We start from the raw sequence: 57,671 nt of genomic DNA on the forward strand, positions 1-57,671 counted from the left end.
CATACAGACTCACAACACGTAAATGAATCTAATGTAGCTGTAGGAATATTGAAAAATCCAGTAAAATTTAATTCAATGATAGACCCAACAGATAATTTAGATGTAGAGCTTGTATTTTTACTAGCAGTAAAGAATCCAGACTCTCAAGTAAAATTATTAAAAGATTTAATGTCAGTTTTTCAGAATATAAAGCTATTAAGAGACATAAAAAATGCATCAACAAAAGAAGAAGTAGCTGAATTGTTAAATTTTATAGAAATATAATGACAAGATGTTTTAGAGGTAAATAATAGAACATTAAAAACTTAAAACCAGTATTAACTTCTGAGCAATTTAATTTATATAAAATAAAAACTTAAATATAATATTAGGAGGAAATTATTATGAAACAATTTAATGTATTATCAGTATGTGGTTCAGGAACAGTTACATCATCAATGGTGGCAGGTAAATTAAAAGAAGTCTTAGGAGATAAAGGAATATCTATTACAACTACAGAGGCTAGACCAACAGAAGCATTAAATTTGGCACAATCAGGAAGATTTGATTTTATAACATTTACAAGCCCACTTCAATCAGGTGATTATGGAATACCAACTATAAATGCATTTGCTTGTCTTACTGGTATAGGAGAAGATGCATTCTTTGAAGAAGTTTTAAAGGTTATTGATAGTTTAAATAAATAGTGTTTAGAGTATAAATTATAGTATTTAAATCAATAATTTAGATACTATAATAGACTACTATTCAAATAACTACTATCAAAATAAATTTAATTAAAGTGACATCATTTAAGAATTTATTAGAATAAAAAATGACAACGAAAAGATATTTATTTAGACGTATTTAATTAATTTGATAAATGTTTAGAAATAGGAGGATAAAAGATGTTAACATTTATGAAATCTATAATCGATACATTTGGTTCTGCAATTATAGTTCCAATTATAATATTCATAATAGCAAAAATATTTAAAGTAACTACTAAGAAATCGTTTCTTTCAGCTGTATATGCAGGTGTTGCTTTGCAAGGTTTTACATTAATATTAAATTCATTTACACCAATAATAACACCAGTAATTAATAGAATGGTAGATAGTACAGGAGTAAATTTACCTGTGTTTGATGTTGGTTGGCAAGCTACATCATTAGTTGCATTTTCAACAAGTGCAGGTATGATATACTTAGGTCTTGGAATATTATTGCAAACTATTTTATTTTTAGTAAAGTGGACAGATGTATTCCAACCATCAGATTTATGGAATAATTATTCTTATATGGTCTGGGGAGCAATGGTAATAGGAGTGACAGGCAATTTCCCTTTAGGTATAGGATGTATGGTCTTGTTAAACTTATACAGTTTATTAATATCAGAATTAGTTGCAAAGAGATGGTCTAGTTATTATAGATATCCTAATTGTACAATAATAGCTATGCACAATGTTGAAGCTTCTGTCTTTGCAGTATTTGCAGACCCTATATATAACAAACTTGGACTAAATAAAATAAAGTTAAACCCTAAAGAATTAGAAAAGAAACTAGGATTTTTAGGTGAGCCGATTACTCTAGGTCTTTTCTTGGGTATGTTTATTGGTATACTAGGTAATATGACTAGAATAACTACTATGGAAGCTTGGGGAGAAATAATGAAAGTTGGTATATCTACAAGTGCTGTTATGGCAATATTCCCAAAAGTAGCAAGTATGTTTGCTCAAGCATTTGCACCTATAACAGAAGCAGCTAGAAAGATTATGCAAAAAGCTGGAAATCGCGAGTGGTATATAGCAGTAAATGATGCTGTGGGATATGGTGAACCTGCAACTTTAATATCAGGTCTTATCTTAATTCCAATAATGCTTGTAGTAGCTATGATACTTCCAGGTAATCAAGTATTACCAGTTGTAGACTTACTTGCAATTCCATATATGGTACAAGGTTTAGTTGCAGTACATAATGGTAATATACCAAAAGTAATAGTTTCAGGTATAATATGGTTTGGATTAGGATTATATATATGTACATCTACAGCTCCATTATTTACAGATATGGCTACAAGTGTAGGTGTTGCTATACCAGCTGGAGCTATGCTTATAACAAGTTTCAATATACTAGGAAAACCTTTAATGGGGTTAGTGTTCTTTGCATTCTTAAGTGCAAATCCACTTTATATAGGATTAGCAGTTGTAATTTACTTTATCCTATGGGCATTATTTAGAAAGAATAAAACAAGTATACTTGAATATTTAGAAAAACAAGCACTTAAAAATGTAGCAGAAGAACCTGTAGTAGCATAGTTTAAGTTTATTAAAATATAATAATACAATAAATTAAGAAATCTATAGTTGATTTTATAGAAGTGTCAGAGATTATCTGAAAAGCTATAAATGAAATGTAGATTTCTTTTTATTTTGATAAATATTAGGATTCTGTTTTATTGCACTCAACTATCAATTTTATGGATTTTATTTTGTTATTTAAAACATACTTTTTTACATTTATACAATAATGTAATTTGATTTTATAAAATGTATTATATATTGTCAAAATGCTTTGTATATAAGGTATTTGCAGAGATGAATTATTTGTTTTTTGTATGGCATAAATATTGCTATATATAAGTGTATAGCATGAAGGGAGAGGTTTATATGGCAAATAAGATGAGAGCATCAGTACTATACGATATAGGTGATGTTAGATATGAAATGGTTGATATACCAGAAATAACAGATGGAGAAGTACTTGTAAATGTTAAATATGTTGGAATATGTGGCTCGGATTTACCTAGGTCTATGGTTAGTGGATTGAGTGGAGGTACAGCATATCCATTAATTTTAGGTCATGAGTTTTCTGGCGAAGTTGCTAAAATAGGGTCAAAAGTAAAGAACATTAAAGTAGGTGATAGAGTAGCTGTTGCTCCATTAGTTCCTTGTGGAGAATGTGGTTATTGTAAAGAAGGGAATTTTGGATTATGTAATGACTACAATATAATTGGGACAAGAGTAAATGGAGCTTTAGCGGAGTATGTGAAAGTTCCTGAAGAGCATATTTTAAAATTACCAAATACCTTAGATTATGAAACTGCTGCTGGGATTGAACCAGCAACTATAGCATATCACGGGATTGCAAAAGCAGATATTAAGGTAGGAGATAGTGTAGTTGTACTAGGGTGTGGTCCAATAGGTCAGTTTGCTTTACAATGGGCAAAGGTTTTTGGAGCATCTAAAATTATAGCTGTTGATATTTTTAATGAAAAGCTAGAACTTTCTAAAGGTTTAGGAGCAAACTATATAGTAAATTCAAAAGAAGTAAATGCAATTGAAGAAATAAAAAAAATAACTAATGGTGGCGCTGATGTTGTCATAGAGACTGCTGGCAGTAGGTTTACTCAAGAGCAATCTCTACTTATAGCAAAAAAAAGAGGAACTATAGTATTTGTAGGAATTTCGCACACAGAATTACCACTTAGTGCAAAAGCTGCTGAGAGTATATTACGTGGAGAGCTTACTTTGAAAGGTTCTTGGAATTCATATACAAGCCCTTATCCTGGAAGAGCATGGACAGCAACATTAGATTTTATGGGAAAAGGAGATATTATTTTTACACCAATGATTTCACATAAAATAGGTCTTAATGAAGTAGGAGAATTTTTGCGTAAAATGGCAAACAGAGAAATAAATTTCAATAAAATCCTAGTAGAAATATAAAAATTTAAGAGGTATAAAAGATGAATGAAAAATTAAAACAAATAGCTAAAAACATAAGAATAAGTATTATAAAAAGTATAGCAGAAGCGAAGTCTGGACACCCAGGAGGTTCACTGTCAATAGTAGATATCTTAACTGTATTGTATTTTGAAAAATTGAATATAGACCCTATAAAATTTAATGATGAAAATAGAGATAGATTTGTATTATCAAAAGGTCATTCTGCACCAGCATTATATGCAACTTTGGCAGAAAGAGGTTATTTTGAAAAAAATGATTTAATGAGTTTAAGAAAATTTGGTTCTAAGTTGCAAGGGCATCCAGACATGAAAAAAGTAGCAGGAGTAGATATGTCTACTGGTTCTCTTGGACAAGGTTTATCTGCTGCAAATGGTATAGCACTAGCTGGTAAATTAGATAATAAAGACTATATGGTATACACTATTTTAGGAGATGGCGAGATTCAAGAAGGACAAATATGGGAAGCTACAATGACAGCATCACATTATAAATTAGATAACTTAATTGCATTTGTTGACTTAAATGGATTGCAAATAGATGGCTCTAATGAAGAAGTAATGAATGTTAGTCCAGTAGATGACAAATTTAAATCTTTTGGATGGAATGTAATAGTAATAAATGGACATTGTTTTGATGAAATAGGAAATGCAATAGATGAAGCTAAAAAAGTTACAGGAAAACCAACAGTAATAATAGCTAAGACTGTAAAAGGTAAAGGTGTTTCATTTATGGAAAACAATGCTGCATGGCATGGAACCGCTCCAAATGCAGAACAAGCAGAACAAGCATTGAAAGATTTAGAAGGAGGTCTATAGGAATGGGAATAGCAACTAGAGAAGCTTACGGACAAGTGTTAAAAGAACTTGCAGAAAATAAAGATATAGTAGTATTGGATGCAGACTTAGGAAAAGCTACAAAAAGTATATCATTTAAAGAAGTTGCCCCAGATAGATTTTTTGATATGGGGATAGCAGAAGGTGACATGATTGGTACAGCAGCAGGTCTTGCTACTTGTGGAAAGATACCTTTTGCAAGTACTTTTGCAAGTACTTTTGCAATATTTGCAGCAGGAAGAGGCTATGAGCAAATAAGAAACTCTGTAGCATATCCAAACTTAAATGTTAAAATAGCAGCGACTCATGCAGGAGTAACAGTAGGAGAAGATGGAGGAAGTCATCAAGCTATAGAAGATATATCTTTAATGAGAGGTATACCAAATATGGTTATCCTAAATCCTGCTGATGGAATAGAAGCAAAAAAAGCAATATTTTCTGCTGTAAATTACAATGGACCTGTATATATAAGACTTGGAAGAGCAACTACTGAAGATATACATGATGATGATTATAATTTCAAAATTGGAAAGGGTGAGATTCTTAGACAAGGTTCAGATGTAGCTATAATTGCAACTGGAATAATGGTTTCAAAAGCTATTAAATCTGCTGAATTATTAAGTGAAGAGGGAATTGAAGCTATAGTAGTTAATATATCAACTATAAAACCAATTGATAGTGAACTGATAGTAGAAGTAGCTAAAAATACTGGAAAGGTAGTAACTGTAGAGGAACATAGTGTAATAGGTGGATTGGGTTCTGCAGTTACAGAAGTGTTAAGTGAAAAATATCCTGTTGTAGTAAAGAGAATAGGTGTAAATGATGAATTTGGTCAATCAGGAAATCCAGAATCTCTATTAAATTATTATGGATTGACTGTAGAAAACATAGTTAATACTGTAAAATCATTTTAAGTAAATATAATCAATAATAAAAGTAAACTAAACATAAATTTTATCAATAAAATATGGGAGGAATCAGAATGTTAGAGACTCTAAAAGAAGAAGTATTAAAAGCAAATTTGGAATTACCTGAAAGAGGATTAATTACTTATACATGGGGAAATGTAAGTGGAATAGATAGAGAAAAGGGTCTAGTAGTAATAAAACCAAGTGGTGTTGAGTATGATAAGATGACTGTAGAAGATATGGTAATAGTTGATTTAGATGGGAATATAGTAGATGGTAAATTAAGACCTTCTTCTGATACTCCAACTCATCTAGTTTTATATAAAGAGTTTGAGGAATTAGGAGGGATAGTACATACACATTCAAGTTGGGCTACAACTTGGGCTCAAATAGGTAAATCTATACCAGCATGTGGGACTACTCATGCAGACTATTTTTATGGAAGTATACCATGTACTAGAAAAATGACTCGAGAAGAAATAAGCAGTGAATATGAAAGAGAAACTGGTAATGTAATTGTTGAAGAATTTATGGGAAAAAATCCAATACACTGCCCAGGAGTAATTGTAAATGACCATGGCCCTTTTACTTGGGGTAAAAATGCAAAAGAGGCTGTTCATAATGCAGTGGTTTTAGAAGAAGTTGCAAAGATGGCATATTATACAGAATTAATGAGTCCAGAGAATACTATGGATAGAGTACTTATGAACAAGCATTTTTCAAGAAAACATGGTAAAGATGCATACTATGGCCAAAAATAACTGTCTGGAGGTAAATTATGCTAAAATCTTTAAAAGTTAAAATTGTGGAAGTAGCAATTAAAGCAGAGAATTATGGTTTGTGTAAAGAAAAAGCTGGTAATTTTAGCATTAGAGATAAGGATACTGGATATATACTTATAACACCTTCAGGTATAGGAAGAGAAGAATTGAAAACAGAACACATTTGTGTATTAGACCTGGATGGGAATGTAATAGAAGCTGAGAAAGGTATTAAACCCAGTAGTGAGGTGCTAATGCATATTGAAATATACAAAGTGAGAGCAAATGTAAATGCCGTATCACATACACATTCTCTATATGCAACAGCATTTTCAGTGGCAAATAAACCAATTATACCAATTGTATATGAGTCAGTTAATTATGGTGGTTATGTAGACATTGCTCCATATGAAAGACCAGGGACTTTAGAACTAGCCAAAAGTGTTTCAAAGTTATTATTAGATACGGATGCATGTTTATTAGAAAGACATGGATTGACAACTGTAAGTAATGACCTTGAAGATGCTTTGTTAAAATCGAGATATGTAGAAGAAGTAGCAGAAATATACTATAGGTCTTTAGTATTAAATCAATTTAAAGAACCTAAGGCAGTAGATATTGATGAATTTGCAGAATGGAAATATCCAGAGGAAATAAAATTTTAATTAGGATGATTTGAATTAAAGAGATGAATTAAAATAGATATTGGCTTCTTTATATAGTGTAGTATTTCTTAAGAAATATATTTAATTTGATATATTCATTTAAAACAAAAAGAATATAGAACCCTAAATCAATTCTTGTATTGGTTTGGGGCTCTATATTTTCTATTTACACATTTCTATTTATGCATTTCTTTTTATTTGATTTTCTGGTGAATTTATATGTTCAAAGTATTTTTTAGTCTCAGATACTATTATAGGTGATAGTGCAAGTAAAGCTATCAAGTTAGGTATCGCCATAAGTCCATTTACAATATCAGCAATTACCCAAACTACTTCTAATTTTAAGAATGCACCTAATAATACCATAGCTACAAATACAGTTCTATATCCATTCATACCTTTTACACCAAATAGGAATTCAAAACATCTTTCTCCATAATAACTCCAGCCCAAAATTGTAGTGAACGCAAATAATGTTAAGCTAACTGTAAGTAATATTGGTCCAAATGTAGGAATAGCGCCATCAAAAGCTGCTTGAGTCATAACAGCACCATTTAAGTCTGAACACCAAACACCTGATATTACAAGAGAGAATCCAGTAAGTGTACAGATTATAATAGTATCTATAAAAGTTCCTGTCATAGATATAAGCCCTTGCTCTGCTGGCCACTCAGTTTTAGCTGCAGCCGCTGCTATTGGAGCACTACCTAAACCAGATTCATTTGAAAATACACCACGAGCGATACCATTTCTAATTGCTAGTGACATAGTTGCACCTAGAAAACCACCAGTTGCAGCAGTAGGTGTAAATGCACTTTTAATTATTAATACAAAAGTTTCAGGTATTTTATTCCAATAAGATATTAAAATGATTCCACAGATTACAATGTAGATAACTGCCATAAAAGGTACTATCTTAGTAGCGACATTAGATATACTTTTAAGACCTCCAAATACAACTAAAGCTACAAATACTGCTAGTACAACACCTGTAATTCTAGGGTCTACTCCAAAGCTACTATTGATAGCGTCTGTTATTGAATTTACTTGAGTAAAAGTACCTATACCTAAAAGTGCAACTAATATACCACTTATAGCAAAGAATATTGCAAGAGGTCTCCATTTTTCACCCATACCATTTACTATGTAGTACATAGGTCCACCAGATACTTGACCATTTTTATCTTTAGTTCTGTATTTTATTGCAAGGACACCTTCTGAGTATTTAGTAGCCATCCCAAAGAATGCAGCTATCCACATCCAAAAAAGTGCACCAGGTCCACCAGCTTTAATAGCTGTGGCAACACCAACAATATTACCAGTACCAACTGTAGCAGCCAATGCAGTACATAAAGCTGCAAAACTTGAAACATCACCACTACCTTTATTTTCAGCAGCGAATATTAACTTAAGGGCACGTGGAAGTTTTGTTATTTGTACAACTCCAAGTTTAACAGTAAGTAATATACCAGTACCAACTAGTAGTACCAATAGGGGCGGTCCCCAAATAAAAGCATCAACTTTGTTTAAAATATCAATTAGATTCATAAAAACACTCCCTCATTTTTTTGCTTTACACAATCAATAGAATTTTTAATGAAGTAATTGACAGGAAATTAGTATAATTTATTAATAATTTCTAGTGTAATAAAAAAAGCTAAATCTAAAATAGATTCAGCTCTGGATATACACTAATTAGCAACCAAAATAAAAGTATTAATAATACTAGTTTTGGTAGATAATCCCTGTCCTTTTGCCTGAGAGATTGAGCACAAATGCCTTGCCCCTTCGGCGCCCATAATGGGTCTCTCCAGAGTTCCGTAAATTTTACAGTCCTACTTTAAAAAGTACCTGAGAGTGTTACTCCTTCGGTGTGCCATATGGCAACTCTTCTATAAAATCTTAACCGGATATTGATTTGTCATAGCTTATTGTATTAATAATAGTAATATAAGTTTTTGTGTTTTGTCAACTAAAAAATTTAAAAACAAGGAAAAAATATAAAAATATAAGTCTAATTACGAATTATAAACTTATAAATGAAAAGAATATACGTGAAAACAAACAAAATAGAAGCTGTATAAATTAAGTGAAATATAAGTTTAGAATAAAAAAACAAGAAAATATTAAATAATTAATTAGAAGTGTTTTAATTATGGTAATATTATAGTTACAATATTAAGAAAGCCATTTATTTAACTTTTAAGTATAATGTAAGATTGAATGAAGAGAAAGGAAGTATTTTAAAATGGGAAAAATATTAGTACTAGCAGAGAAACCTTCTGTGGGAAGAGATATAGCAAAAGTTTTGGGTTCGAAAAATGAAAAAAATGGATATATAGAGGGGCCAAAGTATGTTGTTACTTGGGCACTAGGTCATTTGGTTACACTTGCTGACCCTGAAAGTTATGGAGAAAGATACAAATCATGGAGTTTAGAAGACTTACCAATACTTCCTAAGTATCTAAAGACTGTTGTAATAAAAAAAAGTGGAAAGCAGTTTAATACAGTGAAGGCTCAAATGAACAGAAATGATATAGATGAAATAGTTATAGCAACAGATGCAGGGAGAGAAGGAGAACTTGTAGCAAGATGGATAATAGAGAAGTCTCAAGTAAAAAAACCTTTAAAACGTCTTTGGATTTCTTCAAGTACAGATAAAGCAATAAAAGAAGGTTTTGCAAAATTAAAAAGTGGCAAAGAATATGAAAATTTGTACTATTCAGCAATAGCACGAGCAGAAGCCGATTGGATTATTGGAATAAATGCAACTAGAGCTTTAACAACAAAGTATAACGCACAACTTTCTTGTGGAAGAGTGCAGACTCCTACTCTTGCTATGATACTTAAAAGAGAAGAAGAAATAAGAAATTTTAAGCCTAAAGAGTATTATGGATTGGAGATAATTGCAACAAAGGGCAATTCAGATATAAAGTTTATTTGGAATGATAAAAACAATAGTTCCTCAACTTTTAGTAAAGAAAAGATAGAAAGTGTCTCAAAAAAAGTAAAAGATTTAGATATTAAAATATCTGAAGTAAATAAATCATATAAGAAAAAATATTCACCTGCACTTTATGATTTAACAGAATTACAAAGAGATGCAAATAAAATGTTTGGATTTTCAGCAAAAGAAACATTATCTATAATGCAAAAACTATATGAACATCATAAGGTACTTACTTATCCTAGAACTGATTCTAGGTATCTAACTTCGGATATTGTTGGAACATTAAAAGATAGAATAAAAGCTGTAAATGTTAGTGATTACTCAAAGGTTTGTAATAAATTATTGAAAAGTAATATTATAGCTAATAAGTCTTTTGTTGATAATTCAAAAGTAACAGACCATCATGCTATAATACCAACAGAGCAAAAAGTGTTTATGAGTGATTTTACAGATAAAGAAAGAAAAATATATAATCTTGTTGTAAAAAGGTTTTTGGCAGTATTAGGTCCTCCTTTTGAATATGAACAGACAACTATAAATGCAACTATAGAGGGTGAGACATTTAAAACTAAGGGCAATAAAGTAATAAATCTAGGCTGGAAAGAAAGCTATAAAGATATGGATGATGAAGATGAGTATGAAAGCATTCCAAATGTGTTGGAAAAAGATATTCTTAAAGTTAAAAGTTTAAAGATGACTTCAGGAAAGACAAATCCACCACCATACTTAAATGAGGCCACACTTTTAACATCTATGGAGAAAAGTGGACTTGGTACAGTTGCTACTAGAGCAGATATAATAGAAAAATTATTCAATTCATTTTTGATGGAAAAGAAAAATAAAGATATATATATAACATCAAAAGGAAAACAACTGTTAGATTTAGTTCCTGTGGACTTAAAGACACCAGAACTTACATCATCATGGGAAAAGAAATTATTAGATATTTCAAAAGGTAAGCTTAATAAAAATACATTTATAAATGATATGAAAGATTATTCAAAAGCTATTGTATTAGAAGTAAAAAGCAGTGATAGCAAATTTAAACATGATAATTTAACTAAAAATAGATGTCCAGAATGTGGAAAATTTATGCTAGAGGTAAATGGTAAGAAAGGTAAAATGTTAATTTGTGAAGATAGAGAGTGTAATACTAGAAAAACTATATCACAAACAACTAATTCAAGATGTCCTAATTGCCATAAAAAATTAGAGCTTCGTGGTGAAGGTGAAGGAAGAATTTTTACTTGTAGCTGTGGGTATAGAGAAAAATTATCCTCTTTTAATAAAAGAAAACAAGAAGAAAAAAAGAAAGCATCAAAGAAAGATGTTAATCAATATATAAAAAATCAAAATAAAAATCAAGAAGTATTTAATAATCCATTTGCAGAAGCCTTAGCTAAGTTGAAAAAATAAATAGTTTTCATGGTAATATTATACACAATCACAACTTTAACTATATATTAGTTATATGTACTGATATAATATAGGGTATAGTTTAGACATGAAAGTAGGGATGTCAAATGAGATTAAATTATATGTTTAAATACTATTGTGACGAATGTAAAGATATATGGAATAATTCAAGTATTGAATTATGTAAAGAAATAGAAACATATAGTGAAGAGTCACAAAAAAAGTGTGAAAACGAATTAGATAAATTGATAGATAAAGTATCAGTTCATTTAGAAAAGTATCCAAGTGATGTTGTTTTAAGAAAAATGTGGATAAAAAAAGGTGAAGCTTTTTTGCAAAAAACACTAGAAAAAGAGAATATTTTTAAATTAGAGAAAATGAATGTAGAAGATAGAAAAAAATTCTTAGAAATAACAAAACAATTTATTAGAGATGCTAGAGGATTTGATGATGATTTACCTATAGAGGATATTATGCAGGCCATGAGGAATGTATGGATTTCAAATGCGCTACAATTATTATTTGGAAAAGATGTTTATTATTCAAAAGCAAGTTTTGCATATAGTATGTTATATCCATATACAGACAATTATTTAGATAATACAAAGACAAATGAAATAGATAAAACTTTATTCAATAGTTGGTTAGAAAAAAGACTCTTAGGAGAACAAATTAAACCTAATAACTGTCATGAAAGTAAAGTATCTCAGATGATAGATTATATTGAAGAGGTTTATCCTAGAGAAGATTTCAAAGAAATATATGAGTCACTGTTATTAATATTTAGAAGCCAAGTAAAGAGTTTAAAACAGCAGGATAAAGAGACTTATTTGCATAAAGATGAAATATTATCCATTTCTGCTGAAAAGGGAGGTTCATCTGTTTTAGTAGATGGATATTTAATAAATGGGCTTATGACAAAGGAAGAGATAAAGTTTTGTATTGGTTATGGATTTTTATTACAAATATCTGATGATTTACAGGATATAAAAGAAGACTTAAAGTATAATCATAAAACTATTATGACAGAGATGTCAAAAGAGGGGTTATTGGATGAAATTGCAAATAAGTTAATAAACTTTACTATTGAATTAATAGATAACTTTAAAATTAACAGTAGAAATGAAGCTATAACAGATATGATAAAAAATGATTGTTTAATGTTGATTTTGTTTTCTATAGCTTATAATGCTGAATTTTTTTCTATAGAATATATAAAAAAAATAGAGAGATTTCTTCCATATACGATATCTTATTCATTGGAAATTAAAGAGAAGATGCGAAAAAAATTTAAAAATATTGATTTTTTAAATAATGAAAATGAATATAAAGAAATGATTGATACTATATGTGCAAAGTAGAAAAATAGTGAGATGTGTAATACATATCTCACTATTTTAAGTTTAAATAAAAATATTGATTTTAAGTTATTTAAATGCAGTAATAATCTCATTATCATGTAGGTTTTTAATGATTGTAGCTGCGATAGGAAATCCAAATAATCCAGCTATTCCGAATAGTTGAGCACCAACAAACATACACATTAGGGTTATTAAAGGATACAGACCAATTTGTTGTCCTACTACTTTTGGCTCCAATATTTGTCTAACAACAGTTATGATTATGTATAGTATTAAAAGTCCTATTGCCAAATGTATATTACCATTGATTAATGAAATAATCATCCAAGGAGTTAAGATACTTCCTGTACCTAATACTGGTAAAATATCAACAAGCGCAACGATGACAGATATAGTAAATGCATTTTCAACTTGTAGGATATTAAGACCAATAAGAAGTTCTACAAATGTTACTGATAGTAGTATGGCATATGCTTTTAGCAATTTTAAAATAGCATTGATACTACTATTTTTTATATTGATTATCATCGACTGACTCTTTTCTGGAAACTGTCTTAAAATAAAGTTTACTATTTTTTGATAGTCAAATGTAAAGAAAAAAGAAGCAATTAAAGTTATAATAAGTTTCAACATAAATGCAGGGGTTTTACTTGCAACACTTGCAATAGCATTAAGTGCATTTGTTGAAATAGAGGCAACTAAAGACATCATAGATTGACTGATATTATCCCAACCAAGTATCAATGCTAGATTAACATTAGGTGTACTAGCATCTATCTTAGAAAATAAAGTATTTAGTGTTGGCTGTATACCTGATTTATATATGTCAGGAAGTCTAAAAAATATGTCGCTTATACTTGCAAATATTTTTGCACCAAAACTAATTAATAAAAAGATTCCTAATCCGTAAAAGGCTAAAAGTACTACCGCAGAAATAAATGTACGATTTAAGTTTGTATTATCTGTAATAAGTTTTATAATAGGTCTTAAAATAAAGGCAATGATAAAACTAATCACAAAAGGCATCAATAATGGAAATAAGAATTTTAACACAACATATATAATACTTGCTATTAAAACTACATATGTAAATTTAATTATAAAGCTCTTTTGTTTTTGAATGTCCATAATATAAAACCTCCAATGTATTTAATAGTACTCTAAAATATGTCTTATTTATATAAAATACTACTGTATATTGATTATAAACTATAAAGCTTCTATGTAGTAAATAAATTATGTAAAATTTAGGTTAATTTTGTATAAAGATATACTTTTGTATTTTACAATTAATAAGCAGATAGGAAAAAATATTTTAAATAAATAGCATAAAATTGTGATAAAATTAATTTATAATGTTTGAGCTAAATATAGTAGATAACTTATCATATGATAGATAATTTTTAAGAGGTGGTAAGATGAAAAACTTTAGAGATTTAGGTGGAAATAAAACAGAGGATGGTAGAACTGTAAAGTATGGTTTATTTTATAGGTCTGCAAAATTATCAAATTTGAGTAAGAACGATATAAAGGTTTTAAAAGAATTAAATATCAAATACGTATTTGATTATAGAAGTGATGAAGAGGCTCGTAAACATCCATCAACAATAATATCAAATATAAAAAATATAAGAATTCCCGCAATGAGAGAATTAGAAGAATCAGGAGGTCGTTTTGGTTCTATAGAAGATATGATTGATGGCTTATTTGAAAAAGATGGTGCGTTTAATATGCTAAATAATAGCTATTATAATCTACCTGTAAATAACCCTTCATATAAAAAACTAGTAGAACTTATAAAAGATTACTCTAATTTGCCAATACTAAATCATTGTACAGCTGGTAAGGATAGAACTGGTGTAGGAAGTGCTATAATTCTTATGATTTTGGGTGTATCAAGAGAAAATATAATGAAAGATTATCTAAAAAGCAATGAGTTTGCAGACAAGGAAATAGAAAGGTTTATAGAATATAAACCTAAATTTAAACATATTCCAAAAGCAAGATTAAATTATATATTTGGTGTAAATGAAGAATATATGAAGACAGCTTTTAGAAGAATTGATGAGGAATACAATAGTGTAGAAGAGTATCTATATGGAGAATTTAATTTAAATAAAGAAGAGATAAAAAATTTGAGAAATCAATATCTAGAGTAAAAGGTGATTTTATGAGTTTAAATATAACCGCTAGACAGATAAATATAATAAAGATACTGTTAAATTCAAAAGATACAATGAGTGGACTTGCCTTAAGCCAAGAAATAGGGTGCTCTTCAAAGACTATACAAAATGAAATAAAGGATATTAACAAACAACTTAAAAATGGTAAAATTTTATCAATAAGAGGTGTTGGTTATAAGTTAGAGGGAAGCTTTGATGAAGTGAATTTAAATAGTAACCTTTATGATGATGTAGATAGGGTAGAATATATAATCAGAAAAATACTAACTTTAAGCAATGAAGAAAAAAATACTATAAGGCTTGAAGATTTAGCAGATTCTATGTATGTAAGTGTTTCAACAGTAAAAAATGATTTAAAAGAAGTAAAGAGGATATTGGATAAGTATTCAATTTCCGTTAAATCTAAGCATAAACAAGGTATATGTATTTCTGAAAATGAAGATAAGATATTAAATTGTATAATTGATTTAAGTAATAAGAGAGACAATCAACTCAGTCTAAATGATTTTTTAAATGATGATATAAAAGAAAAAAAGTTAATAATAAAAAAAATACTATTAGATGTATTAAATGAAAATGGATTAGTACTAACTGATATAGAATTTAAGAATGTATTAAATAATATATTAGTTATTTTGAGCAGGCATAAGTATGATGAAAAAGAATTTATAAAGGAATATGTAGAAACCTATAGCTACAAGAGAAGTTCAATATTAGAAAATGAACAGTACAAAGAAATTATAATAAATTCAATAAGAACGTTTTGTAAAAATTTAAAGCTAGCTACATCAATAGATATAAGTCATGATGATATATTTGAAGAATATCTATATAAGCATATCAGTAGCTTGTGTAAGAAAATAAAGTTAGGCATGAATCAATCACCTATAATAGCACAAGATATTAAAATAAAGTATCCATTTGCGTTTGAATTAGCTAATATAGCTAAAAAAACAATAGAACAAGATTTAAAAATTGAAATCAACGAAGATGAAGTTGCAAATATAGCTCTACATATAGGAGGTGCTATTGAGAGAGCATCCTATAATAATAAAGATAAGGTTTTCAAAGCGATAATAGTTTGTACATCAGGTATAGGCACCTCAATGTTAATAAAAGCTAAATTAGATAATATATTTAGAGAAAAGCTAGAAATATTAAAAATTATTCCTTCATATCTAGTTGAATATGTAAAGGTTATAGATGTTGATTTTGTAATATCTACTGTACCTATTGAAATAGGTGATATACCAGTAATAAACATATCTCCAATGTTGAGTGAAAAGGAAATTAAATTAATTGAAAAATATATAGAAACAGGCAATGTATATTTGGATTTAGATATAAAAAACTTATTTGATAGTGAGTTGTTTTTTACTGATTTAGATTTTAAATATAAAGAAGAAGTTATAGATTTTATGGCAAGTGAACTTGTACAAAAAGGTTATATAGATGATGATATGAAAAACTCTTACTTTGAGAGAGAAAAAATAGCAACAACAGAAATAGGCAACATGGTATCTATACCACATGGAGCTATTGGAAAGGTTTTTGATAATAAAATAGCAATTGGAATACTAAAAAAACCAATTGCTTGGGAAATATCAGATGTGCGCTTAATAATAATGTTGGCACTTGATAAAGATAAAATATTAGATTATGAAGTTATATTTTCAAACATATACAAAAGAGTGGATTCTATAGCAAAAGTTATAAGCATATGTGAAAATAGCAATTTCGAAAAATTTGTAAACATGTTTAAATAGAGATATATACAACATGGTGCTGTATATACACATGTAAATTTGGATAATATAAAACTAAATAAGATGAAAACGATAAATTTCTCTTTTAATTAAGAGAAATTTTTTGACTTTCAGGAATATTAATATGGAGTTAAGATATTAAACATAAGATAAATAAATAAAAAGAGGTGGCAAAATGATTTATACAGTAACATTAAATCCATCAATAGATTATATAGTTAAATTAGATGAATTAAATACAGGAAGCACAAATCGTGTAAATGAAGAATACGTTTATCCAGGAGGAAAAGGTATAAATGTATCTTGTATACTTAAAGAACTTGGACATGACAATACATCATTAGGTTTTATAAGTGATTTTACTGGTGAATATATAGTAAAGACATTGGAGGAAAAAAAATTAAAGACAGACTTTATAAAATTGAAAAACGGTTTTTCAAGAATAAATGTAAAAATAAAAGTGTCAGAGGAAACCGAAATTAATGGACAAGGACCCAATATAAGTGATGAATATATCAACCTATTATATAAAAAACTTGATAAATTAAATCAAGATGATATTTTAATATTGGCAGGTAGTATACCGTCCACTTTGGATGAAAAATTATATGAAAATATAATGTCTAGGCTAGAAGAAAAGAATATAAAAATTGTTGTAGATGCAACAAAAAATCTTCTTCTTAATGTCTTAAAATATAAGCCTTTCCTAATTAAACCTAATAATGATGAACTAGAGGAAATGTTTGATGTCAAATTAAATTCAAATGAAGATATAGTAAAGTATGCTAAAAAGTTAAAAAAAATGGGAGCTGTAAATGTTTTAGTATCCATGGGTAAAGATGGAGCATTATTGATTACAGAAGATAATGAAGTATTTATAAGTGATGTACCTAAAGGAACTGTAAAAAATTCTGCAGGAGCAGGAGACTCTATGGTAGCAGGATTTATATCTGGATATCTAAGTACTGGTGAATATGATTATGCTCTTAAATTAGGTGCAGCCTCAGGGAGTGCAACTGCTTTTTCATATGATTTAGCTGAAAGAAAATGTATTGATAAATTAGTAAACGAAATATCTGTTAAAAGATTTTAAAAATAACCCAAAAAATATATAGAGAGGAAATGAGAACTTATGAAAATTATAGATTTATTAGATGAAAAATCAATTAAATTAAATTTAAAGTCAAAAAACAAACCAGAAGTAATAGAAGAATTAGTTGATTTAGTTGCAAATAGTGGTAATTTAAATGATAAAGAAAACTATAGGAAAGCAATTTTAGCCCGTGAAGAGATGAGTACAACAGGAATTGGAGAAGGTGTAGCTATTCCTCATGCTAAGACTACATCAGTTGACAAAGCTTGTATAGCAGCTGCGGTATCAAAGGAAGGTATAGATTATGAATCTTTTGATGGAAGTTTGTCAAATTTATTTTTTATGATAGCTGCACCAGATGGAGCTAATAATACACATCTTGAAGTATTATCAAGATTATCTACAATACTTATGGATGAGGATTTTAGAAATAAACTTATAAATTCAAATTCAGCAAGAGAATTCAAAGAAATAATAGATAAAAAAGAAAGAGAAAAATTCAGTGAAGAATATCAGGATGAAGAAATTAGTAAAGAAGATACTGTAAATAATAAAGATAAAAATATTAGTAAATATCCTCAAGTTTTAGCAGTAACAGCGTGTCCAACAGGAATAGCACATACATTTATGGCAGCTGAAAGTTTAAATAAAATGGCTGAAAGTAAAGGTATCTCTATAAAAGTAGAAACTAATGGCTCAGCAGGAGTTAAGAATAGACTTACAAAAGAAGAGATAAAAAATGCTACATGTATAATAGTAGCAGCAGATAAAAATGTTGAAATGGCTAGATTTGATGGCAAAAAAGTTATAAAAACTAAGGTTGCTGATGGTATACACAAAGCGGAAGAACTTATAGATAAAGCTGTAAATGGAGATGCTCCAATTTATCATGGAGTAGGAGAAGGAAGTCACAACGAATCAGGTGAAGAAAGTGAAAGTGGATTTAGAAAAGTATACAAGCATTTAATGAATGGTGTATCTAATATGTTGCCATTTGTTATTGGTGGAGGTATACTTATAGCTTTAGCATTCTTACTTGATGATTACTCTATTGACCCTTCACATTTTGGTTCAAATACACCAATAGCAGCATTTTTTAAGGGAATTGGGGATAAAGCATTTGGATTTATGTTACCTGTACTTGCAGGTTATATAGCATATTCTATATCTGATAGACCTGCATTTGTTGTAGGTTTTGTAGGAGGAGCTCTTGCAGGAGATGGTGGTTCAGGTTTTCTAGGGGCACTACTTGCAGGATTTATAGCAGGATATTTAGTAGAAGGACTTAAGAAAATATTTAACGTATTACCAACTTCATTAGAAGGAATAAAACCAGTATTATTATATCCTTTATTTGGAACTCTTTTGATGGGTGTTATAATGACATTTCTAGTAATACCTCCAGTTACAGCAATTAATAATGCTATGGTTGGATTCCTAAATAGTTTAGGTGGAACTTCAAAAATAGTTTTAGGATTAGTGTTAGGCGGAATGATGGCTGTAGATATGGGTGGACCTGTAAATAAAGCAGCTTATGTATTTGGTGTAGCATCGCTTGAATCAGGGCAATTTGAAATAATGGCAGCAGTAATGGCTGGTGGTATGGTTCCACCACTTGCGATAGCTCTTGCAACTACATTTTTCAAAAATAGATTTACAAAAGAAGAAAGAGAGTCTGGTAAAGTTAACTATGTAATGGGGTTATCATTTGTAACAGAGGGAGCAATACCTTTTGCAGCTGGAGACCCACTTCATGTTATACCAGCTTGTGTTGGAGGTTCAGCAGTAGCAGGAGCACTTAGTATGTTATTTAATGCAGCTCTTCGTGCACCTCATGGAGGCGTATTTGTTATACCAGTAGTTACTCATCCTCTTGGATATATAGTAGCTATAATTGTAGGTGCTATAGTTGGAATGATGCTTTTAGCACTGCTTAAAAAACCATTGAATCAAAGAGCATAATAACTAAAATCTGTTTAATAAATAAAAATATGACTTTTTATAAAATTTAATACATTACTGAATTATCCTAAGATAAGGGTTTATATAAAAAAGTGAGTTAAGTCTGATATACAGAGTTTACTCACTTTTTTTAGAATAAATATATTACTTAGAATATTATAATTAACAAAGATTAAAATTTTTCTGATGGTTTCAATTTTATTATTAAATTATCTACACATTACATATTTTGTTTAATTTTATTCATATGTAAATTTAAATAATTTGGTGTATTTATATTTTTTAATTACATTTATTTGTTTCAAATCACTCATTTTAATTTTTCACAATATATTATAAGTTATGTCAGCTAGCTGACATAACTTATAATATATTTTAGTAGTCTTAGTCACTAGAGTCTTGCTAATTTAGTTCTACTCTATATGCTCTAAATCAATACCATATTTTCTTTCACCTTTTATAACTTTGAATTTATCATTTTTATTAGGATAAATAGTCACAACATTGTCTTTATACTCTGATTCATCACATTTTATACTAAGTGGCATAAGCTCTGATTCTCCATATAGATAAGTAACAGGCTTATTATTGTTCATAACAACAATTTGTACCATATCTCTATCTTTTGGAGAAGATATATTTCTCCATTTATATCCTACAGCTTTATATATATCGTTTGCTGATGTTCCAGACTTAAAGATAAATATTTTATCCCATTCAGGAGGCATTACCTTTGCTAGTCTTATTTCATTGTTGTTTTCACTAGCTTTCATAAGTGAAGAAGCGAATTGTCCGAATTTCTCATCTTCTTCATTTTTCTCAAATTTAACTAACTCACTAGATTTGTCAACTACACTCCATTTATCTTTATTTTTTTCTAACTTAAAGTTAATTTTAGAAATACATTCTCCATGTTTTCCTGGTTCAGTAACTATAACCTTTTCTCCCGATGTGTTTTTATAATCGTGTTGTTCAATTTGAACATGATTATGTCCTGCAACTATCGCATCAATACCATCAATTTGTTGAGCTAAATCCTGTATTCTATTACCTGGATTTTTAGGTTTTTTAGGCTTTTCACCTGTGTGTGCAACAGCTACTATTATATCTGGATTTTCTTTTTCCATGATTTTTACCCACTTTTTGGCATCTTCTACTAAATCATTCATATATAGTTCACCATCATAACCTTCTTGGTCTTTTAGCTCTAAAGATTTAGAATCCACAAGTTCTCCATTTTCATTTAGCTGTTTTCCTTCACCAACTTCTTTTATAGTAAGTCCAAGAATTCCTAGCTTTACATTTCCTTCTGGTGTATCAATATTTTTTATTATGTATGGTTTTGTATAGCTATCCCCATTTTTCTTATAAGTATTAGCTGATAATACATCTATTTTTTGTTTTTCAAAATCAGATATCATATTATCTAAATGATATTTATTAAGGGAGATAAATTCATGATTACCAAGAACTACAGCATCATAACCGACTTCTTTCATGTCCTTTGAAATAGGAGTTTCAATATAGCTTTCAGTTTTGTTGTTGTTATCTTTAAGCATAGCATTAGAATAATCATCCATACTACTACCTAAAGCTACTCCACGGTCAAAGAAGTCTCCAGCATCTACTAAAGTTATATTTTTATCTTTTTCTCTTTGTTTCCTTACATAAGAAGTTAACTCATAAGGGATGTTACCATGTAAATCGGTAGTGGCTAATACATTTATTTCTGTTGTATGTTTTGAAGTACACCCAGACATTAGCAATATAAATAAACAAGTAATGCCTATAATTATTTTGTTTTTCATAAAACCTCCATTTTATTTTTTTGAATATTTGTTTTAGTGTCATTAACTACATAATCCTCCTACAATATCAATGGTAATATATTACTATATAAAAATCAACTATATATTTCATAGACATATAAATTGATAGAGAGAAAAATAAACCTCCTTAAAGAAAAATCAATTAAAAGTAATCTCAAAAGAATTTTAAATTATATAATAAGATTGGTTAACTATAGCATCTTTGAGAACATGATAAACAAATAATCTATAGTCTTGTGTTTATTTTTTTATATTATTTATAATAAATAAACTCTATGATGGAAAAACTATTATTATTTAACATGTAAAGGAGTATTTAAAATGAATGAATCGTATTGGGTTTTAAATTCAAGTCCCAAAGAATATAAAAAATTAGGTGAGAATATAAAAGTAGAATGTCTAGTAGTAGGAGGAGGAATAACTGGATTAACAACTGCATATCTATTAGCAAAAGAAGGTAAAAAAGTAGCGCTTGTTGAAGCTGATAAAATAGGATATGGAACTTCAGGAAGAAATACTGGTAAAGTAACTTGTCAACATGATATAGTATATTCTAAAATAGAGAAAAAATATGGATTAGATAAAGCTAAATCATATTATAATGCAAATAATGAAGCTTTAAAATTGATTGAGAAAATAATCAGTGAAAATAATATAAAATGTGATTTCCAAAGGATTCCATCTTTTGTTTTTACAGAGAAGGAAGAAGCTATAAAGGATATTAAAGATGAATATCGTACATGTAAAAAAATAGATATAGATTGCGAATATCATGAAACTATAAATGATATTCCATTAGATGTAAAAGGAGCTATTCGTTTTTCTAATCAAGGTCAATTTAATCCAAAGCAATATGTTGATGGTCTGGCAGAAGTAGCAGTAAATTTAGGTCTAAAAATATATGAAAATACGCCAATAGTAGACCTAGAAAAAGGAGCTATATGTAGAGTTAAGACTAGAGATAATAATATAATAGAAGCTGAAAATGTTATAATTTCATCTCATAGTCCATGGTATGATGGATTGAATTTTTATTTTGCAAAGGAATATGCAGAACGTGCTTATTTAATGGTTGCAGTCCTACAAAATGAATTGCCAGAGGGTATATTTATAAGTATAGATGACCCAGCAATAACTTTTAGACAATGTAATGATGAAAGTAACAGCTTATTAATCTTTGGAGGAGGAGACCACAAAGTTGGTCAAGGTGGAACTGAAGAAGAAATATTTGATGATTTAGAGCGTTATGGTAAAGAAGTATTTAAGGTGGAAGATTTTAAATATAAATGGTCTGCTCAAGACAATATGAGTTTTGATAATGTTCCTTATATAGGTTATATCAATAAAAGAGAGAATAATATTTATGTAGCTACAGGATTTTCTAAATGGGGAATGACTAATGGAACTGCTGCAGGAATAATAATAAAGGATTTAATAATAAATAAAACTTCTGACTATAAAGATACTTTCAATCCTTCAAGATTAGGTAGTTATTTTTCAAAGGACTTTATAAAGGAAAATGCAAATGTAGCAATGAATTATGTCACTGGAAAGTTAAAAATAGGTAGTGGAGATATGCCTAAAAGTAGTGGTGAAGGAAAGATTGTTAACATTGATGGAAAAAGATATGGTGTTTACAAAGATGATAGAGGAGATTTTTATATTGTAGATACCACATGTACTCATTTAGGATGTGAACTTAATTTTAATAGTGAAGAAAAAACATGGGATTGTCCATGTCATGGTTCAAGATTTGACTATAAGGGAAATATACTTGAAGGTCCAGCACTTAAGCCATTAAAACTTTATGGTCATGGCGATAATGATGTTAATCCTAAGTTATTATAGAATATAGAATGTTTTGGAAAGGTAAATTATTTATGAATAAACTTTTAAAGCCAATAACCATTTTACTTTATATAGTATATGTTTTATGTGCCATATTTTTTGCTACAAATAGAGCTTTTGGAAGTGTAGGTTTAGTAGCAATCAGCTTAATTGGTACTTTTATACTGAGTATTTTAAATAGGCAAAATAAAAGACTTTTGAGCAATGAATTATATATTGTACTTGCATTATTTATAATGTTTGCATCATTATTAGGGACTTGTTTTAATTTTTATGACATAAATTATTATGATGATTTTTTACATCTATGGTCGGGTATAATATCATGTATTGTAGCATTTTCTACAATTAAATATTTTTATATACAGAAAGATGTAAGTAAGATGAGTAAAATATTTTTAGTTATATTTGTATTTATGTTTAGTATGGGAGTGGCTAGTTTGTGGGAAATAGGTGAATTTCTAATGGATACTTTTATTGGGACTACTACACAAGCTGGGGGACTAGAAGATACTATGATTGATATGGTAGATGCTTTAATAGGTACAATTATAACTATTCCTTTTATAATAAAAAAATCAAATGCATAGTTTAAAATTGATTGCAATGGATTTAATTAGTCATATGAAGTTTTAAGAACTTATGTGATAAATTAAATCCATTCTTTATTGTATGTAAAGTTTACGTTTCACATTTTTTATAAATTTTACTCCATAAATAGAAAGTATTTTATCCTATTTTACTAGCCATAATTTACAACATCTAGTATTGTCACACTTGTGTTAGTATACTGTTGTTATTTGATAAAATATATTATAAATTGTATCTTTAATAGTATTAAGAAGTAAAAAATTTAAAAAAGATAATATATTATAAAAACATGATATAATTACTATGAAATAAAGGCTATATTTTTGGCTGATAAAAGGGTTTTATAAAAGTTTTATGGTTACAGATGTTGATGAATTTTTGACAAGTAATTAAAAATAAATTATATAAATATAATTTTTATATTTGTAAGTAATTAAAAATTAAGGAATTGTTAAAAATAGTAATATTTTATGTGATAATATAAAGAGTAGATAAAGTATTAGGAGGAACATTGAGTGTTAAAAAAGTGGTTTGGTATTATGAAAAAGAGACAAAAAGTTGAGGAAGCAAAAGAAGAAGGTGAAATAATATTAAAAAATGAAAAAATTTTATATGAAGAAAATTTAATTGATAACGAAAAAAAAGTATTATACTGTAAAGAGGAAGTTGTAAGTAAAGAAAATGAGTCTTTAAACCAAGAAGAACATTTGTCTGATAAAGAAGATGAAGTGTTAAGCAAAGAAGTAGTATATGATAATAAAAACAAAGTCTTATCTAAAGAAGAATTAATAATAAATAATGACAAAGAAGAATTAATAGTTAATGATGATGATATAACTTTAAATAAAGTAGAAATAGAAACTGATGATACGGAAATAGCAGAGAAAAGTATAAATAGCGAAGAAATACTAATTAATAAAAATACCACAGAATTAGATAAAAAAGAAGTGTTTATTACTGAGGAATTTATCAAATTAAATAAAAAAGAAATACTGCTTGAAAGTAAAAAAACAGATTCTAAAGAACTTGAAGAAATTGACCAAAGTGAAAATAATATTCTAGTAACAGACACTATTGAAGTTGAAGAAAAACAAGTAAGTGATACAAATGAATACTTGACAGAAGAAGATTTAAATTACATAAAAGAAATAAAAATAAGACGAGGAAGAAGTATAAAAGCAATAAACCTATATACTAAAGAAGAGAAGATTTTTGATACTCACATTCAATGTAGTAAAAATCTTAAGGTACCACTTGGCTACATAAGAGAAAATTTAAAATATGGATATATGGATTACTTTGGAGAAGCTATAAATTATTTAAGTAAAGTGTTAAAGGTAGAAGAATACTGTAAAAATGAATGGAGCTATCTAGAAAATAGTAAATCTCCATCTGAGATATTTAATATTCTTAATGACAAAATATTTAGTACAAGACTTTCTGATAAAAAGAGAAATGAAATTTTAACTAATGATAAGATTGAAACAATAAAAATGAATTATAAGTTTGAATGTATTGATGAAGAATACGATGAATATTTTAAAAAATATAAGTCTATAATCAAAAGAGGTGGAAAGAAAAAGATTGAATTAGTAAATAAAAAAGGCGAAGTATTAGAGATATTTAAGTCGTTAGAAGAATGTTCTATTTATTTGCAAAAAGAAAAAAATGAAGTTATACAAATGTTAAAGTATGGAGATACAAAAATAGGAAGAAATTTCATAAGATATAGTTTAAGAAATATTTAATTTCATTTTAAATTCATGAGAGTTTCATTTCTGATTCACACATTTAATATTATTTTAATGTAAAATAATAAAAGTGAAGTATTGTACAATTAAAATTAAGGAGGATATTAATGTCTGAAGAAAAAAATTCAAAAGAGAATACATTGAATGAAATTAAAAATTCAGAAAATGTAAGTTCTAAACAAGATGATGTGTCAGGTGAAACAAATACTGACAACAAAGTCAAGAAAAGAGAAATAAAATTAAGTAGTAAAAAACTTAAAGCAGTTATAGCAATTGTTGCAGTAGGGGCAATTTGCTTGGGTGGAGGCTATGTCTCTGGAAAAGAAGCTGGAAGAAAATTACCAGCTACTTCAAAGCGTTATAATAGTAATGAAGTAGTAGCTACTATTGGGGATAAAAAAATTACAGGGGAAATGTTAAGAAAAAGAATGGAGCCATTATTTTATTTAAATGCAAAAAATACTATGAGTGATGATGAAATACGTTCGTATGAATCAAATATGATTGAGACTATGATTACATCAGATATATTATCCTCAGAAGCAGCAAAAGAAAAGATAAGCATAACTGATGACGAATTAAATGCTCAATATGATAATCTAATGTCTAGTATAGAATCTGCAATGGGAATGACAAAAGAAGAATTTCTAAAGCAATTTGACTTGACTGAGAAATATATAAAAGACGATATGAAAAAAGAACTAATAGCATCCAAATACTTAAATGAAGCATCAAAGGTAACAGATAAAGATGCACAAAGTTATTATGATAAAAACAAGAGCAATTATTTACAAGTTAGAGCTTCACATATTTTAATAAAAACTGTTGATGATAAAGGTAAACAGGTCAGTGATAGTAAAAAAGCTGAACTTAAAAAACAAGCAGAAGAAATACTTAAAAAAGCAGAAGCTGGAGAAGATTTTGCTACTCTAGCTAAAAAGTATTCTGAAGATAGTAGTGCAGAATCAGGTGGAGATTTAGGATTCTTTGGGAAAGGTCAAATGGTAGAATCTTTTGAAAAAGCTGCATTTGCTTTGAAAAAAGGAGAAATATCTAGTAAGCTTGTAGAAAGTGATTATGGATACCATATAATTAAGAAAATAGATGAAAAATATCAACCATTTGAAGAAGTAAAATCAGATTTAGTAAGTACTTTAACATCAGAAAAGCAAAACTTACTTATAAATGATTTAAAGGAAAAATACAACGTAAAACTTACAGATAAATATCAAATGAAAGCAAAGCAATAGAATAAGTCAATTTATTAAAAAGAAGAAAATATTAATATATATATCTAAAAGCTGTTTTTGTTCTTAAATAGAGAACTTAAACAGCTTTTATTATTTTTCCATAAAATTAAATCGCTCAAAAATGAAATTATAAAAAAATAACATGCATAAATTAACGATGAAAACGTATTTTGAATTTAAATTATTTGATTGAAAATCTATATAAAATATAAAAAAAATAAATAAAAAAATTTAAAAGCTAAAAAAATACTATTCAAATATATATACTAAAGTTATTCTTTAAAAATACTTAAAAAATAATATTTTTCATAATTTTAAAAATAATAATAAAAAAATGAAAATATTAACAATAATCTATTGAGTAATATAAAAAAAGATGCTATTATAAGTATGTGTTAAAATGATTAAGCTAATCTTATGTACTGAATTTAACTATAAAAATAATAAGGGGGCGTTTTTTTATGTCAAATACTGAAAGCGTATCTAAAAAAGCTAGTCATCCGAAGAGTTTTTGGCTTGTTTGTATGACAATTTTATGGGAAAGATTTAGTTATTATGGATTAACAGCTTTGTTGGTATTATTTTTTACAGCGAGTGTAGCTCAAGGTGGTCTAGGACTTTCTACTCAAGAAGCAACTTCAATGTTTGGTTTGTTTACAGGTCTTATATATCTTACACCATTAATTGGTGGTTGGTTGGCAGATAAAGTTTTAGGTCAACAAAAATGTATATCTATAGGTGCACTTTTAATAGCAATAGGTGACTTTGTTTTGTTTGCATCGTCTACATCTATTAGTATGGTTTGGGTAGGCCTATCAATAATCATTTTAGGAAATGGTTTTTTTAAATCAAGTTGTTCCAATATAGTTGGTGATATATATCCTAAAACCGAGGTATCAAGAAAAGACGCAGCATATAGTTTATTCTATATGGCAGTAAATGTAGGTGCATTCATAGCTCCAATCATATGTGGATTGCTTTCTGATAATGTATTTGCAGTAAGAGGAGTAAACGGAGATATAGTGTCTTATGGATATAAGATGGCATTCTTAGTTTGTGGTATAGGTATGATGCTTGGTATGATTATATTTACACTTCTTGCGCCAAAGCTACTAAAAGAAGTTGGAAAACATCCAGTTACTAAGGGAAATAAAGGTGAAAAAATTGAGTATGGGCCACTTACTAAATTAGAGAAAAATAGAATAGTAGCAATGGTTGTGTTATTCTTATTTGTAGTTTTATTTTGGACAGCATACTATCAAACACAAAGTTCATTTATGATTTATGTAAGAGATAATGTAAATAGAACTCTATTTGGATTTGAAATGCCAGTGGCATGGCTTACATCATTAAATGCTATATTATGTGTAGCGTTATGCCCTGTATTAGCTACTTTGTGGGTTAAATTATCTAATACTAAAAGAGGCGATTTTTCTATTCCAGTTAAAATGGGATTAGGAATGATAATAATGGGTCTTGGTTTTATAGTTATGGTATTTGCCACATTAGCCAATGGTTCAGATGGAACAATAAAGGCTAGCATACTTTTTATAGTAGTAACCTATATATTTACAACTGTAGGGGAGTTATTTTTGTCTCCTATAGGTCTTGCAATGTTTAATAAGTTAGCTCCAGCTAAATATGCTACATTGTCTATGGGTGCATGGTATCTGACAAGTTTTTTTGCTAGTTTGTTATCAGGAAAAATTGCTGGATTTACAGCTACATTAGGTTTTTTACAAATCTTTGGAGGAATAGCAGGAGTCTTAATAATCTTTGGTTTAATATTACTTGGATTAAGAAATATGTTGACAAAATTAATGGCAATGGATTTGTTAACAGAAACAAAATAATCCATACTTAATTAGTGAAAATAAAGGAAATTACATTTGAATATAAAATCAAACGTAATTTCCTCTTTAATTATGAAAAAAAAGCTTTACACAGATAGATATTGTAATTAAAATTATAATTGTGATAATTAGAGTGTATAAGATTTATATAGATTATATAAAAGGAAAATTTATGTAATGAACTTTACATACTTATATATTTAGTTATTCAAACTATTATTTTGAGGAGGTCTTGTTGTGAATATAAAAGACAGAGTAAATGAATTAAGAAGACTTATGGAAGAAAAAAATATTGATGCTTATATGATTCCGTCTTCTGACAATCATCAAAGTGAATATGTAGGAGATTACTTCAAATCAAGAGAGTTTATATCAGGATTTAATGGTTCAGCTGGAACAGTTATTGTGACTAAAGATGAAGCTGGATTATGGACAGATGGAAGATACTTTATACAAGCAGAATCTCAATTAGAAGGAAGTACAATAAAATTATTTAAAATGGGACAAGAAGGTTGCCCAACTACTGATGAATATTTATATACAAATATTCCAGAAGGTGGAACTTTAGGTTTTGATGGTAAAGTTATATGTGCTAAAGAAGGAGCTACATTAGCTGAAAAATTATCTAAAAAAGGTATAAAAGTAGAATACCAATATGATTTAATAGATAGCATATGGCCAGATAGACCAGCTTTATCAGATAGTAAAGCATTTTTATTAGATGTTAAATACTGTGGAGAAAGTTTTAGTTCAAAGTTAGCTAGATTGAGAGAAAAAATGAGTGAAAAAGGTACTTCTACTCATGTAATAACTACTCTTGATGATATAGCATGGTTATTTAACATAAGAGGTGGAGATGTTAAATACAATCCAGTCGTACTTTCTTATGCAGTGATAACTTTAAAAGAAGTTTATTTATTTGTTGATGAAAGTAAATTAAATGAAGAGATATTAAATGAATTGGCTAAAGAAAATGTACAAATAAGACCATATAATGATGTATATGATTTTGTAAAACATATAGATAAAGATGAAAAAGTTTTAGTTGATGGAACTAAGATTAACTATGCAATTTACAATAATATACCTTGTGGAGTTGAAAAAGTTGATGAGTTTAATCCAGTAATGTTCTTTAAGGCTCAAAAAAATGAGGTAGAATTAGAGAATATAAGAAATTCACATGTTAAAGATGGTGTAGCTTTCACTAAATTTATGTACTGGTTAAAGAATAATGTAGGTAAGATGGAAATAACTGAAATAAGTGCTACTGAAAAATTAGAGGGACTAAGAAGAGAACAAGAAGGATTCTTTGAACCAAGTTTCAATACAATTGCTGCATATAAAGAGCATGCTGCTATGATGCACTATAGTGCAACTCCAGAATCAAACTATAAGTTAGAAGCTGAAGGACTATTCTTAGTAGATTCAGGTGGACAATATTATGATGGAACTACTGATATAACTAGAACTACAGTATTAGGACCTATAAGTGATGAATTAAAATTACATTTCACTTCTGTAGCAAGAGGTATGATAAATCTTTCTAAGGTTAAATTCTTACATGGTTGTAGAGGGTACAACCTAGATATATTATCTAGAAGCTGTATGTGGAATATGGGAATAGATTATCAATGTGGAACTGGACATGGTATAGGATTTGTATTAAATGTTCATGAAGCTCCAAATGGATTTAGATGGAGAGTAGTTCCTGAAAGATTTGATAGTGCAGTTCTTGAAGAAGGTATGGTAACTACTAATGAACCAGGTATATATATAGAAGGTTCTCATGGTATAAGAACAGAAAATGAAATAGTAGTTAGAAAAGCTGAAAAGAATTTTTATGGTCAATTTATGGAGTTTGAAGTTGTTACATTAGCTCCTATTGATTTAGATGGTATAGTTCCAGAATTAATGAATCAAGATGAAAAAGATTATTTAAACTGGTATCATAAATTAGTTTATGATAAAATATCTCCTTTCCTAACTGGTGAAGAAAGAGAATGGTTAAAAGTTTATACTAGAGCTATATAGTTTTGTAATTGAATACTATAAATAAATCGAGGCATTTTAATGCCTCGATTTTTGATATCTTATCTATTAAACTTAAACATAGTTTTTACTTTGATAATTCTACAAGTTTTTTATTCATTATAAGTAATATAATTCCAAATAGCAATAAGAATGAAGGGATTACTATAAATACTTGTAACATACCAAGGTGGTCTATAATAGCCTGTGTATAACCAGACAATTTATTTGCTGCAAATTTACCTAAGAACCAAACACCCATTAGGAATGAAATATATTTTTCTGGTGAAAGTTTATTTACCATGCCATATCCAACTGGAGAAAAACAAATCTCTCCTATACTTTGGAATGTTAAAAATCCAATTACCCAAAATACACTTGCTTTCTGAAATGAATTAGGGTCAGTTCCTGTTTGTATAACTGCGACTATCATAAATAAAAATGCCACAGCTAATAGTATAAATCCTAGACTCATTTTTGAAGGTACACTTAAATCACCTTTTTTAGTCTGAGATAATTTTACCCAGATTAAAGCAGATATAGGACCAAGGATGACGCATAGAAGACCATTATATGAATCTATCCATGAGGTTGGTATTTGAAAATTACCAACAGTCAGATTTATGTGTTCTTTTGTATACAAAGCTATAGACATAGAAGCCTGGTTATATGCTATCCAAAAGAATACTGTAAAAAAAGCTAATATTAATATTACTATTATTCTTTTTTTCTCAACTGAAGTTAATGGTTTTGAAGCAAGTAATTTCTTATATTCTAATGATTTCTTTATAGTTTCTTTTTGACTACTAAATTCATTACTTGAAGATTTATAAAATTTTTTGTGACCAAATATAAAGAATAACAAACCTATTAAAACAGTAATTGAAGCAAATAAAAATACATATCTGTAACCATACATATTTATAGAAGTACCATTTTTCATAGCAAACCATTCATTAGCGACCAAACCACAGATTAAAGGGCCAAATAATGTTCCCAGATTAGTAGACATATATGTAATAGAAAAAGCCCCATCTTTTCTTGGGTCATCATTAGTATATAAGTTTCCAACTAAGGTATGTAAGTTTCCCTTATAAAAACCTATTCCTAATCCAGACAAGAATATCATGACGTTTACATCCATTTTGCTATTTGCCAGATATCCTAAAAAGTAGCCAATTGAAACCATTATCATTCCAAGCATAATACAATTTTTTGGACCTAAAAATCTATCACTAACCCATCCACCAATAACAGGAGAAAAATAAGTCCATGCTAAGAAAGATGCAAGCATTGATGCAGATTCTGCTGGTGTTAACCCTAAACCACCTTTAGATACTTGTTCAGCCAAAAATAATAAGAGTACTAATTTCATACCATAGTATGCAAGTCCTACAAATGTAAATATTGAACAACAAAAATATAAATCCTTAGGCTGTTTAAGTTTTTCTTGAGTTTTTAAAACTGACATATGTCGAGAACCTCCAGACCAATAATTTAACAAAATTTTTCCATACTATATGAGTATATGTTTTTTTTATAAAGACGTCAACTTATGGCATAAAAAAATAAAGCCTTAATAATATGTAAAAATAGCATTATTTTATAGATTCAGTAATATTTTTTTATAAGAATATATGTTATTATTATATTAAAATACAACATATTATGGAAAGGATATGCCAATTTAGTAGTTAGATTGATTGTTTGGCAGGTGGGATGAGCTATGATAAGAAAGAAATCTGAATTACAAGTAGAAGTAAAAGAAAATTTAACTGGTGGTGTTGGAAAAGTTACGCTTGAAAACATATTACAAATTGATGAGCTTAAAGGAAAAGGAAGATTATTTAAAAGGATAACTTTACCAGTAGGAAGTTCAATTGGTGTGCATGACCATACAACTGATTTTGAGGTATATTATATATTAAAGGGGAAAGGTAAAGTTTTTGATAATGGGGAATTTGTAGAAGTAAATGAAGGTGATGTAATATATACTGCTGATGGTGAAGAACATTCTATAGAGAATATAGGGGAAGAAGAACTTGAATTTGTAGCAGTAGTTTTATATGTGTAAAATATGGAGGAGGAGTTATGACAAGCAAGATAGAAGAAATTAAAGACAAGATAAATAGATTTTGCAACTCCAATTTAAATCAAGAATATAAAGATATAAGTTTTAAAATCTTGCAAGACCTTTTAGATAATAATAAAGAGATAATTCATTCTTCTAGAGCTGATATATGGTCTTCAGCTATATTAAACATAGTTTTGGAGCAAAATCTCTTATATAATAAGAAGCATCCATTACATATAACCAAAAAGGAATTTTCAAAACAAATAGGTGTTTCTTTAAACACTATAAACAATAAATCATCATTGATAAAGGAAGTCTGTAATATTGACTTTTTAAATCAAGATACTATTGCTATCTCTAATATTGAGTTTTGGGTAAGAGAGAGTAATTCTAAATCCAAAGCCATAGATTTAGAGTTAGAAAAGAAAAAAATACTTTATAAAAGATATATTAAACTATCACAAGAAGCTAAAAACCATATTGAGTCAATTAGGTATATGGAAGAAGCTGTAAATATTGGGAAAAGCATGATTACTAAAGAAGATAGACAACTTGGATTTTGGAAAGGTATATCTACTAGAGCTTATATGGTAGCACTTGAGTCTCTTGCTAGGAAGTTAGAGAGTATTGATAATTTAAAAGAAGCTAGAAAGGTATTAGAGTATTTAATAGAAATCAATCCTGATGATGAACAAGGAATAAGGTATAAATTGTTCAATGTATTAATTAGGTTAAATGATAGAACAGCAATAAATAATTTATTTGAAATGTATAAAGAAGAAAAGTCTGCTACATGGATGTATAGCAAAGCTCTTTATTATTTTAAAAATAAAAATATGTTTTTAGCAAGTGATGCTATTAAAAGTGCTAAAAATAAAAACAAATATATTGGATTATATTTAATAGATTGGCGAAATGCCTTTGGTAGAGAGTTTGTTACAGCAGAAGAAAAGGGAGAAGCTGTCTATTACTATGATGAAAATATAGTACTGTGGAATGAAGTTAAAGGTTCTATGGATTGGTTATTGAAAAAAATGTTGGAATTTTCATAAAAAGAACTACTCCTTATTACTGATAAAAAAATAAGGAGTAGTTTTTTTATTTATACATCTAATTTTAAATCGCCTGGTTTTATCATACCTTTTTTTCTCATAAATTCTGATATTATTAGAGTTATAATAGCAGGAAGTACAAAGTTAAGTAAAAGTATACCAACCCACATCGTTATGCCACCTTTTCCAGCACTTTGCATGGCAGTTACTGTTCCAAATTGTCCAACTAATCCACAAGTTCCCATACCAGAGCCAATAGGTATATTTTCCATTTTAAATATTGTTGTAGATAATGGGCCAAGTATTATTGAAGCTATTGTAGGTGGTATCCAAATTTTCCAGTTTTTTATTATATTGGGTACTTGGAGCATGGATGTACCAAGTCCTTGAGCTACAAGACCTCCTACTCCATTTTCTCTAAAACTCATAACAGCAAAACCTATCATTTGGCAACAACAACCGACAGTTGCTGCTCCACCAGCAAGCCCTCCCAAACTTAACATCATACAAATAGCTGCACTACTTATGGGTAGTGTAAGAGCTATTCCGACAAGTGCAGAGACAATAGCTCCCATTATTATAGGTTGCATAGTTGTTGCTTGCATTATTATGTTTCCAAATGAAGTCATAAATGCAGAAACTGCTGGTCCAATAAGTTCTGCCACAAGTACTCCTATTAGTATTGTTACAGCAGGTGTAACTAATATGTCTACCTTTGTTTCTTTTGAAACTAATTTTCCAATTTCTACTGCAAAAAGTGTAGCGACAAATGCACCAACAGGTCCTCCTAATTCATTACCACAAGCACCAACAAGTGCACAAGAAAATAGTACAAGGGGAGGAGCTTGAAGTCCATATGCAATAGCTACTGCAATAGCTGGACCTGTAACTTGCTTAGCAAGTGGGCTTATAACTTCAGTAAAAAGAGATATGTTAAAGTTATCTCCTAATGTGTTAAAAATTGTTCCAATTAAAAGGGAAGAAAAAAGGCCGAGTGCCATATAACTTAATGCGTCAATAAGATACCTTTGAACAGAAATTTCAATATTTTTACTTTTAGCAAATGATTTAAAATTTCTTTTTTTGCAATTGATTTCCAATTTAAAATCCTCCTCATATAATACAAATATAATTTCTTTTTAATTAATTATATAACTTTTCAGCTGACAAGACAAATGTTATTTCACTAATTTAAAAGTATTTTAATAGCAATAAAATAACAGTAAATTTAGTTTTAAATTTTAAATTTATGGTTTATAATTAGTATAGGGGTATTCTGAAATATAATAATTTTCCAGTTTATCCCAATATTTAACTTAGGTAGATTGCTTATAAAACAAATGATCATATACTAGGCTAAAAGGAAGTGGATAGATGAGATTTGTAGAAAATAAGAAATACAGAAAAATTGCCATAATTATATCTATTCCTATATTGCTTGTTGCGCAGTACTACCTTTTTAAATTTGGAATATTTAGACCAATGGTAAAAGGAGTAGAAATTGAAATTGTAGATGGGGAATATGTTAAAGATATAGATAAATATGTAGTAAAATTAAACGAAACAGTTACCTTGTCTACTGGTGAATATATTAAAGTTCCTTCATATGCTAAAGATCCAAATATTTGGTTTAATGTTTTAGATAATTCAGGGACTCTAAAAATAGAAGGAAATAAGATGACAGCATTAAAGGTTGGGTATTCTTCTGTTGGTATTATGAAAAATTCGAGAGTACTAAAAAAAGCTACTATAAAAGTAGTAGACCCAGAAGTAGAATCTTTAGATATGGAAATTAATGGAGAGTTAAAACATGTTGGTGATAGTGCCACTATAGAGAGTACAATAGAGGTTGACTATGAGAAGTTTAAAAAATCATATAAACCAATTTACAAAAGTAGCAACGAAGATGTTTTAAAAATTAAAGGAAACAAAGTAAGTGCAGTTGGAGTTGGAAAAGCTGTAATATATGCTAAGTGTGGAAACAAAGAAGTTGAGAGAACTTTTAGAATCCAAGCTAAAGTTGCTGAGATAAATATGAATAATATAAAAATAGAAGTTGACCAAAATGAGAAACTAAAACCAGATATAATAACTTCTCCACCAGGCTTAGAACCACCAAAAATACACTATGAGTTGGCTGATTCAAAATTACCTGTAGAAAGAGCTATAAGTCTAAGTAGTGATGGAAGTGTAGTAGGTCTTAGAGAAGGTAAAGAAAGAGTAAGGATAACTTGTGGAGATAAGTCTAAGATAATAACTGTAACAGTAGTCAAAGAAACTATAACTAATGACTATATACAAAATTTAGTAGGTTCACATAAAATAGTAAATAACAAAGTTATTATTAAACTTGAATGGGATTATATGAAAGATGTTTTTGACTATGATATATATCTTAAAGACAAATTATCAGGAGAATCATTTAAGAAAATTAAATCTATAACTATAAATGAGCGTGATTTAGGTAAATCCCAAAAGATATATGCTACTATAGAAATTGATGTAAAAGATAGTCAGAGTATAGATTATGATATTTATGTTCTAGGTAAGAAAGACTCAGATACAACTAAGCCAAGTAATGTAATAAACATTACTAATGTGAATGGTAATGGCAACTCAGATAATAATGATAGCATACAAAACATGAAGGTTGAAAATATATCAGCTAATGTTGACAGAGATAACAATGTTATTAGAGTTAACTGGAGTAGTGTATCTCATAAAGAATGTACCTATAGTATATATGTAAAAAATAATACTAATGGAGATGGTGAGTTTACTTTGTATCAAAGTGACATACAAGGGAATGAACATACTATAAGTATTCCTGAAGGAGATTTAAATTTAGATATCTATGTAGTTGCAAATTACAATGGACAAAATTCTAAAAATAGTGATGTTATAAATGTAAGATAAATTTATGATTTATTGAGAAATTAAATCATTATAAGAAGAGGATAGTATAGGGGTAATCATACTATCCTTTTTATTTTATTGAAATATACTGGTATTAAATTTTTAGTGTAAAAATATTTATTGCTAGTTAATATCATCTACAATTGAATCTAATGCTGCCTGTGTTGCATGTATTAGAGTTGTATCAAATAGTGGAACAGAAGTATCATTTTGCTGAATTAGAAGACCTATTTCTGTACATCCTAAGATAACGCCTTCTGCTCCTTGGTTAACAAATTTATCTATAATAGATAAAAAAGATTTTTTAGAGGATTTAGATACAATTCCTAAGCAAAGCTCATTGAATATAATGTTATTTACTATTGAACGTTCTTCTTCATTTGGTATTAAAACCTCAATTCCACTATTTATAATTATATTTTTATAAAAATCTTGCTCCATTGTATACTTAGTACCCAATAAAGCTACCTTTTTGATTTTCTTTTCTTTTAACTCATCAGCAGTCACATTTGCGATGTGTAAAAGTGGAATAGATATATTTTGTTGAATTTTATGTGCAACTTTATGCATAGTATTAGTACATATAACAATAAAGTTTGCTCCTGCGTCTTGTAAATTAATTGCAGCATCAGATAAGATTTTGGCACTTTTTTCCCAATTTCCGCTAGATTGACATTCTTCAATTTCTTGAAAATCTACACTATAAAGTATACATTTAGAAGAATGTAATCCTCCTAATTTTTCCTTGATTACTGTATTTATAACTTGATAATATGTAATGGTGCTCTCCCAACTCATTCCCCCGATTAAGCCTATAGTCTTCATATTCATCACCTTTTCATTCTATTTATTTTGTAATAGCTATTTACAAATACAAGTATAGCATCTAAAATATAAGCATACAATGATAAAATTGTATGGAGGACAATTATCTTTAAAAGGAGTAATTATATGCCAATAAATTCATTTGAAAATTATCCAATGACATGGAAACCACAATTAAACAATCGAAAACCACCAATATATAAAACTTTAGCAATGTTGTTAGAAGAAGACATTGAAAAAGGAAATTTAAATCCTGGAGATAAATTACCTCCACAACGAGAATTAGCAGATTTTCTCGATTTAAATTTAAGTACAATAACACGGGCATTTAAACTTTGTGAAGAAAAAGGATTAATATGTGCAAAAGTAGGAAAAGGGACCTTTATTTCTTCTGATGTAAATGTAAGCAATACATTGCTTTATCAAACAGAATCAAAAGGTATAATTGAACTTGGTACAGTACATCCTCCTTATGAACAAAATACATATATTATCAATTTTATTAAAAATGTATTAAAACAACCAGAAATGGAAAAATTTCTTCAATATATGTCTCCATCAGGTACACACATGCAAAAAAAATCAATTGCAAAATGGTTAGAAAGAAATAATATATATACTAAAGAAGAAAATGTACTTTTATCTACAGGTGGACAAAATGCTATATGCGCTACTTTATTAGGATTATTTAAGGCTGGAGATAGAATTGCAACAGATTCATTGAGTTTTTCTGGAATCAAGTCAATAGCTAAAATGATAGGCATTCAATTAGTTCCAATTCCCCAAGAGAATAATGAAATGTCAATCGAGTCTCTTGAAAATTATTGTAAAAATGAAAACATAAAAGGTATATATATCATTCCAGATTATCATAATCCAACAACACATTCTATGTCTAACTTATCACGTAAGAAAATAGCAGAGATAGCAAAAAAGTATAATATCATAATTATTGAAGATGCTATAAATAGTATTTTTAAACCGGATTTACAAGATCCAGTATTTTCTTTAGCTAGTAATAATACTATATATATTCTTAGTACATCTAAATTTATCTGTGCTGGGCTTAGAGTAGCGTTTGTAGTTGCTCCAAAACGTTATATAGGAAGTCTAGAAAATGCATTATATAATATGAATTTGATGGTTTCCCTATTTAATGCAGAAATAGTACATCGTTTACTGCATTCTCCTATTATAAATAAGATTATTGAAGAAAGAAAAGATGAAATTATAAAAAGAAATGAAGCTACTAATAAGATTTTATCTGATTATAATTTAATTGGTGATAAAAATTGTAGTTTTCGTTGGTTGATTCTTCCAGATGAATGGGATGGAAAATCATTTGAGATATATGCAAAAAATTTAGGTGTTCAGGTATATTGTGCTGAACGTTTTTCAGTTGGTAATTCTATTGTGCCAAAAGCTGTTCGTATTTGTGTAACAGCTCCAAAAGATGTAGAAGAATTAGAGAAAGGGTTGAATACAATAAAGTCACTTCTTAAAAATCAGAGAGATTTTCCTATAATTTAATTAAATAAATAAAAATGCGGAGAAATTTATTATAATAAACCTCCGCTTTTATTATTTGATGAAATACTTTACTTTCTATTAAAATTTTAACTTTAATCATCTTGAAAATATAATCATTTTATGGTAAAATAATTCTTAAAAATAGAAATAATTAATCATTTGTTAAAAAAAATGCATAATAAATTGTAATTTATTGACGATAGTGGGAAAATATTCATAAATGTATAAAATAACAGAAAAAATGCAAAAATAAAATCAATTTCATATGTTATAAAATCTATATGGCAAAATTAAATTTGCCTATCAGAATGATATAAACACACCAGAAAGGAGGATGCTATCAATAATGGAAATTAATTAATTTTGGTAGCTAAAAATTATGAATGAACAAACTAGAATATCCTTAGAGAGAGCTGCTGAACTAAAATCAAAAATTGATGATTATATTCAGGCTAGGAAAACAATTAACAGAGGTCTTGAAAAAGAAGAAGAGATAAATAAACGAAAACAAAAGATATTAAGCATATTAAATGGAACAGAAGAAGACTGGAATAATTACAAATGGCAATTATCAAATAGAATCACAGATGTAGATACTTTATCAAAGATTATTAATCTAACTAAAAAAGAAAAAGAATATATAGAAGAAGTTGGTACTCAATTTAGATGGGCAATATCTCCATATTATCTGAGTTTGATAGACCCAGATGATATATGTGACCCTATAAAATTACTTTCTATACCAACACATATAGAATTGGAAGATGAACAAGATGATTTAGACCCAATGGGAGAAGAGTATACAAATCCAGCAGGATGTATAACTAGAAGATATCCAGATAGATTAATAATAAATGTAACAAATGAATGTGCTATGTATTGTAGACATTGCCAAAGAAGAAGAAATATTGGTCAACAAGATTCTCATAAGTCAAAAGCTGTTATACAAGAATCTATAGATTATATTAGAGAAAATGAAGAAATAAGAGATGTATTAGTAACTGGTGGAGATACTCTTACATTAAAAGATGATTATTTAGAATGGATTCTTAGCCAACTTAAAGAAATACCACATGTTGATTATGTTAGATTAGGAACTAGAACTCTTGTTACAATGCCACAAAGAGTTACAGATGATTTTTGTAATATGCTAAAAAAATATCATCCTATATATATAAATACACATTTTAATCATCCAATGGAAATAACTAAAGAATCTAAAGAGGCATGTGAAAAATTAGCAAATGCAGGTGTACCATTAGGAAATCAAGCAGTGTTATTAAATGGTATAAATAATGATAAATTTGTAATGAGATGTTTAAATCAAGAATTGCTTAAAATAAGAGTGAAACCTTACTATATATTCCAAAGCAAACATGTAAAAGGAACAAAACATTTCAATACATCAGTAGATGATGGTCTTGAAATAATGGAATATCTAAGAGGATATACATCTGGAATGGCAATACCAACATATATAGTTAATGCTCCAAAAGGAGGTGGTAAGACTCCATTACTTCCACAATATCTTGTATCAAAAGGAACAGATTATGTGATGCTTAGAACATGGGAAGGAAAAGTTATAAAAATGGAAGATGAACCAGCTGTAGATATAAAGAAACTTATAAAAGAGCAAGCGCAGGATTAATAAAATATTTAAATATACAAAAAGAAACAACTTTAAAATAAAAATAAAATGGATGCTAAATTTATATCAATTTGCATCCATTTTTATATTAGTTATTTATTTTATTTATTATTTTGTTGTTGATTAACCAATTCAAGGTATCCACTTGGATGGAAGTAATATATCTCAGAAGTATTTTCATTTACAAAGTAACCAATGTCACCATCTGCATCTGGTAAAAATACATATCCATTAAGATTTTTAGCTTTTAATGCTTCAAAATCGCTAGCATTTCCTTGATATATGTAATCAACTTTATTGTTGTATTTTACTAAAAGTTCTTTAGCTTGTTCTTGAGTCAATTTAGTATCTTGACTTACAGGAATATTCTTTTGAGAATCAGCATAAGAAGATTCATTTACTGGTGCAGTTAATAACAAACAAGATAAAACTAATAAAGATATAAGTGCTTTTTTCATACTAAAACCCTCTTTCGTAATTAATTATATAAGATATTTATTACTTAATAATATTATATGTTTTCTATAATTAAATATTACCATTAAAGAGGATAATATTACAGTTACACAGCTGTAACCTTTGATTACAAAATCGTAATTAAATTGTATTTTTATTCCATTTGTATTTTATCATGTCTACGATTAACAAATTCACAAAAATATATTTTTATAACGCCCATAACAGGAGCTGATAAAATCATACCAGGTATTCCAAAAAATCCTCCACCAACAGTAACTGCTAGTATTGTAAAAAATGGACTAAGACCTAGTTGTCCACCTACGATTTTTGGTTCTATAAATGTAACTTCAACTTGTTGAATTATTATTAAGTAAATCAAGCAAGTTAACGCAGTTGTAGGATTGTAGAATAAGTTAATTACTACAACTGGTGTCATACCTATTACTGGACCAAAGTATGGAACCATATTCATAATACCCATTAGTGTACCAAACAATAGTGCATATTCAGACTTTAAAAAGTATAGACCAATTCCAGAAAGCAGTCCAACTATAAAAGAATCTAAAATCTTACCTGTAAAGTATTTACCAATATTTAAGTTCAAACTTTGACACAATTCTATTATAAAGTCTCCATATTTTTTACCTAAAGAAATATAAATAACTTTTTTTGTAAATGATAAGAACTTTTCTTTTTCTAATAATAGATAGAAACAAATTATAAAGCCTAAAAGGAATTGTACTATAAATTTTCCAACAGAGAAGGTAGTACTAAATATTCCTCCAAGTGAACCAATAAGTAAGTTACTAAACTTAGGCATTACACTCATAATTTTGTCACCATATTCTTTTAATGTATTAGGGTCTACTGATTGCAAACTTTTACCTAAATCAAATAAGAATTGTTCCGTTTTATCTATATATATAGGAACTTGAGTTACTAAGTCAGCTAAACTGTTTACTATTGATGGAACTGTAAATAGTATAAAAGATACTAGTATAACTATTAGCACACCATAAGTAAGAAGTAAAGAATATATCCTTTTAAAATTAAGCTTATTTTCCAAAAATTTTACTAGTGGATTAAATACATATGCTAATACAAATGCTATTATAAATGGAGTTAGTAATGACATCAGTAAACTTATTACTCCAAAAAAATATTTGTAATTATCAATAACTTTAATCAAAATATATGAAATAACTACAGTAAGTACAATATTTAAATAAATTTTTTTATCCTGCAAAACAACACAACCTTTCTTATATTTATTAAGTTTAGATTTACTTAAATTTAAAATCAAGTTAATATTTATAGCTTATTATACAATAAAAAGTAGTATTAATATAGTATGATTAATATGAAATTTGATAAGTGTACAATATATTGAAAGTTTTATCTAAATATTATTTTTATTTTCTTAAATTTACATATTACAAATATAAATAATTACAATTCGTTTCTAATTCTCTGTACATTTCTATTTATATAGTGCCTTCCAACATGTTTATATAAAAAATTTTTATACCATCCTATCTTTTGACTATATTTATTAAAAAAATTATCTGGAGTATCAAAGATTCCCAAATCATCAATTATTCCTTCTTTTTGAATAAATGTATGATTTACATTCCAAGATATTTGAGGATTTTGAAAATCTTTAGTGGCAATACCCCATCCATAAAATGAGCCTTGACAGTTATTGTATTTCTGCTGAATACTTGTAAGATAATTTTTGTCTAAAATAAGACCTTCTAATTTATACCATTGCTTTTCATAGTATACTTCTGTCCATGTGTGAATGATTTCTGTAGGTGCAATTTTGTAAATAATTCCTAAGAGTTCTAATTGAACTCTTTTGTCTAGAGTAAAACCATGAATCCTACATGGAATGCCAACTCCTCTTAAAAGTGCCATAGCAAGTATAGTTTTTGTATTACATTGTCCATATCCATCTTTTAGTATTTTACTTGCAGATATATTGTCACTTGCATTGAAACCAAAGTTGATGTCATCTCTAATAAAGTTATAAATTTGTTTGATTTTATTAAAATTATCTAATTGATTCCAATTATGTTTGCTAATAAGTTCTTGAATATTTCTTGCTCTAAAGTCTAATAATGTACTTTCTGATAAATATCTTTTCATAAAATAGAATTCTCCTTTATCTAGTGTAACTATATTTTATACCTTAGAGTAATTTGAAACTTTCAAAAACTTGCTGTTTTTTAATATGCCAGAAATATTCATACCAGTCATACATTTGTTGGTGTATGCTAGATGTGAAGCACTGTCAAAACCTGCCATCATAGCAGCATCAGTTATAGAGTATTTACCAGATAAAAGTAAAAAATATGCTTTTTGAATTTTATGTAGGAGAATGTAACTTTTTAATGGCATTCCTGTTTGTTCTTTGAATATATGGGACAGTCTGCTTGGCGAAAGAAAGACCATATCAGAAATATTTTTTATAGAATGATTATGACAGTCACACTCATTAAGTCTTTGCATTATTTTATGAATTCTTTTATCAACTATTGTGTAATTGTCTTGAGCAACATTAAGATATTTGAACACAGAATTTGTAAAATTTAAATAACCTTCTTTATCATGATTTTTTAAAAATTTAAAATATTTTTCTTGTATATGTTTAGTATTATGAATATCTATAATTCCATAACCCTTAATTTTGTCAATATATTTTGATTTAAGACTTAATGCAAGTGATGATGTTGGTTCAATTAACATAGTAAAACATACTTTTTCTCCTGTTGAAAAACAATGTTCTATATTACTATCTACAATAATGCATTTACCTTCTATATCATTGCCATCTATAGTTATATTTAAATTATCTTCAATTCCTATAAACAATTGTAACATCCAATGTTTATGCTTCTTTGATTGAATAGAATTTGTAAACGAAGAAATATGATTATTTGACATAATTATATAATTAATAAAATTACCTCCAAACATTTTTCTTATTGAGGAAATACAGGTTAAATGTACAGTATTTTTCAGTAAGATTAGTGAAATTTTTATTTTATTATACTTTAGATTTTAATTTTGTTCAATTATTTTAAAGTTAGATTACTTTTATAGTGAATTAATTTTATTTTATAGAATATTGGACCTATATTAAGATATTTTAAAATATAAATTACCTATGGTAAAACTTGCATATAAAAAATAAAAATTTTATAATTATATTACAGATTATTTAAAATAAAACATCAAGTTATAAGTTGAAGAAAAGAGGATGTCATGAAGTTATTTCAGCAAAAAACACAAGTTCATAAATTTGAAAATTCAAAAGAATTTATAGAAGAATTCAAGATTTGTAAATCAGATTTTATATTAACAAGTAAAAATGCATATGATACATATTTTAAAAGCTTTGGTTTGGATGCACATGTAGAATATAAAAGTAAGTATGGAACTGGTGAACCTGATGATATAATGATGGATAAATTATTGGATGATTTTTCAAAAACTAATTGTACAAGAATTATTGCTATTGGTGGGGGAGCAGTTATTGATATGGCAAAGTTGTTAGTACTGAAAGATGGAAAGAAATCAAGTGATTTATTTCAAAAAAAGGTTCCTTTAGAAAAAATAAGAGAATTAATAGCTGTTCCTACAACTTGTGGAGCAGGTTCAGAGGTGTCAAATATTTCAATTGCAGAAATAACAGAGATGAATACGAAATTTGGATTAGCTGTAGATGAATTATTTCCAGATTATGCAGTTTTAATTCCAGAGTTATTACTAGAGCTTCCATATTCATTTTTTGCTACAAGTGCAATTGATGCTTTAATACATGCTATAGAATCTTTTGTATCTCCAAAGGCAAGTATTTATACAGAAATTTTTAGTACCAAAGCTATAGAGATGATTTTAAATGGATTTCAGCAAATTGTGTTAAATGGAAAAGATTATAGATTTGATATTATAGAAGATTTTTTGGTTGTAAGTGATTTAGCTGGTATTGCTTTTGGAAATGCTGGGACAGGAGCAGTACATGCACTTTCATACCCATTAAGTGGAGTTTATCATGTTACTCATGGGGAAGCTAATTATCAGTTTTTTATAGAAGTGTTTAAAACATATAATAGATTATCACCAGATGGTAAATTAGCAAAAATAAATATGCTTTTGAGTGAAATAATGAATTGTAAAGTATCAGAGGTATATGAAAAAATGGAAGAGCTACTTAATAAAATTATTACAAGAAAAAGTTTAAGAGAATATGGAATGAAAGATTATGAGATAAATAGTTTTGCAGACAGTGTCTTGGATAGTCAACAAAGGTTATTAAATCAAAGTTATGTTAAACTTAATAAAGAAGAAATAGTAAATATATACAGAATTTTATATTGATAACCCAAATCTAAAAGTTAATTGCTTTATATTTAGCTATAACTCAAATTTATGAAAAGCGATGGTTTTAATTAAATCATCGCTTTTTATGACTGATATTTTTATAAGATAATGTATCTTGTACTTATTAAAAAATATATATTTCATTTAATTATGACAAATAAAGATAAAATTTAAATATTTTAGAGGTAATTTTATTTATATATAGAATTTTAGAGTAATGATATACAAATGTATTATATTACTATTTTATATCAAAAATAGTAATATAATAGTCATATACATTTAGAAAATTTATTGTTTAAAAGGAGTAGAACTTATGATAAAAAAAGAAATGGGTAATTTTAAAGGAAGTAGTGATTATGTAGTATCACCAGAACTAATGGCATCAGTTAATGTTGCTATAGCACTTGAAAAACCACTTTTAATTAAAGGAGAACCTGGAACAGGAAAAACTATGCTTGCACAAGCAATTTCAAATCAACTACAAAAAGATTTAGTAATTTGGAACATAAAATCAACTACAAAAGCACAGGATGGACTCTATGTATATGATACTGTTCAAAGACTTTATGATAGTCAATTTGGAGGTGAAGGAGTAGATGATATTGGTAAGTACATAAAATATGGTAAATTAGGAGAAGCATTTAGTTCACAGCAACAAGTAATTCTTTTGATAGATGAAATAGACAAGGCTGACTTAGAGTTTCCAAACGACCTACTTTGGGAATTAGATAAAATGGAGTTTTATATAAATGAAACAAAAGAAACTGTAACAGCAAAACAAAGACCTATAGTGATTATAACTTCGAATGCAGAAAAAGAGCTTCCAGATGCTTTTTTAAGAAGATGTATATTTCACTATATAGAATTTCCTGATAGAGATATGATGGAGGAGATAGTCAAAGTACATTTTGATAAAGTTGAAGAACATTTATTGGAACAAGTAATGACTACTTTTTATTGGATTAGAAGTTTAAGAGAGATACAAAAGAAACCTAGCACATCAGAATTAATAGACTGGATACAAGCATTGACTTTAAGTGGAATTCCAATTGAAAAAATAGAAAAAGAGGTTCCTTTTGCAGGGATACTGCTTAAAAATAATGAGGATATTGAATCTATGCAAAAACGTTTGTAGTCAATAGGAGCTGAATAATTATGTTTATTAAATTTTTTTATTTATTGAGAGCAAGAGGTCTAGATATATCTTTAAATGAATGGATGACTTTAATTGAAGCACTGGACAAAGGGCTTTGTTATTCAAATTTTTCTAATTTTTACTATCTTTGTAGGATGATTTTAATAAAAAGTGAAAGTAATTTTGACAAATTTGATGCAGTATTTTTGGAGTATTTTAAAGGTATAGAACACAAAGAAGAAATTCCAGAAGAGATTATGAACTGGCTTAAAAAGCCAAATGTTGATTTAGAAGGATTTGAAAGATTAGAACAAAATCCAAATATAAACCTTGATGAATTGAGAGCTAAATTAGAGGAACGTATAAAAGAACAAGACTCTCCACATAATGGAGGAAATTACTGGATAGGAACAGGAGGTACTTCTGAATTAGGTCATTCAGGCAAAGGTCAAACTGGTATACGTATAGGTGGAACTTCAACCTATGGAAGGGCTGTTCTTGAAGTTGCAGGAGAAAGAAAGTATAGAGATTTTAGAGATGATGAAGTTTTAAATATGCGTCAATTTCAAGTTGCATTAAAAAGACTTCGTCAATTTTCTACTAGAATAGATGCTCCAAAGACAGAACTTGACTTAGATAAAACTATTGAAGAGACTTGTAATAATGCAGGGTATTTAAAATTATTCTTTGAAAAACCAAGAAAAAATACAGTGAAGCTTTTGCTACTTATAGATTCAGGGGGTTCAATGAGAGGATATAGTACTTTATGTAATACATTATTTCAGTCTGTAAGTAAATCAAATCACTTTAAAGATGTAAAAGTATACTATTTTCATAACTGTTTTTATGATAGATTATTTACGACACCAGAATGCTGGCTAAGTAAGTCTATTGATACTGAATGGATATTACAAAACATAGATAAAAACTATAAAGTTATAATCGTTGGTGATGCCTCTATGGCACCTTCTGAGTTACTTCATATTGGTGGTAATTATAGAGGTCCATATAATGATACACCTGGGATAGAGTGGCTTAAAAGATTCAAAAGAAAGTATAGTAAAATTGTGTGGCTAAATCCAGAACTGAGAGATGGATGGGATTCAATCAGTTATTGGTATCAGACTCAAAGGTTAATACAAAGTGAGTTTAATATGTATCCATTAACTGTAAAAGGATTGGAAAAATCATTGAAAAATTTAATGGTTGCGAAATAATATAAAAAATGATGGTACAAATTATCTAAAAGATGTACCATCATTTTTTATATTATAAATTGTATAATTGAAATTTAAAAATTATGTAGCCTAATACATTTTAGACTTACAAAAAACATATACATTAATAATAATTTTAGAAATTGAGGTGATTATAATAAATTATGAATTAATCGTAAAATACAATGGAGATATATTAAGATTAGAGCAAGAATTAGGTGTTTCAGTAGAAATACTTAATTCTTCATATGCAATAATAACATCAAGTAATGAAGAAGATATAAATAGATTACTGACTTATCCAGAAATAGAGTTTATAGAAAAACCTTTTATATTACAAACCCAAGACATCCAAAGTTTTTCAAGCACAGGGATAACAGGTTTTAAAAATAGAACAGGATTAACTGGAAAAGGGACTATAATTGGTATAATTGATTCGGGTATAGATTATACTTTGCCTGTATTTAGAGATAGTGATGGAAGGTCTAAAATATTATACTATTGGGACCAGTCTATACAAGGAAATCCTCCAGCAGGTTTTAAAGAAGGAACATTATATACTAATGAAGATATAAATAATGCAATAGCTGGTAATACATATATACCTATTTCAACGACTAGTCTACATGGTACACATGTTGCAGGTATTTGTTCAACTATTGCAAGTGATGCTAGGATAATAGTAGTAAGAGTTGGAAATATACAGACAGATGTTTTTTCAAGAAGTACAGAGTTTATGAGGGCGATTAAATTTATTTTAGATAGGGCATTAGAATTAAGAATGCCTGTTACATTAAATATAAGTTATGGAAGTAATGAAGGTTCGCATAGAGGAACTTCTTTATTTGAGCAGTATATAGATGATATGTGTTTATTTTGGAAAAATAATATAGTGGTAGCGGCTGGTAATAATGCAGATAAGGGTGGTCATAAAAGGATTAGACTTCAAAATAATACTACAGAAGAAGTTGAGTTTGTAATTGGAGAAGGAGAACGTATATTAAATATAAACATATGGCCAGATTTTATTGATGATTTTAGTGTACATTTAGTAAGTCCATCAAATAGTCAGACACAATCAATTTCTCTAACTTCAGGTGAAATAAGAAATACTTTAGGAGAGACAAGAATTACTGGTTATTTTTATCCTATAGCACCATATTCTCTTACTAGAAGAGTTACTTTGCAGTTAAGTTCAAATACACAGATAAATCCTGGTTTATGGAGAATTGTATTTGAGCCTATAGATATTGTAACTGGTAATATAAATATATATCTACCAACTTCTGAGGGATTAAATAGAAACACGAGATTTTTGATTCCAACTCAAGAACTTACTGTTACAGTTCCTGGAACAGCAAGTAGAGTTATAACTGTAGGTAGTTTCAATTCAAGAACAGATATAGTATCCATATTTTCTGGCGAAGGAGATACACAATTAGGAGTGTTTAAACCAGACTTATTAGCTCCAGGCGAAGATATAATATCTTTTTTACCAGGAGGTACAAGTGGAGCATTAACTGGAACTAGCATGGCTACTCCTCATGTCACAGGAGTTTGTTCGTTGTTTATGGAGTGGGGAATTGTAAATGGAAATGATTTATTTTTATATTCACAAAAGTTAAGAGCATTACTTCTTAGGGGAGCAAGAAGACTAAGTAATCAGCAATATCCGAATAATTCATCAGGATTTGGATTTTTAAATTTATCAGACATAGATTTGTATACTTTATCTAGTATAAATCAAGATTTAGAAACAGAAAACATTGGATATAGAAGCATTAATAAGTCATTTAAAGATGAAGAAAATAATTATAAAATTATAGAAAGTTATAATGCTCAAAGAAATAATGACTTAAATTTGGAGGATTTTCTAAGTGAAAATATGGATAGACAATCAGGAACATTGGCAGGAATAAATGTAATTCATACTCCTGAATTTGAAGACGAGTTAGCATCATTGGGTATGAGTCAAGAATTTCTTAAGTTAAGTGACTCATTTGGTGTATTATCTATAAACACTACAGACTATAATAGTATACAACGAGTTTTGGAACTTCCATCAGTTATAAGGACAGAATCAACTATAAAGATGACACTGCTTGGAGAGATTAATCAAGGTACTTTTGGTGGTGTAGTTGCAACCGAAGAAATAGGTGTAAATTTTTTTAAAAATAATCCAAATATAACAATAACAGGAAGAGGTACTCTTATAGCAATTGCTGATACAGGAATAGACTATCTACATAAAGACTTTATATATGCAGATGGAACTTCAAAAATAGCTTTTTTATGGGACCAAACAAAGGATGGAACTCCACCTGAAGGTTTTTATATTGGTACAGAATATACACGAGAAGATATTAATAGAGCAATTGCAGAAAATGATGCTAGTCTATCTCAAGATGAAGTTGGGCAAGGTACTATGATAAGTGGTATATGTGCAGGTCTTGGTAATGTAAATAAGGAATATGCAGGAATAGCTGAGGATGCTGAATTAATAATAATAAAAACTGCTAAGATAGAAGGATTTTATAATAGTGCAATGTTATTTGCTGCGTCTCAGTATGCATATAAAAAATCTTTTGAACTTGGGAGACCATTAGTAATAAATATATCTTTGGGTAGCAATAGTTTAGTTGGATTGACCAATAGAAGTAATAGTGAAAAAGCATTTTTTACTAGAGGATTGTGTATAACAGCAGGAGCTGGAAATGAAGGGAACACTCAGACACACACATCTGGAAGAATACCAAATGTAGGAAGTGCTGTTGAAGTCGAGTTGGAATTAAATGAAGAAGAAGAAGAATTATCAGTTGAGCTTTGGTTGAATAAACCAGATAAAGCAGATGTAATAATAGTGTCTCCCACTGGTGAAGAAAGTAAAAGTGTTGGAATATCAAGTTATAATAGGGTAACAGGTTTATTTGATTTAGAAGGAACCGAGTATTCTATAACATATGTATATCCAACTACTTTTTCAGGTCAGCAGTTTACCAATGTTACCCTGAGAAATGCTAAAAGAGGAGTGTGGAAGATTAGATTAGTAGGGGTTTACATTGTAAATGGAATATATAACTTGTATCTTCCAAATAGAGCTCTTTTAAAAAGTGGAACTAGATTTAGAGAGGTTGACCCTTTTTATACTATAAATTATCCTGCTGTTCAGGACGATTTAATAACTATAGGAGCTTACAATACTATTAATAATAGTTTGTGGCAAAGTTCATCAAGAGGGCCAACTATTGAAGATAGATTAAAGCCAGACTTAGTAGCACCAGGAGTTAATATAATAGCTGCATATCCTGGAAATACATACGCGACTATAACTGGTACAGCAGCAGCTAGTGCACATGCTGCAGGAGCTGCTGCGATGTATTTTCAATATACTTTTGTTGATAGAAGATATCCAAATCAAGCATACGTCCAAAAAATAAAAACTTTTATGCAGGCTGGAGCTAGAAAAAATCAAACTACAGAGTATCCAAATACAAGTGTTGGATATGGAACTTTGGACGTTAGAGGTATGTTTGATGTGTTAAGATAGGAGGGATTTATGGAAAAATCTTATTGTATAATTTATCAGGGTGATATAGAAACTGCACTTCAACAAAATGGAATAAATAGATATATGGTTTTAAATAGTCAGCTTGCAGTAATATATGTACCTATGGACTTTGATGAAACTATTTTAAATAATATACTACAAGTTGCTTGGTGGGAAGAATCTGCTCCAATGAGTAGTTTAATTGAAATAACTAATAATATGAATAATGGAGAAACTATTACAACAGCTACTGAATCAGAGTATATTTATGAGAATCCATATAATGATATAACAGGAAGAGGAATTTTATTAGCAGTTATAGATTCTGGTATAGATTATTTACATCCTGATTTTGTGAACGCAGATGGAACAAGTAAGGTTTTACGATTATGGGATCAGGAAGAAAATACAAATCCACCACCAGAAGGATTTATTTTTGGGAGTGAATTTACAAGAAGTGAATTAAGTTTAGCTATAAGTAGAAATGATGGAAGTTTAAGTCAAGATAATATAGGTACTGGAACTTTGGCTTCTGGTATATTAGTAGGAAATGGAAGAGTAAATTCACAATATAGAGGTATAACTACAGAGTCAGATTTGATAGTGGTTAAATTAAAATCATATACAGATACCTATTATGCTGGAAGGATAAATTATAGTGTTTCAGATTTTTTAGCAGCTATAACATATGTTACTAATATAGCAAAAACAGAAAATAAGCCTATAATAATAAATCTTACTATCGGAGTTAAGTCAGGTGCTGTAGCAACTACTTCCATATTAGACACATTTAATATATTAAGTAGTGCTGGTGTTGTATTAGTAAGTGGCGCAGGTAATCAAGGTAATACAGATATTCATTATGCTGGAAGATTTAGTAGTTTAAATGAAGTCCAAGATGTAATAATACAAGATGGTGACGATTACGCACTTGATATAACACTCAATACAAATGGCCCAGATAAGATAGGGGCACAAATAATATCTCCTTCAGGTGAAGTTAGTCATGATATAAGATATTCCCCAGACTTTTATGTATATAGAGGAAAGTTTAATCTGGAAAATACTACTTATTCAATGAGATTCATCTATCCATATATCACTTCTGGAAATGAAAGTCTAGAGATAAGACTGAGAGATATAAAACCTGGTGTGTGGACGTTGAGGCTAACTCCAGAACTCCTAATAGGAGGAGAGTATGACATATATTTACCAAATAAAAACTTGATAGCACCAGATACAAGATTTTTAGACCCAGACTCAGTGGCTACAATAACTATGTATGCTGCTGGTGATGATGTAATTACAGTTGGTACATTTAATAATAAGACTGATAGTATGTGGATTGGTTCATCAAAAGGGCCAATTAGAGGAAGAGGAATTAAGCCAGATATAGTAGCCCCAGGAGTAGATATAATATCTACATATAAAAATGGAACATACAATACAGCAACAGGTACAGGCGTTAGTAGTTCTATAGTTTCTGGAGTCTTGGCCTTATTAATGGAATACTTGGAAAAACAAGATAATATCCCAAGGTTATCATTGTTTACACAAGTTTTAAAAACATATTTAATATTGGGAGCTACGAAGCTCGATATATATACATATCCAAATGTTTCACAGGGATATGGGATTTTAAATTTAAAAAATACAATTCAACAGATAGCAAATACTTTATAAATAAAAAATATGTAAATAATGGCATTTTATCTGTTATAAATTTTACTTATGAATTTAATTTGAAAAATTGCTAAAACTATTACAAAATAAATATATAGAGGTGATAGTTTTGGAAAGTAAAAAAGCAAGAGCATTAAAAGGTAAAGATAACAAAAGACTTAGAAGTCCACTTCTAGTTGGAAATGAATCAACAGCAGCTTGGGCAGATGTTGAAAAATTAAAACCTCATAGTAAAGTTTCAATACCTTCACTTAATAGTGTTGAAGAAGCAAAAGATTGGGTTGACAATGGAAGTAAACTGTAAAGACTTCTATACTTGATAACAAAAATAAATAATTTATTGTATTTAAGTAAAGTAGTATTAGTTTAAAAAGCTTAAAGTTAAACTTAGGCTAATAAACAGTATACTACTTTACTTTTTTTATAAATGTCAGAAGGCAAAATGTAATTTATAAACATTTGAAAGGGAAATATAAATTTTTGAATATAAATGTTTATATTATAGATTATATAAGACTAGTAAATATCAATTGTATAAACTTATTGACTAAAAATTTATAAATTGGTATAATTTTGTTAATTAGCGGAAATAATAGAAGATAAATACTGTGAAGAGAAGAGTAGATATAAAATGTAGTTTTAGCGAGTTGAGGATGGTGAAAGCTCAATACAAGTTTTATATTGAAGAACATCTTGGAGTTTCTAATCGAAAGCTTATTTAGCAAGTAGACTTAGACGGAAGGCACCGTTATAGGCTTTAAGCATTGCTTAACTAAGAGGTCATTTATGACAACTAGGGTGGTACCGCGAAAGTAATAGTCTTTCGTCCCTTTATACAGGGATGAAGGGCTTTTTTTATGGAATTATATTTAGAAGAAATTACTAAAAATTAAACTAGGAGGCTTTAAAATGCAAAAGGAATTTATAACAGTAAAAGAATTGTACAGAGATAAAGAACAGTACATAGGAAAAACTGTCAAAGTAGCTGGGTGGATAAGAACATCTAGAGTATCTAAAAACTTTGGCTTTATAGAATTAAATGATGGAAGTTTCTTTAAAAATATGCAAATAGTATTTGATGAAAAAGTTGAAAATTTTAAAGAGATAGGTAAATTGGCAATAAGCTCATCTATACTTGTAGAAGGTGAGTTGGTATCTACAGAAGGAGCTAAACAACCAGTAGAAATACATGCAAAAAATATAGTTGTAGAAGGTGAATCAGATAGTTCATACCCACTACAAAAGAAAAGACATACACTTGAGTATTTAAGAACAATAGCACATTTAAGACCAAGAAGTAATACTTTTTCAGCTGTATTTAGAGTAAGATCAATAGCTGCATATGCAATACACAAATTCTTTCAAGAAAGAAACTTTGTATATGCACATTCTCCAATCATAACAGGTAGTGACTGTGAAGGTGCAGGAGAAATGTTTAGAATAACAACTATGGATTTAAATGATATTCCAAAAACAGAAGATGGAAAAATAGACTATACACAAGATTTCTTTGGGAAAGAAGCTAATTTGACAGTTAGTGGGCAATTAAATGCTGAAATAATGGCACTTTCTTTTAGAAATGTTTATACTTTTGGACCTACATTTAGAGCTGAAAACTCTTATACAGGAAGACATGCTTCAGAATTTTGGATGATAGAGCCAGAAATAGTTTTTGCAGACCTTGAAGATAATATGGAACTTGCAGAAGATATGATAAAATACGTTATAAACTATGTTTTAGAAAACGCTCCAGAAGAAATGGAATTCTTTAATAGTTTTATAGATAAAGGATTGCTAGAAAGACTAAATAAAATAGTAAATTCTGAATTTGTTAGAATAACATACACTAAAGCAGTAGAGTTATTACTTGAATCAGGACATGAGTTTGAGTATCCAGTAGAATGGGGATGTGATCTTCAAACTGAACATGAAAGATATATAACAGAACAAATATACAATTCTCCAGTATTTGTTACGGATTATCCAAAAGATATAAAAGCGTTCTATATGAGAATGAATGAAGATGGTAAAACTGTTAGAGCAATGGATTTATTAGTTCCTGGTGTTGGAGAGATAGTTGGAGGTTCTCAAAGAGAAGAAAGAGAAGACGTACTATTAGATAGAATTCATGAAATGGGATTAAATGAAGAAGATTACTGGTGGTATTTAGAACTTAGAAAATTTGGTACTGCTACTCACTCTGGATTTGGTCTTGGATTTGAAAGAATAATTATGTATATGACAGGTATGTCTAACATAAGAGACGTTATACCTTTCCCAAGAACTCCTAAAAATGCTGAATTCTAATAATTATAACCTATAATATAATTATATAATTTTTCGATATAATAAATAGCTTGTGTGCTATCTGATTTAGATACATACAAGTTATTTTTATTGTGTTTACAAATATATGTAGTTTGCTTATTCATATTTTATTATACAATGTAATTATAAGTTACTTATACTAGGAGGATAAATAATTGGACTTGGCGATTATACAATAGAAGGTTGTGAAATGATTGGTGAACAAACTGCTAAACTTTATTTTAATCCTATTGGGTATCCTTATGGTGGAAACAAAGTTCTTCAAGAGGCACTAAAAGCTTTTGGAGTGACAATAGTGAGTGTGATTGGATAACGTTTATTATGATATACTATAACTAGTAGAGTAATTTTTTGGAAGTTTAAATATAAATTATATTTAAGCATTATCTTTATGTAAATAGTATAAAAATATATAAGGTGATTTAAATCTAAAAAATTATTGAATAGTATATTTATTACACAAAAAGTTTTATCATTATCATGAGGGGGAAGTAATAATGTTTAAGAAAGGGTTGTTTATAGTTTTAAGTTTGGCACTTATATGTACAGGTTGCAGTTCAAAAAATGGTTCTAAAGGTAAGCAAGCAGACAGAGATAATTCTCTTATACTATTAAAAAATGATGAGAATAATTCAGACGATATGACAGATGTATACATAAAGACAGAAGGTAAGGATGAAGAAAAAATAGCATCAGATGTACCTACATATACTAAAAAAGATTATATAAATGGGGAACAATCAATATTAATTCAAGATAAAGAAAATAATTTATATAAGTATAACCTAAAAAAAGAAAAGGAAAAAATAGCATCAGATTTATCTTCTGATGAAATTAATTCATATGAATTTATGCCTTCTTCAAACACTATAGCATATATATCATCAGAAAAATCTTTGTATGTAAAATACGATGGAAAAGATAAAGAAAAAATAGCTAATGATGTTGTATTGTATAGGATGTCTACAGATGGAAAATTCATATATTATATGAATACAGATGAAGAGTTATATCTATATAAAGAAGATGGAAATAAAGAAAAAATATCTACTGATATACAGAGCTTTGATATTGTAAATAATAAAGGGGATGTAATATTTATAAATAATGATGACAATTTATATTTAAAAAGCACAGATAAAAATGATAAGGTCAAAATTAGTTCAGATGTATCAAATTTATGGGGGGTAAAATCTAATGATGAAGAAATTATGTATATAAGTGAGTATAATTATAAGGATTTGAAAGGTGAGTTATATTTGTACAAAAATAATGTTAGTGAAAAAATAGCATCAGATATTAGGTCTTATAAATATAGAGATAATAAATTTTATTTTATAAATAGTGATGATGAATTGTATGAGAAAGAAATAGGCAAAGAGGAGTCTAATAAAATAAAATCAGACATTAATTATGTAAGTTTTATTAAAGATGGAATTGTATTTACAAATTCTGATGGAGATATATATATTAAGAAAAATAATAAAGAAGACGAAAAAATAGGCAATGATATGAAAGAAAATTCTAATGTATCTATTATTAATGATGAGGAATTACTTTATATTAAATCAAGTGGGGAGTTATTTTTAGATAAAGACAAGATAGCAAGTGATGTTATTGGCTATTCATTTAATTCAGAGAATATAGCATATTCTACTAAAAATAAGGAAATACATTTTTATAATTTAAAAACTAAGAAAGACAATATAGAAATAAACAATGTAGGTAAATATTCAGAAGTTTATTTAGGGAATAAGTTGATTTACTCTAAAAATTTGGAGCCAAAAGATTTAAATGGTTTTTGGAAAGCTGATGAATATAATATATTTGAATTTGAAGAGCCAAATAAGATAAAACTTTATAGTAAAAGTGAAGAAGAAAGTAATTATACAGTTAAATATGAAGAAGAAAGTTCAGATAGTAACAGCATAGTATTAAAAGGAAAAGATACTTTATCAAAGGAAAAATTTACTATAACTAAATTTAATAGTAATGAAATTTCATTGCAAGCTAATAACGTGAGTGGCACACTTAATAAGATTTCCAAAGAAGAAGCTGAAAAATTTATTAAGAGTATAAATAACAAGGAAAATAG

Annotated in this window: 44 protein-coding genes, 1 riboswitch and 1 other annotated feature (2 of these 46 cut by a window edge); of the genes, 34 read left to right on the plus strand and 10 right to left on the minus strand. The window is 28.4% G+C overall.

Annotation, left to right across the window (positions count from 1 at the left end; translation table 11 throughout):
• The 8 genes from KGF45_RS08575 to KGF45_RS08610 all read left to right on the plus strand — a co-directional run.
• Nucleotides 1-264: the 3' portion of a PTS sugar transporter subunit IIA gene (locus KGF45_RS08575; protein ID WP_227828898.1), read on the plus strand. The gene continues 183 nt to the left of window position 1, outside the view; only the last 264 of its 447 coding nucleotides appear in the window; the start codon falls outside the window, past its left edge; it ends in the stop codon at nt 262-264.
• Between the two features lie 119 nt (nt 265-383).
• Nucleotides 384-686, plus strand: a complete 303-nt coding sequence (locus tag KGF45_RS08580) for a PTS sugar transporter subunit IIB (RefSeq protein ID WP_227432742.1) — start codon at nt 384-386, stop codon at nt 684-686.
• A gap of 201 nt (nt 687-887) precedes the next feature.
• Nucleotides 888-2,294, plus strand: coding sequence for a PTS galactitol transporter subunit IIC (locus KGF45_RS08585; RefSeq protein WP_227828897.1), 1,407 nt, complete (start codon nt 888-890; stop codon nt 2,292-2,294).
• Between the two features lie 351 nt (nt 2,295-2,645).
• Entirely contained in the window at nt 2,646-3,704 is a 1,059-nt protein-coding gene (locus KGF45_RS08590; protein WP_227828896.1) for a galactitol-1-phosphate 5-dehydrogenase, read from the plus strand.
• A gap of 20 nt (nt 3,705-3,724) precedes the next feature.
• The gene (locus KGF45_RS08595; protein ID WP_227842220.1) at nt 3,725-4,540 is read left to right on the plus strand and encodes a transketolase; all 816 of its coding nucleotides are present in this window, start codon (nt 3,725-3,727) and stop codon (nt 4,538-4,540) included.
• Between the two features lie 2 nt (nt 4,541-4,542).
• Entirely contained in the window at nt 4,543-5,472 is a 930-nt protein-coding gene (locus KGF45_RS08600; RefSeq protein WP_227842222.1) for a transketolase family protein, read from the plus strand.
• A 68-nt stretch (nt 5,473-5,540) separates the two neighbouring features.
• On the plus strand, nt 5,541-6,227 hold the full coding sequence (gene araD, locus KGF45_RS08605; protein WP_227842223.1) for an L-ribulose-5-phosphate 4-epimerase: 687 nt from the start codon (nt 5,541-5,543) through the stop codon (nt 6,225-6,227).
• Between the two features lie 17 nt (nt 6,228-6,244).
• Nucleotides 6,245-6,892 (plus strand): class II aldolase/adducin family protein, encoded by a 648-nt coding sequence (locus KGF45_RS08610; protein ID WP_227842226.1) that lies wholly within the window; start codon nt 6,245-6,247, stop codon nt 6,890-6,892.
• Nucleotides 6,893-7,072: 180 nt separating this feature from the next.
• Here KGF45_RS08610 and KGF45_RS08615 read toward each other — a convergent pair whose 3' ends face one another.
• Complete coding sequence (locus tag KGF45_RS08615) at nt 7,073-8,440, minus strand: alanine/glycine:cation symporter family protein (RefSeq protein WP_227828891.1); 1,368 nt, start codon at nt 8,438-8,440, stop codon at nt 7,073-7,075.
• Between the two features lie 187 nt (nt 8,441-8,627).
• Nucleotides 8,628-8,716: riboswitch (glycine riboswitch) on the minus strand.
• Nucleotides 8,717-9,140: 424 nt separating this feature from the next.
• On the opposite strand from KGF45_RS08615, the gene KGF45_RS08620 reads away from it, so the two are divergent.
• Entirely contained in the window at nt 9,141-11,258 is a 2,118-nt protein-coding gene (locus KGF45_RS08620) for a DNA topoisomerase III (RefSeq protein WP_227828890.1), read from the plus strand.
• A 107-nt stretch (nt 11,259-11,365) separates the two neighbouring features.
• Entirely contained in the window at nt 11,366-12,619 is a 1,254-nt protein-coding gene (locus KGF45_RS08625; RefSeq protein WP_227828889.1) for a flagellar protein FliS, read from the plus strand.
• 66 nt (nt 12,620-12,685) lie between these two features.
• Here the strand turns inward: KGF45_RS08625 and ytvI are convergent, their stop codons facing one another.
• The gene (ytvI, locus tag KGF45_RS08630; protein WP_227828888.1) at nt 12,686-13,747 is read right to left on the minus strand and encodes a sporulation integral membrane protein YtvI; all 1,062 of its coding nucleotides are present in this window, start codon (nt 13,745-13,747) and stop codon (nt 12,686-12,688) included.
• A 290-nt stretch (nt 13,748-14,037) separates the two neighbouring features.
• Between ytvI and KGF45_RS08635 the strand changes: the two genes are divergently transcribed.
• From KGF45_RS08635 to KGF45_RS08650, 4 genes are all read left to right on the plus strand, one after another.
• Nucleotides 14,038-14,778, plus strand: a complete 741-nt coding sequence (locus tag KGF45_RS08635; RefSeq protein ID WP_227828887.1) for a tyrosine-protein phosphatase — start codon at nt 14,038-14,040, stop codon at nt 14,776-14,778.
• 11 nt (nt 14,779-14,789) lie between these two features.
• Nucleotides 14,790-16,568, plus strand: coding sequence for a BglG family transcription antiterminator (locus KGF45_RS08640; RefSeq protein ID WP_227828886.1), 1,779 nt, complete (start codon nt 14,790-14,792; stop codon nt 16,566-16,568).
• A gap of 175 nt (nt 16,569-16,743) precedes the next feature.
• Entirely contained in the window at nt 16,744-17,661 is a 918-nt protein-coding gene (pfkB, locus tag KGF45_RS08645; protein ID WP_227828885.1) for a 1-phosphofructokinase, read from the plus strand.
• A 39-nt stretch (nt 17,662-17,700) separates the two neighbouring features.
• The gene (locus KGF45_RS08650) at nt 17,701-19,623 is read left to right on the plus strand and encodes a PTS fructose transporter subunit IIABC (RefSeq protein ID WP_227828884.1); all 1,923 of its coding nucleotides are present in this window, start codon (nt 17,701-17,703) and stop codon (nt 19,621-19,623) included.
• 413 nt (nt 19,624-20,036) lie between these two features.
• On the opposite strand, the gene KGF45_RS08655 is transcribed toward KGF45_RS08650, so the two are convergent.
• On the minus strand, nt 20,037-21,431 hold the full coding sequence (locus KGF45_RS08655) for a metallophosphoesterase (RefSeq protein WP_227828883.1): 1,395 nt from the start codon (nt 21,429-21,431) through the stop codon (nt 20,037-20,039).
• A gap of 342 nt (nt 21,432-21,773) precedes the next feature.
• On the opposite strand from KGF45_RS08655, the gene KGF45_RS08660 reads away from it, so the two are divergent.
• From KGF45_RS08660 to KGF45_RS08685, 6 genes are all read left to right on the plus strand, one after another.
• Nucleotides 21,774-23,300, plus strand: a complete 1,527-nt coding sequence (locus tag KGF45_RS08660) for an FAD-dependent oxidoreductase (RefSeq protein WP_227842228.1) — start codon at nt 21,774-21,776, stop codon at nt 23,298-23,300.
• Nucleotides 23,301-23,332: 32 nt separating this feature from the next.
• On the plus strand, nt 23,333-23,890 hold the full coding sequence (locus tag KGF45_RS08665; RefSeq protein WP_227828881.1) for a hypothetical protein: 558 nt from the start codon (nt 23,333-23,335) through the stop codon (nt 23,888-23,890).
• A gap of 516 nt (nt 23,891-24,406) precedes the next feature.
• The gene (locus tag KGF45_RS08670) at nt 24,407-25,639 is read left to right on the plus strand and encodes a hypothetical protein (RefSeq protein ID WP_227842231.1); all 1,233 of its coding nucleotides are present in this window, start codon (nt 24,407-24,409) and stop codon (nt 25,637-25,639) included.
• A gap of 110 nt (nt 25,640-25,749) precedes the next feature.
• A complete protein-coding gene (locus KGF45_RS08675) occupies nt 25,750-26,892 on the plus strand; it encodes a peptidylprolyl isomerase (protein ID WP_227828879.1) in 1,143 nt (380 codons plus the stop codon).
• A 461-nt stretch (nt 26,893-27,353) separates the two neighbouring features.
• Complete coding sequence (locus KGF45_RS08680) at nt 27,354-28,745, plus strand: peptide MFS transporter (protein ID WP_227828878.1); 1,392 nt, start codon at nt 27,354-27,356, stop codon at nt 28,743-28,745.
• Between the two features lie 237 nt (nt 28,746-28,982).
• Complete coding sequence (locus KGF45_RS08685; protein ID WP_227828877.1) at nt 28,983-30,776, plus strand: aminopeptidase P family protein; 1,794 nt, start codon at nt 28,983-28,985, stop codon at nt 30,774-30,776.
• 85 nt (nt 30,777-30,861) lie between these two features.
• Here KGF45_RS08685 and KGF45_RS08690 read toward each other — a convergent pair whose 3' ends face one another.
• Nucleotides 30,862-32,244, minus strand: coding sequence for a peptide MFS transporter (locus tag KGF45_RS08690; RefSeq protein WP_227842232.1), 1,383 nt, complete (start codon nt 32,242-32,244; stop codon nt 30,862-30,864).
• 255 nt (nt 32,245-32,499) lie between these two features.
• On the opposite strand from KGF45_RS08690, the gene KGF45_RS08695 reads away from it, so the two are divergent.
• Together KGF45_RS08695 and KGF45_RS08700 are read left to right on the plus strand one after the other, a co-directional pair.
• Nucleotides 32,500-32,847 (plus strand): cupin domain-containing protein, encoded by a 348-nt coding sequence (locus KGF45_RS08695; RefSeq protein ID WP_227842234.1) that lies wholly within the window; start codon nt 32,500-32,502, stop codon nt 32,845-32,847.
• 17 nt (nt 32,848-32,864) lie between these two features.
• A complete protein-coding gene (locus KGF45_RS08700; RefSeq protein ID WP_227828875.1) occupies nt 32,865-33,899 on the plus strand; it encodes a DUF6398 domain-containing protein in 1,035 nt (344 codons plus the stop codon).
• A 50-nt stretch (nt 33,900-33,949) separates the two neighbouring features.
• Here the strand turns inward: KGF45_RS08700 and KGF45_RS08705 are convergent, their stop codons facing one another.
• Nucleotides 33,950-34,999 (minus strand): PTS transporter subunit IIC, encoded by a 1,050-nt coding sequence (locus KGF45_RS08705; RefSeq protein ID WP_227828874.1) that lies wholly within the window; start codon nt 34,997-34,999, stop codon nt 33,950-33,952.
• A gap of 274 nt (nt 35,000-35,273) precedes the next feature.
• Between KGF45_RS08705 and KGF45_RS08710 the strand changes: the two genes are divergently transcribed.
• Nucleotides 35,274-36,815, plus strand: coding sequence for a hypothetical protein (locus KGF45_RS08710; protein WP_227828873.1), 1,542 nt, complete (start codon nt 35,274-35,276; stop codon nt 36,813-36,815).
• A 123-nt stretch (nt 36,816-36,938) separates the two neighbouring features.
• Here the strand turns inward: KGF45_RS08710 and KGF45_RS08715 are convergent, their stop codons facing one another.
• The gene (locus KGF45_RS08715) at nt 36,939-37,640 is read right to left on the minus strand and encodes an aspartate/glutamate racemase family protein (protein WP_227828872.1); all 702 of its coding nucleotides are present in this window, start codon (nt 37,638-37,640) and stop codon (nt 36,939-36,941) included.
• A 126-nt stretch (nt 37,641-37,766) separates the two neighbouring features.
• Between KGF45_RS08715 and KGF45_RS08720 the strand changes: the two genes are divergently transcribed.
• Together KGF45_RS08720 and eam are read left to right on the plus strand one after the other, a co-directional pair.
• A complete protein-coding gene (locus KGF45_RS08720) occupies nt 37,767-39,170 on the plus strand; it encodes a PLP-dependent aminotransferase family protein (RefSeq protein ID WP_227842236.1) in 1,404 nt (467 codons plus the stop codon).
• Nucleotides 39,171-39,549: 379 nt separating this feature from the next.
• Nucleotides 39,550-40,818, plus strand: a complete 1,269-nt coding sequence (gene eam / locus KGF45_RS08725; protein ID WP_227840801.1) for a glutamate 2,3-aminomutase — start codon at nt 39,550-39,552, stop codon at nt 40,816-40,818.
• A 101-nt stretch (nt 40,819-40,919) separates the two neighbouring features.
• Here the strand turns inward: eam and KGF45_RS08730 are convergent, their stop codons facing one another.
• From KGF45_RS08730 to KGF45_RS08745, 4 genes are all read right to left on the minus strand, one after another.
• Nucleotides 40,920-41,276 carry a hypothetical protein gene (locus KGF45_RS08730; RefSeq protein WP_227828869.1) on the minus strand — a complete coding sequence of 119 codons (357 nt, stop codon included), beginning with the start codon at nt 41,274-41,276 and terminating at the stop codon, nt 40,920-40,922.
• A gap of 152 nt (nt 41,277-41,428) precedes the next feature.
• Nucleotides 41,429-42,580: an AI-2E family transporter gene (locus KGF45_RS08735; RefSeq protein WP_413926587.1), complete on the minus strand. Its 1,152-nt coding sequence runs from the start codon at nt 42,578-42,580 to the stop codon at nt 41,429-41,431.
• Between the two features lie 146 nt (nt 42,581-42,726).
• On the minus strand, nt 42,727-43,425 hold the full coding sequence (locus tag KGF45_RS08740) for a transglutaminase-like domain-containing protein (protein ID WP_227828868.1): 699 nt from the start codon (nt 43,423-43,425) through the stop codon (nt 42,727-42,729).
• Between the two features lie 36 nt (nt 43,426-43,461).
• Nucleotides 43,462-44,223, minus strand: a complete 762-nt coding sequence (locus KGF45_RS08745; RefSeq protein ID WP_227842241.1) for a helix-turn-helix domain-containing protein — start codon at nt 44,221-44,223, stop codon at nt 43,462-43,464.
• A 321-nt stretch (nt 44,224-44,544) separates the two neighbouring features.
• Here KGF45_RS08745 and KGF45_RS08750 point away from each other — a divergent pair, with 321 nt between their 5' ends.
• The 9 genes from KGF45_RS08750 to KGF45_RS08785 form a co-directional block, all read left to right on the plus strand.
• Nucleotides 44,545-45,660, plus strand: a complete 1,116-nt coding sequence (locus tag KGF45_RS08750; protein WP_227842243.1) for a 4-hydroxybutyrate dehydrogenase — start codon at nt 44,545-44,547, stop codon at nt 45,658-45,660.
• Nucleotides 45,661-45,979: 319 nt separating this feature from the next.
• Nucleotides 45,980-46,801 (plus strand): AAA family ATPase, encoded by an 822-nt coding sequence (locus KGF45_RS08755; protein ID WP_227841159.1) that lies wholly within the window; start codon nt 45,980-45,982, stop codon nt 46,799-46,801.
• 20 nt (nt 46,802-46,821) lie between these two features.
• Nucleotides 46,822-48,018: a vWA domain-containing protein gene (locus KGF45_RS08760; protein WP_227828865.1), complete on the plus strand. Its 1,197-nt coding sequence runs from the start codon at nt 46,822-46,824 to the stop codon at nt 48,016-48,018.
• Between the two features lie 148 nt (nt 48,019-48,166).
• Nucleotides 48,167-51,565, plus strand: a complete 3,399-nt coding sequence (gene cspBA / locus KGF45_RS08765) for a bifunctional germination protease/germinant receptor pseudoprotease CspBA (protein ID WP_227828864.1) — start codon at nt 48,167-48,169, stop codon at nt 51,563-51,565.
• 9 nt (nt 51,566-51,574) lie between these two features.
• Complete coding sequence (cspC, locus tag KGF45_RS08770) at nt 51,575-53,248, plus strand: bile acid germinant receptor pseudoprotease CspC (protein WP_227828863.1); 1,674 nt, start codon at nt 51,575-51,577, stop codon at nt 53,246-53,248.
• Nucleotides 53,249-53,348: 100 nt separating this feature from the next.
• Nucleotides 53,349-53,552, plus strand: a complete 204-nt coding sequence (locus KGF45_RS08775; protein WP_413840240.1) for a CDIF630_02480 family spore surface protein — start codon at nt 53,349-53,351, stop codon at nt 53,550-53,552.
• A gap of 295 nt (nt 53,553-53,847) precedes the next feature.
• Nucleotides 53,848-54,082, plus strand: a binding site (T-box leader).
• A gap of 75 nt (nt 54,083-54,157) precedes the next feature.
• Nucleotides 54,158-55,555 carry an asparagine--tRNA ligase gene (gene asnS, locus KGF45_RS08780; protein ID WP_227437264.1) on the plus strand — a complete coding sequence of 466 codons (1,398 nt, stop codon included), beginning with the start codon at nt 54,158-54,160 and terminating at the stop codon, nt 55,553-55,555.
• Between the two features lie 211 nt (nt 55,556-55,766).
• On the plus strand, nt 55,767-55,889 hold the full coding sequence (locus KGF45_RS20065) for a hypothetical protein (RefSeq protein WP_255287721.1): 123 nt from the start codon (nt 55,767-55,769) through the stop codon (nt 55,887-55,889).
• 184 nt (nt 55,890-56,073) lie between these two features.
• A protein-coding gene (locus tag KGF45_RS08785) for a YARHG domain-containing protein (RefSeq protein WP_227842247.1) crosses the window boundary here: on the plus strand, nt 56,074-57,671 show its 5' portion. Its footprint extends 337 nt past the window's final position; only the first 1,598 of its 1,935 coding nucleotides appear in the window; its start codon is at nt 56,074-56,076; the stop codon falls past the right edge of the window.

It is taken from the genome of Clostridioides sp. ZZV14-6154 (assembly GCF_020657785.1).
Classification (GTDB): domain Bacteria; phylum Bacillota; class Clostridia; order Peptostreptococcales; family Peptostreptococcaceae; genus Clostridioides.

Bases quoted from the DNA above. Each gene is read 5' to 3' on its own strand.
- KGF45_RS08580 (WP_227432742.1), top strand. From the start codon at position 384: ATGAAACAATTTAATGTATTATCAGTATGTGGTTCAGGAACAGTTACA.
- KGF45_RS08585 (WP_227828897.1), top strand. From the start codon at position 888: ATGTTAACATTTATGAAATCTATAATCGATACATTTGGTTCTGCAATT.
- KGF45_RS08590 (WP_227828896.1), top strand. From the start codon at position 2,646: ATGGCAAATAAGATGAGAGCATCAGTACTATACGATATAGGTGATGTT.
- KGF45_RS08595 (WP_227842220.1), top strand. From the start codon at position 3,725: ATGAATGAAAAATTAAAACAAATAGCTAAAAACATAAGAATAAGTATT.
- KGF45_RS08600 (WP_227842222.1), top strand. From the start codon at position 4,543: ATGGGAATAGCAACTAGAGAAGCTTACGGACAAGTGTTAAAAGAACTT.
- araD (WP_227842223.1), top strand. From the start codon at position 5,541: ATGTTAGAGACTCTAAAAGAAGAAGTATTAAAAGCAAATTTGGAATTA.
- KGF45_RS08610 (WP_227842226.1), top strand. From the start codon at position 6,245: ATGCTAAAATCTTTAAAAGTTAAAATTGTGGAAGTAGCAATTAAAGCA.
- KGF45_RS08615 (WP_227828891.1), bottom strand. From the start codon at position 8,440: ATGAATCTAATTGATATTTTAAACAAAGTTGATGCTTTTATTTGGGGA.
- KGF45_RS08620 (WP_227828890.1), top strand. From the start codon at position 9,141: ATGGGAAAAATATTAGTACTAGCAGAGAAACCTTCTGTGGGAAGAGAT.
- KGF45_RS08625 (WP_227828889.1), top strand. From the start codon at position 11,366: ATGAGATTAAATTATATGTTTAAATACTATTGTGACGAATGTAAAGAT.
- ytvI (WP_227828888.1), bottom strand. From the start codon at position 13,747: ATGGACATTCAAAAACAAAAGAGCTTTATAATTAAATTTACATATGTA.
- KGF45_RS08635 (WP_227828887.1), top strand. From the start codon at position 14,038: ATGAAAAACTTTAGAGATTTAGGTGGAAATAAAACAGAGGATGGTAGA.
- KGF45_RS08640 (WP_227828886.1), top strand. From the start codon at position 14,790: ATGAGTTTAAATATAACCGCTAGACAGATAAATATAATAAAGATACTG.
- pfkB (WP_227828885.1), top strand. From the start codon at position 16,744: ATGATTTATACAGTAACATTAAATCCATCAATAGATTATATAGTTAAA.
- KGF45_RS08650 (WP_227828884.1), top strand. From the start codon at position 17,701: ATGAAAATTATAGATTTATTAGATGAAAAATCAATTAAATTAAATTTA.
- KGF45_RS08655 (WP_227828883.1), bottom strand. From the start codon at position 21,431: ATGAAAAACAAAATAATTATAGGCATTACTTGTTTATTTATATTGCTA.
- KGF45_RS08660 (WP_227842228.1), top strand. From the start codon at position 21,774: ATGAATGAATCGTATTGGGTTTTAAATTCAAGTCCCAAAGAATATAAA.
- KGF45_RS08665 (WP_227828881.1), top strand. From the start codon at position 23,333: ATGAATAAACTTTTAAAGCCAATAACCATTTTACTTTATATAGTATAT.
- KGF45_RS08675 (WP_227828879.1), top strand. From the start codon at position 25,750: ATGTCTGAAGAAAAAAATTCAAAAGAGAATACATTGAATGAAATTAAA.
- KGF45_RS08680 (WP_227828878.1), top strand. From the start codon at position 27,354: ATGTCAAATACTGAAAGCGTATCTAAAAAAGCTAGTCATCCGAAGAGT.
- KGF45_RS08690 (WP_227842232.1), bottom strand. From the start codon at position 32,244: ATGTCAGTTTTAAAAACTCAAGAAAAACTTAAACAGCCTAAGGATTTA.
- KGF45_RS08695 (WP_227842234.1), top strand. From the start codon at position 32,500: ATGATAAGAAAGAAATCTGAATTACAAGTAGAAGTAAAAGAAAATTTA.
- KGF45_RS08700 (WP_227828875.1), top strand. From the start codon at position 32,865: ATGACAAGCAAGATAGAAGAAATTAAAGACAAGATAAATAGATTTTGC.
- KGF45_RS08710 (WP_227828873.1), top strand. From the start codon at position 35,274: ATGAGATTTGTAGAAAATAAGAAATACAGAAAAATTGCCATAATTATA.
- KGF45_RS08715 (WP_227828872.1), bottom strand. From the start codon at position 37,640: ATGAAGACTATAGGCTTAATCGGGGGAATGAGTTGGGAGAGCACCATT.
- KGF45_RS08720 (WP_227842236.1), top strand. From the start codon at position 37,767: ATGCCAATAAATTCATTTGAAAATTATCCAATGACATGGAAACCACAA.
- eam (WP_227840801.1), top strand. From the start codon at position 39,550: ATGAATGAACAAACTAGAATATCCTTAGAGAGAGCTGCTGAACTAAAA.
- KGF45_RS08730 (WP_227828869.1), bottom strand. From the start codon at position 41,276: ATGAAAAAAGCACTTATATCTTTATTAGTTTTATCTTGTTTGTTATTA.
- KGF45_RS08740 (WP_227828868.1), bottom strand. From the start codon at position 43,425: ATGAAAAGATATTTATCAGAAAGTACATTATTAGACTTTAGAGCAAGA.
- KGF45_RS08745 (WP_227842241.1), bottom strand. From the start codon at position 44,223: ATGTCAAATAATCATATTTCTTCGTTTACAAATTCTATTCAATCAAAG.
- KGF45_RS08750 (WP_227842243.1), top strand. From the start codon at position 44,545: ATGAAGTTATTTCAGCAAAAAACACAAGTTCATAAATTTGAAAATTCA.
- KGF45_RS08755 (WP_227841159.1), top strand. From the start codon at position 45,980: ATGATAAAAAAAGAAATGGGTAATTTTAAAGGAAGTAGTGATTATGTA.
- KGF45_RS08760 (WP_227828865.1), top strand. From the start codon at position 46,822: ATGTTTATTAAATTTTTTTATTTATTGAGAGCAAGAGGTCTAGATATA.
- cspC (WP_227828863.1), top strand. From the start codon at position 51,575: ATGGAAAAATCTTATTGTATAATTTATCAGGGTGATATAGAAACTGCA.
- asnS (WP_227437264.1), top strand. From the start codon at position 54,158: ATGCAAAAGGAATTTATAACAGTAAAAGAATTGTACAGAGATAAAGAA.
- KGF45_RS20065 (WP_255287721.1), top strand. From the start codon at position 55,767: ATGATTGGTGAACAAACTGCTAAACTTTATTTTAATCCTATTGGGTAT.